The sequence below is a fragment of the Blautia sp. DFI.1.216 genome (assembly GCF_020594215.1).
Classification (GTDB): Bacteria; Bacillota; Clostridia; order Lachnospirales; family Lachnospiraceae; genus Blautia_A; species Blautia_A wexlerae.
Window position 1 is genome coordinate 1 of sequence record NZ_JAJDML010000027.1, and the last position, 51,749, is coordinate 51,749.

Here is a 51,749-nt window from a genome sequence, read left to right on the forward strand (position 1 = left end):
GTTTTTCGGATCAGCGAAAAACTCCACAATGGCAAACAGGGCTTTGCCCTAACAACAAAACAGGCACATAGTCCCGGATATCCGGTATATGTGCCTGTGAAGCGTGTAAAATTATGTAAGATTCTTAATCCATTTATATTTCTTATAATGTTTATAGACCACCGGCAGTTTAATGATCTCGTCCAGATTGAGTACAAAGTAGACAACCATAACCGGCAGTTTCAGGATAAATGCGCAGATGCATCCCAGAGGAACAGTGATACGGCTGACATGGCATCCTGGCTTAACTTTCCCAGCATGATCGCATCACATGCTCCGACCAGGGCTGTCATGAACTGCTGAAGTGCAATCGGAAGTGCCAGCCTGACTATTTCTTTTCGTAAACTTCGTTTACGCTCATCCATTATCTTTTTTGCTCCTGTATAAAATATTAATGATACTCATCAGTCAATTTTCAGAATCATATTCAGGATTCTTCTTGCGCTGAGACGGATCTCTGCTTCAGTAATAAATCCTTTTTCGTATGCTTCTTTTATGCGTTCCGGATATCCTGCTGCCATCTTGATATCGTTTCCTGCCTTTGTCTCACGGTAGTGTTCTCCAAATGTCCACCAGTCTGTTGTAACCAGTCCGTCGAATCCCCATTCATCCCGGAGAATACCTGTCAGGAGTTCTTTGTTCTCTGAAGCGTGGATGCCGTTGATCAGGTTATAGGAGGACATAATTGTATATGGATGAGCCTCTTTTACAATGATCTCAAACTGTTTCAGATAAATCTCACGGAGTGCTCTCTCTGATACTCTGGAATCAGAATCCTTACGGTTTGTCTCCTTATTATTGGCTGCAAAATGCTTCACACTTGCTCCGATATGCTGAGACTGGATGCCTCTTACCATAGCTGCACCTGTCTTTCCTGCAAGGTACGGATCTTCAGAATAATACTCAAAGTTACGGCCACAGAGCGGGCTTCTGTGAATGTTGCAGGCAGGAGTAAGCCAGATACTGATATTATTTTCTTTTACTTCTTCCGCTCCTGCTTTACCAACTTTCTCTACCAGTTCTTCATCCCAGGTGCTGGCAAGAAGTGTGGCACATGGCCAGGCAGTTGTGTTCACTCCGCATTTCGGAAGAATACGAAGTCCGGCTGGTCCGTCTGCAGTCATCACATTCGGGACTCCGTATTCCGGAAGATTTCCCATTCCAAATGTATTGGCACATCCTGTGTTTGGCTGTCCGCCAAGGAGATTGATACAGTCATCCAATGTCAGGACATCCATAAACTCATCCAATGTCATTTTACCATCTGCTACATCAGAGAAGCGAACTCCCTTGGAATCAAGAAAATCAAGAAAGTCTATTCCTTTTTGTCCTCTTGTATCAGGGCATGGAAGACCGATGGCATATTTATCCTGTCTCGGAAGTCCTTCTTCTTCCACATATTCACGCTGTGGAAGTTCCTCATAAGAACCGTCCGCAAGCATACGTTTCTGAAGATGATATGGTGCTGCCTTCCGGCTTAACTGCTCAGTTACTGTATCTTCTTTTACTACATATGTAAAGTCAATCTTCGCTGCATCTCTTACGTTTGTACCAATATAGATTGCATATTCTCCTGCTTCCAGAACATATGCAGACTTGCATACTTTGCCCAGATCATCGTAAGACGCCATCTGATTTACAGGAAGTTTCAGGGTAAGAATCTGTCGTTCACCCGGCTGAAGAATGCTGGTCTTTTTGAATGCTCCCAGCACTTTCGCAGGCTTTCCGAGTTTACCCTGTGGTGCTCCGTAATAAAGCTGGACAACTTCTTTTCCTGCTGTTTTTCCTGTATTGGTTACTTCAGTAAGAACCGTGATCACACCGTTTTCTTCGGAAGCACCAGTCATCTTCCAGTCGAAATCTGTGTAGGAAAGTCCAAATCCAAACGGATAATTTACTCTCTCCGCTGCACCCGGAATTGTCTCAAAGTAACGGTATCCTACATAAATATCTTCTGTATAATCTACATAGAATGCAGACTCATGGAAGTTTACTGTGGATGGATAATCTTCCAGATCTTTTGCATAAGTATCGGATAATTTACCGGATGGATTAACATCACCACAAAGTATATCTGCTGTTGCAAGACCACCTTCCATACCGCCCTGCCATGCCATCAGTACTGACTGGATCTCATCACAGTCTCTGAACCATTTCGTGTCCACGATACCGCCAACATTCATCACTACGATTACATGTGGGAATGCTTTCTTTACTTTCTCTACCATGGCATTCTCTGCATTTGTCAGGCAGAAATCACCGTTTTCAAAAATCTTCGCTGACAACTCGGAGTTTCTTTTTTCCTCTCCGTCAAGAACGTATCCATCCTGTGCTGCTTCACATTTTCTGTCCCATCCTTCGCCTGAAAAACGGCAAATGGTAATTACTGCAGTATCTGTATATTCTCGCGCTTCATTCAGAAGTTCATCCGGAAGCTCCGGCTCAACTGTCATACCTGGTACTGCACCATCTGCGTATTGTTTCTGAATATCTTTTTCATAATATTTCGCAAGTTTATCGAAAACTTCTACTTTTCCCTCATCCTCTTTAATCTTCATGCCCTCATAAAGATTACGGATATATTCTACAGTTACATCGCCACTTCCTCCGCCGCCTTTTACGTAGTCTACAGTACCCTTACCAAAGAGTGCGACTTTCGTCCCTCTCCGAATCGGAAGTGCATTTTTCTCATTTTTCAGAAGGACCATTCCCTCTCCTGCTGCCATTCTGGAAAGTGCAATGTGTTCTTTACTTCCTGTAACTCTCCGTCCATCTTCTCCCAGCGGAAGCACAGGCTGGAAGAAGCTTCTCTGCCATTTTGCCATTATCTTAATTCTCCTTTAATTCTCCTTAGTCAAGCAGATAAAATCATCCGCTTCGCTACTTGCTTGATTTGGTTAAAGTTCTTCCTTCAAAAATGCAAAAGGTTCTTCATCCTGAAGGAAATGCATAAGCTGATATGCACACATGATTGCTACATTTTCTTCACGCAGAATCCTCTTTACTTCTTCTCTGTCAGCAAGTACAACTTCAATTTCCTCTGTGTCTTCCTGTGCATCTTTACTGATTTCACCTTCCGCATATCCATAAACAGTTGCGCAGGATTCATCTGTCATGCCAACCGTTGTGAAATAAGGTTTCTCAAATGCAGGATCTACTTTCAGCGGTGTGAATTTCAGTCCTGTTTCCTCGTACATTTCTCTTACTGCACCCTCATGGAATTCTTCGTTCGATTCTACCAGACCTGCCGGGAATTCGTAGATATATTCGCCAATTGCGTATCTGTACTGACGTACTAATACAACTCTGTCTCTCTTTTCCCCATAAAGACTGTAAATGATCACGCCATCCGGAGTGTTTTTACCTGTTTTTATCTTTAATTCGTTAATACTCTTCGCACGGGATGCCACGAAATATGACACAGGAGTGTTGTGAATGCTTGTTGCATTTAAATGGTACAAATTTAAAAATTTACAATCTGTCAGTTTTTCAATATTGTGTATCTGTCCCATAATGGATACTTCCTTTCGCTTTCTATACCTTCGCTGATTATTACAGCCAGTTTTCTTCTATCTCTGTTTTTAGTTCGCAAAACATCTGATAAAACTCTTCTTTTGCATCAGCTATAATTCCTAACGCAATTTTCTGATTGTAAGAATGTGTAACATTATTTCTTGCCTGCAATGCACGAAGCCACTGCTCCTCATCTCTTATCATTCCTGCTTTATAGGCAGTCTTCAGAATGATTTTCGGTGAACCTGTTGCTCCCTCTGCATATCCATGAATCTCCAGTATTTCTTTCATCATTTTCCATGACTGCTCAAAACAAATTTCATACAATCCTACGAGTCCGGTAATCACTACATTATCATATGGTTCTTCATAATTATAAATATCTTTCATGTTAGACAGTGCATTGCAGAAATTCTCATATTTTCTCATACAAAATCCTCCCTTCCTTCTCTATAGATTCTCTTAATTCATCCTGCATGTCACGATCAAGATTTACAATATCATACTCCAGAAGAGTACTTGTCTCTTCATCCACATCTAACGCAAACCTTGCAAAATCTCCTCCTGTGACTGCAATATCTATATCACTTGTTCTTCTGAAATCTCCTCTTGCTCTCGAACCAAAAAGAATTACTTTTTCAATATCATATTTTTGCGCAAGGTTTCGGATTTCTTCTATAACTTCCGGTCTGATTCCTGTATCATTCATTTTATAAACCTCACATTCCGATGTTTATATCGTCTGTTTTATCTTACCATATTATCGTATCTTTTTTAAGTCTGTCTGACAATTTCCGTAATTATTTTTTACACATAAAAAGAAGAACAGCCGCAGATTTTTCATCATACGGCTGTTCTTCTTTTTTATTTATTGTGCTGCCAATTTATTTATTCTTTATCAGATATAAAATCAATCTCCCTTGAGCACCACGCGGATTCTCTTATAAATCAGGAATACGATCAGGGATGTCAGAGCATATTTGAATATGTTGAATGGGAAAATGATCATTGCTGCAAATGTAAGAAGATTATTTACAGAACTGTGTACTGCACTTCCCATTTCGATAAATGCTTCTACCGGCATTCCAAAAGCCTTTCCGTATGCCGGAAGTAACACGAATGCATTGATAAAGCATGCAACTACTGCTGTAAGTACGGTTCCAACTGCCATTCCGATCACTGCATGTTTTCTGCTCTTAACAGATTTATAGCGGTAGATCAGACCTGCCGGAACTGCAAATGTACATCCAAAGATGAAGTTTGCCACATCGCCTACACCTGCTGTCATAGAGCCCTTTGTTACCAGATGCACAAGAATCTTCACCAGCTCGATCAGTACACCTGCGATCGGTCCCATTGCAAATGAGCCAACCAGTACCGGGATTTCTGAAAAATCCAGCTGATAAAAAGTCGGTGCCAGGAAAGGAAGCGGAAACTCCAGATTCATTAAAATTCCTGCGATAGCGCCAAGCATGGCTATCTGTGTAATGGTTCTCGTCTTACTCCTCGCCATCGCATTTCCATTTCTTAATACCTGTTCACTCATACTGTTTCTCTCCTTTGAAATTATTCTTTATGGATATGTCTCATATCCTGTTAAAAGAAAATTCCACAAGCTTTTTATATAATGAAGATTCTCTTCAACATATAAAAAACCCCGGATCATATCCGGGGTAATGAGCACGTATGGTAAATATCGCGTGTTCTTCTCTCATCCAGACTATACTGTCGGTCCTGGAATTCCACCAGATCAGCCGCCGAAGCGGGTCGCGGACTATAACCGCCGGTAGGGAATCTCAGCTGATGCTGATCACCACAACCCCGAAGAATTTTCTTTTATTTGCGTCTGATTATACTACATACAGATATCTATTGTCAATACAACTATTCCATTACGCTCCTCTATTGACTTTGCTTTTCCAGGCTATTATAATAAATCCAGAAAACGAAAGGAGGTTTTCAATATGAAAACATGGACAAAGAAGTTCCAGAAAATGTTAACACTGATACTTGCCATCTGCCTCGTTACCGGCTGCATGGGATTCTCAAATGTGCAGGCAGCTACCGGAAAGTCAGGTACAACCTACTATGATACCTGCATAAATGGAAAAAAAGGCGGAACAATAACAACCAATGGCACAAAATACTATATGTCAGGCACAAGAAAGGCTATATGTAAGGGGAACACTCTGACAATGTATGCGTCATTTAATACTTCCAAAAACGGAATATTAAACAGCCAAAACAAAAAAGCATATATAAAATACGGAAAACATACATTTAAACTTACTTCCAAGACCAAATACTATTTTTCCGGAGGTGAAGCTCCCAACGATTATTGCTCAAAATCCGCTTTCATGTCTACCATGAGAAGCATGAATGGATTAGGTCTGCGCATTAAGGTAACCAATGGAAAAGTTGTTGAGATGTCTTTCAATTCATGATACCACAAAAGCCGCAAAGCTAGAAATTCCCACTTTACGGCTTTTGTTTAACTTGTCATTATTTTTTCCGAAACCATTCTTTTTTCTCTGTTCTCACAACCCATCCCTGAGAAGATTTTCATCTCATCAGGCACTTTTCATAAGTCAGACGAATATTTGTAATATTAAAGCAGGAGACTCACTTCATTGATAAAATTTTACTCTGCCTGATCAATATTATCAACCCTACAGCCCGCTAATACAACCATTCCAGGATTAGAAAAACAGGAAATCACTGCCAGACAAATGAAAAATATATAATATCCCGGTATTTTGTAGTTCATAAGTATTGCTGCCATAGTTTTCACCTCGCTTATGTACAATCTTCTTTGATAATTGACGAACTACTGAGAATATGCTTTAATGGATTTAGCATAAATACTTCAGGAGAACAAACATAGTTCTCAACTATGCTTCTACACCAACGATACATGTATCATATCTCACAGAAAGAAATGGGGGAACACAAATGGGACTTATAGCTATCAGCAGCATGGTATTCTTAGGTGGTATGTATCTGATGATTGCATTCGCATGGTGGCTTCTGCAGATTATTGCCAACTGGAGAATCTTTACCAAAGCAGGGGAGGCCGGATGGAAAAGTATTATTCCAATATATGGCGATTATATTTCTTATAAAATCGCATGGCAACCTGCATATTTCTGGCTGACATTGGTTCTTGGAATCGTATCTTCCTGCTTACAGGGAACTCTTGAAACAAACGACAGTTTAATGATCTCCATGATCATCGTACTGATCAAAATCATACTTGCCATAATCAGCATTATGTACAGTGTTAAGCTTGCAAGAGCTTTTGGCAGAGGCACAGGATTCGCCATTGGCCTTATCTTCTTACAGCCAATCTTCATGCTGATCCTTGGCTTCGGCGATGACAGATATTATGGAGCAGATAAATAGGTATACATTAAAATAAGAAGTTAAAGCAAGAAGATATATACTGGCAAGCACTTTTTATACTCTATCAGCATTCTCCTCTAAATAAAAGCAAAAATACCCTTTCGTCATGTCATACGAAAGGGTATTTTTTTCAGACTATTTTATTTTTTGTAAAGCACAAACGCCTCATATGGATTCAGGATGATTTTCCTGTCAAATACTTTTCTTCCCATATTCGTAATCAGGCACTGAGATCCTTCTGCGAATGTTTCCGGAAGTTCCATTTCCGCTTCCTGTGCACTGAAATTGCATACTGTGAGCAGCTTCTCTGATCCAAGCTTTCTTATGTAAGCGAATATCTGATCATGGTCACGGTACAGAGCCTCAAATTCTCCGTACACAATGATGTCCATTTCTTTACGCAGACGAATCAGCTTCTGATAATAATGGAAAACAGAGTCCGGATCTTTTAACTGATATGCTGCATTGATCTGCTGGTAATTTGGATTTACCTTGATCCATGGTTCCCCTGTAGTGAAACCTGCACCTGCGGAAGTGTCCCACTGCATAGGTGTTCTGGCATTATCGCGGCTTCTGAGCATCAGGCATTTCATCATATACTCCGGTGTCAGTCTGCCTGTCTCTGTCAGCTCAGTGAAATAATGAAGGCTCTCGATATCGCGGTAGTCCTCCAGCTTGTCGAAATAGATGTTAGTCATTCCAAGCTCTTCACCCTGATAAACATAAGGGGTTCCCTGCATCATATGAAGACAGGTCGCCAGCATCTTGGCTGAAATATCGCGGTAAGCAGGATTGTCATTTCCAAATCTGGATACACTTCTTGGCTGGTCATGGTTGCCAAGGAAAAGGCTGTTCCATGCTTTTCCTGCCAGTTCTTCCTGCCATTTGATCATGATTTTCTTGAACTCTTTGAAATCATACCGTTCTGTGGTCCACTTGCCATAATCACCGCCGCCGATTTCTACATGCTCAAACTGGAATACCATATTCAGTTCTTCTCTGTCATCACCTGCGTATTTCTGTGCTTCCTCAATGGTAACTCCTGAGGTTTCCCCCACAGTCATCACATCATATTTGGAAAGAACTTCCTGATTCATTTCATGCAGGAATTCGTGGATTCTTGGACCATGAACACTGTACGGACCGAAATCACCATACAATCCGTTATTCATCTCCCCGTCAGGAAATTCCTGATCTTTGGAGATCATGCTGATAACATCCATACGGAAACCGTCGATTCCCTTTTCACACCAGAAGTTCATCATATCATAAACTTCCCGACGAACCTTGTCGTTCTCCCAGTTCAGATCCGGCTGCTTCTTGGAGAACAGATGAAGATAATACATATCTGTCTGTGCGTCATATTCCCAGGCTGAACCGCCAAATACTCCGCCCCAGTTATTTGGTTCCTTACCATTCACCGGATTTCTCCAGATATAATAGTCGCGGTAAGGATTGTCTTTGGATTTACGGCTCTCGATAAACCAGGAATGTTCATCAGAAGTATGGTTTACAACCAAATCCATAAGAATCTTAATTCCTCTTTTGTGTGCTTCTGCAAGGAGAGTTTCATAATCCTCCATGGTTCCGTAATCTTTGTAGATCTTTCTGTAATCAGAAATATCATAGCCATTATCATCCTGCGGAGACTCAAGCATAGGAGAAATCCAGAGAACATTCACACCTAACTCCTTCAAATAGTCAAGCTTCTCAATAATTCCTCTGATATCCCCGATTCCGTCTCCATTACTGTCTTTAAAGCTTTTGGGATATATCTGATAAACAACACTTTCTTTCCACCAGGTTTTCTTCATAAACGTAAGCCTCCTGTTTGTATTTCTCAAGTTTATTGATGTGTTATTTTACTGCACCGGCAACAACACCGTTCATGATCCACTTCTGGCAGAAGATATATACGATCAGTACAGGTGCCAGTACAAGCAGATAAGAGGCAAATGCCAGATTATAGTCTACAGAGAACTGGCTCTTGAATACATACTGTGCAAGCTGTAAGGTCTGCTGGCTCTCATCACTTAAGAGTACCAGTGGCATACTGAAGTCGTTCCATGTCCACATAAAGGAAAGGATTGCTACTGTTGCTGTAGTTGGTTTTAATACCGGGAAAATGACCCGGCTGAAAATCTGGATGGGGTTGGCACCATCGATCATTGCTGCTTCATCCAGTGCTTCCGGTATCGCCTTGATTGCACCTGTATAAAGGAAGGTATTCATGGGCAGACCGAAGATAATATAAAGAAAACTAATACCGTAAATATTATCCAGATGGAAGGTATTCGCCTGTACAACCAATGGAAGCATGATTACCTGGAACGGGATAAACATGGCACTGATAAAGTAGTAATACATAATGGAAAAGAATTTACTCTTTTTCCTGTTTCTGGTTATTGCATACGCTGCAAAGGAGTTTGTGATCAATGTAAAGAACAGGTTGATCACTGTAATAAATGCAGTGTTAAAAAATTTCTGTGGGAAATTTGTCATCACCCAGGCATCCACGAAGTTCTGCAGACGCAGCTTTCTGGGTAATGCCAGTATGTTATTCATGTCAGACGGATCCTTGATTGCGATCATCAGTGCCATATACAGAGGCAAAAGAATAATCAGCACAATTCCTATGATAAGAAGAATCGTTACAGGCCAGTTGTAACGTTCTTTTACCTTCGCTACACCCTGTTTCATCCTAACTTCTCCTCTCTCTTCTCAAGTATACGAAGCTGTAATACAGAAATCAGCACAACTACAATAAAAAGCACAACTGCATTGGCTGACTGGTAGGCGAACTGTCCTCCACCGAATCCCTTCTTATAGATCAGGACTGCAATGGAAGTAGTTGCTGTTCCAGGTCCACCATCTGTCATGGCCATGATCTGATCGTAAACCATCAGGTAACCTTTGGCAGAGAGCACCATATTAATGGTAAAGGACGGTGCCAGAAGAGGGAATGTGATCTTGCTGAAACGCTTGAAGCCTGTAGCTCCGTCCAGGTCAGCAGCTTCATATACATCTGTATCAATAGACTGGAGTCCTGCAATATAGATCAGTGTATTAAATGCACATCCGATCCACAGAGATACTGCAATGATTCCCCAGATCGCATTGTTGGTACCCAGAATATTCACACTGAGAGCCTTGATTCCCAGAGCTTTTCCAAGCTCCGGAACCAGGTTTGCAAAAATATAGTTAAAGATGAATCCCACGATCAGACTCCCCAGCATATACGGCAGGAAATAAAACGCTTTAATCGTATTTTTGAATTTAATCTTTGCATTTAATGCGCATGCAAGCACAAGACTGATCACATTAACCAGGATCGTAGTGATCACAGCAAATTTAAAGGTGAAAATGTAAGCATTTCCTGTATCTGCATCTACAAACATATGCAGATAATTACGCAGCCCTACGAAATTCCACTCTCCGTATCCTCTCCAGTCAGTAAAGCTGTAGAACACACCTTTCAGGAAAGGAATTGTATGGAAGATGAAAAATAATACTGCAAGAATACCAACATAAATATAGTAAATTTTGTTGACAGCAGGTCTTTTACGATTCGCTGCTTTCTTCATAGGCTCATCCCCTCACTTAATCTACATTCGCAACATCATATTTCTCATCACACTGTTTCAGGAACTGATCGATGTTTTCCTTATCATCCATTCCATTTGCACGATTTAAACTAAATCCAGCAACCAGTGCGGCCATATCCAGTCCTGATGGATAGTAGTGGTCTTCAAAGTTAGCAACTTTACCATTGCTGATGTCTTCCTGTACGCCTGATACTGCTTCATCACTCTGCTCTACACCCTTTAATGCGGAGAATGAGAACTGCTCATCAATATAAGTCTGTATATTTTCTTTTTCCATCATAAAGGAAACGAAATCTTTGGCTGCATCTACATTAGAGCTGCTCTTACTTACGCCCAGAAGCACATCCACACCTGAGGTAACCTTGTTCTGGGATTCATCATTGGAAGACGGCAGTGCAAACATGTTTATTTTTACATCCGGATTAGCATTACGGTACTGGCTGATTGCCCAGTTTCCGTTGATGATCATTACAGCGTCACCGTTGGCAAATTTCTTGTTTCCGTCATCATAGCTAAGTCCCATGTAATCATCCTGTGCATAATCAAGAAGTGTCAGATATTTCTCTGCAATCTCCTCATGTGTTCCCACAAATGTTGTCTTGCCTGCTTTGCGGTCATCCGCGAAGCTCTCCGGTGCAAGGTCTGCTGCTATGGAGTTCCACGGTGCAAGTGCTGTCCATGCGTCTTTGTAAGTCATCAGTAATGGCTGCTCGCCTGCATCCTTGATTTTCTGCAGAACATCTATAAACTCATCCCAGGTCTTCGGAACTTCCAGTCCAAGCTCTTCGAATTTCTCTGTATTGTAGATAACACCGGAAGCATTTGTAGCAAATGGAACACCATATATTGTCTCTTCTTTGTCCTTATTTACATCGTAAACCATGTCAATATAGGCTTCCTGTACATCCTTGATATAATCCTGATCACCCAGGTCAAGCAGCATACCTGCACCCTCAACCTCAGTGTAGTTGTTATCGCCGCCCATTGCTACGATGTCAGGCATATCATTCTTTGCCATTCTGGTCTTTAATACTGTTCCTGCATCCGGCGGAGCAGTAACCTTTACTGTCACATCGTCATGGCTTTCATTATATTTGTCTACCAGTTTCTGAATCGTATCCTTGTTCTCAGGTTTTGTGGAAAAAAGTTCCAGTTCTGTTTTACCTGAACTTTTCGCTGAAGATCCTGCGTCAGATGAACCGCCGCATCCTGTTAATGTGCCGGCAAGCAAAGTACCAATTACCAATGTGCTTATTATTTTTTTATACATTTTTTCTCCTCCATAATTTAATTTTCATTAACTACGAAGGCTGCGCAACCTCTGTTTTCCCTTGGTGACTTTATCATAACGCAGTCTGTCTGTAAAAATCAACAGGTTTCTCGGGAAACTTAAATTTCACACAAAATTCACGATCTATTTTTGTGCATATCATACAATAATCAGTATGTTTTTACACTGTTAACCCAACCAGATAAGTTCTGTAAATTGTAAAAGAGAGCCTGCTATTCCTTCACAGACTCTCTTTTTATCAGCCGCACCGGGCTCTTGATATTCATTTCTTTTAAAGTTTCTCCCTCTATCATCCGGTGCAGACGACGCAGGGAGATCACGCCCTTCTGGTGGATATCCTGATGAACCGTAGTCAGCCTGGGACGGACAAACTCCGCATAAATATTGTCATCATAACCTACTATGGAAATCTGATCCGGAACCTTAATCCCATGGTCAAAGAAATAGTTCATAGCCTCAATCGCTCCGTAATCCGAAGAAAACGCCAGTGCCTTTACTTCAAGGAAACGAGGAAGCAGTTCTTCATATCTGCTAAGGCGCTGTCTCTTCTCCCCCGGAACTACGATCAGACGGGATTTGCTGCAGAAACCGCCCTGCTTTTCCATAGCCTGTTTGAATCCATTCCATCTGCGGGAATCACTGTCCTTATCTGTCTCTGCGATAAACAATGCCCTGTGATATCCACAGGAATACAGGTATTCTCCAACCTGATATCCACCGGAATAATCGTCAACTCCTACATTCTGGAAGGTGTATTCCCCTTCCGGATATGCATCGATCAATATCATCTTTTTGTTCAGTTTTCTGGACAGCTGTCTGTATCGTTCCTCATCATATCCCAGAATGATCAGACCCTCAACATTCCACCTGGAAGCCATGTCTACTACATCTTCAATTTTTTCTCCACCGATAAGCATGACGAAATAACCTTTCCGTTCTGCTTCTGTCTGTATGGTTCCTATCAGCTCTCCCACAAAGGAATCCTGCAGAGACTGCATTCCATGAGCAGTGGCAAATCCAAGCACTACTCCGATGATTCTGGAGCCATGACCTGACAACATCACAGATCCCATATGTGGAACATAATTCTGTTCTTTCAGAATGCGGGTAATCTTATCTATGGTTTCCTGAGACACTCTCTTGGTATTTCCATTGATCACATTGGAAACCGTAGTCCGGCTCACCCCCGCCATATCTGCAATATCCTGAAGTCTGATCATTTAAACGCCTCCTGTTTTACGATATTTTATAGATTCATACAATCGTGTTAAAGATATCCTTTTCTATAAAATGTTTATACCATATATATGTTTTTAAGTAAACTTCCGTTCTTATATTATTATAAAAACGCAGGCATAGCGAGCTACGCTGAGGCTTTTATACCCGTGCAATCGGATTCGCAGACAAGCGAATGGTATAGTTTTTTCCAGATTGAAACAAAATTGCGCGTCTGACTCTCTTCATTGGAAAATAACGAGAATGCGACGCGCAGTTATTCAAAGGATGAACTGAATGATACTTTTATTCTTCATCCGCATGATAAATTCCCACATAGCCCTGCGGTTCTACTCTAACAATCTGCTCGACTTCCTCCGTTTTCTCCGGGAAGTCCGCTTCTGTGTCAACTACCCATCACCTAAAGGTAATGGGCTTGTAACTGCCCAGTCGTAGTAACGGCTTACGCCTCCGACCTTTTATCCCCAATAGGCATTGCTGCCTAAAGTGGCGTTACATCATTGGGTGGTTGACAGCACCCTTTGTAGCAGAGTTTACTCTGTTACAACTGTATTAGGTACTTGGCTATCAGCAAGATAGTTTATTCCCATACGATACAGATTCATAGCTCCAATACGGTCATCATTAGACGTATAACCGCAGTTTTTGCAAGTAAACAAATGTATTTTCTTATTACGATTAGACTTTTCAGTATGTCCACAAGCAGGACAGCATTGACTGGTATAACGAGGATCCACCTTTATTACAGAAGATTGATTCTGCTTCGCTTTGTAAATCAGCTTCTGCTCAAGGTCATAAAAAGACCATGATACAGAAACATAGCGTTTTTTTGTTTTGACACGTTCTGTAACATTGCGAATACCAGTCAAATCTTCTAATACAAAGAGAGTATGCTTTGGATTACCGGTGGCGAGTGCCTTCGATACCTGATGGTTAATATCCTGCATCCAACGGTTTTCTCGCTGACCGATAGCTTTTAGTCTTCGCCTTGAGGATGGCGTATGTCGCATTTGAAGTTCTTTACGAAGCCTGGAATAATTAGCCCGTTTCTGTTTAATAGCTTTACCACTAACAAATCCAGACTTATGTTTACTGTCATAAGTTGCAACAACAAAGTTAATACCTCTGTCAATACCTACAACATTACAAATATCAGAAATATTACTTTCTTCAACCTCATAGGTAACTGGTATATGCAGATAGTATTTACCATGTTTATTTACAAGTTTGGCAGTACCAAACTTGTAAATAGAATGGTTAAAATACTTAGACATACCCTCAGCAAAATAAGGAAGTTTCACACGACCATTAAGCGTATTGACGGAAAAGCAGTTTTGAGTTAAAGAATAATCTCTGTTCCAAACCAGGTCGTACTGAGGTTTTTTAAAAGATGGTTTTATCCATTCATTCTGATTTTCAAGAATGGTCTTATATCTTGCGATAACCGTTTTAAAAACAGACTGCGCCATTTGTGATTTGAGACTGAACTTTTCTCTTAGAGTAGAGTACAAAATTTTATTGAGTGAGAACTGCTTTAGGTCATGTGTGCGGAATACATAATCTGAAACATAATTACAGGCATCACAATAAACAGACATTGTTTTATTAAGCAAAACTTTATCTGTATCAGTTGCAACTATCTGAACTTTTGCAGTTATAGTTATCTGTTCCATAAAATTTATTCCTCTCATTGATACTTCACTAGCAATAGTGTATACTAATATTTAGTGAACGTCAATAACTATCAGAGGTGATTTATGGATAATAGATATTATCGTCATAACAGACGAAAATACAGTCTGAAAGTACATATAGTTCTTGTAACCAAATACCGCAAACAACTACTACAAGGCTCTATTGCTGATGATGTGAAACAAAAGATTCTCGATATAGCTAATACTCGTGGCTACGAAATAATTGCTATGGAAACAGACAAAGACCATATACATTTTTGTTAAGTTATGATGCAACGGATAGAGTATGCGACATTGTTAAAATTGTAAAACAGGAAACAACATACTACTTATGGCAAAAGTATAATTCGGTCTTATCAAAACAATATTGGAAGAAAAAAATATTTTGGTCAGATGGTTATTTTGCTTGCAGCATTGGAGAAGTGTCATCAGCAACTATACAAAAATATATTGAGAGTCAAGGATAATAGATAACAATTTACAAGGCTCCTCCCACCGCCTAAAGGCAGTGGGTTTCCGCCCATGACAAACGAAAGGATTTATTTATGAATAAAATCTATCTGGATCAGGCCAGTACGTCTTTTCCCAAGGCACCATCTGTTGCACAGGCAGTTTATGATTACCTGTCAGGCTCTGCTGTGAATGTGAACCGGGGAGGATACCGGGCAGCTTATTCTGTGGAGGAACAGATTTTTGAAACAAGAGAACAGCTTCTGAGGCTCTTTCACTTTACTTCCGGAAAGGGTAAGAATGTTATTTTTACAGAAAATATCACTGCCAGTCTGAATGTTCTTCTGAAAGGACTTCTGAAACCCGGCGATCATGTACTTGTAACTGCCATGGAGCATAATGCAGTGATGCGTCCCCTTGTACAGCTGGAGAAACATGGAATTTCTTTTGACAGGATCCCATGCGCTTCTGACGGCAGTCTTCTGCTTGATAAAGCGACCGCACTCCTTCGTCCTGAGACTAAGCTTGTGGTCTGTCTTCATGCTTCTAATGTATGCGGAACTGTCATGCCAGCACAGGAAATCGGAGATTTCTGCAAAGAACATGGGCTTCTTTTTATTCTGGACACTGCACAGACGGCAGGAACCATTAACATTGATATGGAGAAATGTCACATAGACGCACTGGCATTTACAGGTCACAAGGGACTCAGAGGGCCACAGGGAACAGGTGGCTTTCTGATCCGCAATAAACTGGCAGCGCAGATTGAGCCTCTTATCAGCGGTGGAACAGGAAGTGCCTCTCATTCTGAAGAAGTACCGGCATTTCTTCCTGATCGTTTCGAGCCCGGAACTCCCAATATACCTGGGATTCTGGGACTTCATGCCGCACTCTGTGATCTGGAGAAACAGTCCATGGAAGAAATCCGCCAACATGAATTAATGCTGACACAATACTTTATAGATGGTATCCTGAATCTGGATCCTGAAGAAAAATTTCTGCGTATTATCGGTAAAAAAAATACTGAAAACCGTTGTGCAGTTGTATCTGTCCAGACCTTACATATGGACATGGCTCAGGCCGCCTTTGAGCTGGACAGTACTTACGGAATTATGACAAGAGTTGGCCTTCACTGTGCACCAAATGCCCATAAAACCCTTGGAACATACCCGAAAGGTACTCTCCGGTTTTCTTTCGGATCCGAGAATACAAAACAGGAACTGGATATTGCTTTAGCTGCATTATCTGCATTGCTATAAAAGGAGAGTTTCACAATGGAATTTAAACAATTAGAAGCATTCGTCGCTGTCGTGGACTACGGCAGCTTCTCAGAGGCAGCCCGCCGCCTCTATCTGACACAGCCTACGATCAGTGCGCATATACGTTCCCTGGAAGATGAACTGCATATGAAACTGATCATCCGTACTACAAAGAAAACAACGATCACAGCCAAAGGCTACCAGCTTTATGACAGTGCAGTCCGTATGCTGGAAATCAGAAATAACCTGCTTGAAAATTTTACAGGTGCCCACAAACATATGATAGATCTGGCTGCATCTACCATTCCTTCTTCTTATCTTTTGCCGGAATTGCTTGCTGCTTTCGGCAAAACGCACCCTGATGTTTATTTTCACTCCATACAGTCAGACAGTTCAGAATCCATCAGCCGGGTACTGGACGGAACTGTAGATCTGGCTCTGGTAGGCCAGAATACACGTGATGAAAGCTGCGTATTTATTCCTTTCTGCCATGATGAGCTGGTCATAGCAACTCCTGTAACAGATCACTATCTTGCACTCAAGGACAGAGAAACACCCGCTATTTTTCATGATTTCCTGAAAGATTCTATTATCCTCAGGGAAAAAGGCTCCGGCACAAAAAAAGAAATGGACCTTTTTCTGGAGCGCACAGGCATCACAACAGGCAATCTGAATGTGATCGCCCGCATGAATGACCTGGAAAGCATCAAAAAGTCCATTGTTAATGGTCTGGGAATCTCTATTCTTTCATCACGCTCTGTCAATGACCTGCAGAGGACAAAGCAGATTCTTGTCTTTCCGCTGGAGGAAGCTGCCCATAAGCGCAGTTTCTATATAGTCTACAGCAAAAACAGGATTCTGAACCCCCATGTAAAGCAGTTTGTACAGTTTGTGCGAGACTATTATATGTAACTGTTATCTGCCGGCTGAAAAAAAGAGAAAAATTGATAATCTTCATGTTCTCACAAATACCACTGATACTTCTGAGTAGCAGTCAGGCGAATATTGGTTATTGCACTTGATTTTGCGAATACATAAATAAGTCAAGGAGAAGCACAGGCTCCTCCTTGTCAGTCAGTTACAGATTTTTCTTCTTATAAATAAACCATGATGCTGCTACAGTAAACACCAGCAAATAAAGAAGCAGGATCCCAATACCAGCGTAATTCACCGCCTCACCTGATGAAATGCTTCTCATCAGATGGCTGGTCTGGGATAATGGCAAGGCTGATACAAACTTGCCTACAAATCCCGGAAGTTTCTCTGTTGAGAAAAAGGTGTTACACAAATATGCCATAGGCATAATGATATAATTGGAAAACCTCGGCACGTCTGCGTGGTTTTTTGCCAGAAAGGAGACCACCACGCCGATGGCTGAGAATACCGCTCCGTTCAGGAACATCACCAGAAAGGACCATCCGTTGAAAATCAGTCCTGTCTCAATAGGTGCTGTAAGAAGCAGTATGATTCCTCCTGCATACAGACCGCGCAGACTTCCCCCGATGATCTGTCCGGCAATAAACTGCCATAATGGTGTGGGGGAGATCATCACCTGATCAAAAGCCTTCTCATACAGTCTCTGTACGTTTAGGTTCTGCGCAATGGCGTTGAAGCTTCCGTTCATAGTTGTCAATGATACCACACCCGGAATCAGAAAGTTCAGGTATGGCTGTCCATGAGAAGTGGTCTGGATTCCCATTCCGAATACGATCAGATACATTAGCGGTGCGATCATTGCTGCCAGCGTGATCTTATAGAAGTCCCGGCGGAATTCTACCCACTTCTCCCATAATATTGTTATAATTCCCATACATTTTTCTCCAGATTATTCTAACTTTTTTCGCAGCCTCCGCAGGGGACTTCCCTGATTCAGTTAATATCTGCTATTTTGAAATCAAATGTTTCCCGGCTCTTTCTACAAAGACGTCTTCCAGTGTTGTCTCACGAAGAGACGCCTGCCCTGTAAGCTCTTCCAGATACCGGATTGCTTCCTGGCGTGTATGGAAATAGTGATTCTGTGTTCCATCTGCTGTCATCTCGTCTACTGCATAAGCACCAAGACTCTCGATCAATGCTTGCGGAGTACTTACCTCCTCCAGCTTTCCATGATCCATCAGTGCCACACGATTGCAGAGACTCTGTGCTTCTTCCATATAATGAGTAGTCAGCAGGATCGTCAGGTTTTTCTCATTAAGCTTACGCAGAAGATTCCACATCTGTCTCCTGGAAAGAGCATCCATTCCTGCTGTGGGTTCATCCAGAAGCAATATCTCCGGATCTGTCAGTAATGCCCGGCAGACCATCAGCTTACGCTTCATTCCACCTGAAAGCTTACGGACTGTACGCTTGCGGAATTTCAGCAGGTCACAGAACTCCAGAAGCTCTTCTGTTCTTTCTTTTATCTGCTTTCGCGGCATAAAATAGAGCCGTCCCTGGTATTCCATAATCTCATCCATATTCATATCCTGACGCATGGAATATTCCTGGGTGATCACACTGATTTTTCTCTTCAGATCGGGACGTTGTCTTGTAAGCTGCTGACCGTCTATGAGGATTTCTCCCTTTGTCGGAAGAAGAAGGGTTGAGAGCAGACTGATGGTCGTTGTCTTGCCTGCTCCGTTTGGTCCGAGAAGACCAAAAAACTCACCTTTTTCAATTTTCAGGTTCAGGGAATCCACTGCTGTAAAATTGTCAAAGGTTTTTGTCAGATCTCTGGTTTCGATCATAATCCTCCATCCTGTTCCTTTGCAATGATCAGAGAATAATAGCCTGCATCATCCGGAATTTCTTCTACACTGTTGTAAATATGCTCATCCGGCATTCCACAGTTCTCCACCATACGGATATTGCGTCCGCTTTTTGCCAGAATTTCCTTTACCTGATTCATCTTTTTGCCGGATTTCATCAGCACATAGGTACCCGGCTGATCCAGTTCACTGTCAAGGCGGTGAACTGCAGGCTGTACATGAAGAGGCTGGTTCCACTCTGTAAGCGGGATATTCAGGCGTGCTGCTGTTGCGCAGAAGGAAGTGATGCCGCTTACCAGTCTTGTCTCATATCCATCTGCTTCTACTCTCTTCTGCACATATGAAAATGTTGAATAGATAGTCGGATCTCCAAGTGTCAGAAATACTACATTCTTACCTGTATCAAGTGCTGCTTCCAGCGCCTTGGCTCCTTTTTCATGGTTCAGTTCCAGTTCTGCCTTATCGTGTGTCATTGGCATATAGATTGGCAGAAGTTCTTTGTCTGCAAGCTCAGGTACTGCCTGTACTGCGATCTTATATGCAACTGTTTCACGCACCTCTGCGCCCGGTACTGCAATAATATCATTCTCTTTGATCAGGCGCACTGCCTTTAATGTCATAAGTTCCGGATCTCCGGGGCCAACTCCTACTCCGTATAAAATTCCTCTCATTACCATATCCTCCTGTGATTTGCATATACATTTTTATGATATCAGAATTGCAGGAGCTGCTTCGCAGCAAAGCAATTCACAGATATTCATTTATTGTGCTCACTGTTCACTACGTTCTCAATGATGTTGCGTGCGGACAGCACCTTTTATTATACTAAAACAGGATAACTTTTTCAACGAGGTATTGACAATTAATTTCAATTGTGGGATGATGAAAATTATCGAATTTAAGTGAGGAAAGAAATATGAGAAAGATTTTTGCAGTTCTGGCAGCTTTGATCTGCTGTCTGTCAGTATGGACTTCTGTTCCTGCTGCACAGGCTTTCACTCTTGATAAAGAAGATGGGGAGTATTCCATCCAGGTAGAGCTGGAAGGTGGAAGCGGCAAAGCCAGTGTCACTTCACCGACTTTGATCACTGTGAAAAACGGCGAAGTAACTGCCGATATCCAGTGGAGCAGCTCTAATTATGACTACATGATCGTTGACGGTAAAAAATATCTCCCTGTCAATGAGGAAGGAACGAATTCTGAATTCCAGATCCCGGTTACCATTATGGATGAGAGCATGCCGGTAATCGCAGACACTACCGCCATGGGTACCCCTCATGAGATCAATTATACCCTGACTTTCTATTCCGATTCCATCGGTTCCAAAAGCCAGATGCCGCAGGAAGCAGCGAAACGTGTTGTTGCTGTTGCTCTTGTTATTATCATAGGCGGCGGGATTCTGAATTATTTCGTAAACAAGAGAAACCGTTGTTGAGCCAGGCGGACACCTGCATCTCAGTTCGGTTAAGAAATACAAAAAAGCTGCCATACGGCAGCTTTTTTTGTATTCTATATCTTTATTCAGCCATCTCCACTTCCAGCACATAGTCTACAGGATCCGGCAGTACAGGATCCGGGCCAAGGTCAACAAATGCGATATCCGGATAATCGCTGTGCACCCATAAAGTAGAGATCGGCACTTCATGTCCGTCATCCAGGGCACGTACTTTCACAATCTTATTCTTGTCAAATCCAATCAGCGGCAGTGGTCCTAATGTATTCTCATAAATATGGACATAATACTTATTTCCTTTTCTGGTAATACGTCCATAATCCGGTTTCGGAATATCTGCTGCCGGAGCGCATCCATAGATACTGTCATGGTTCTTATCCATCCAGCGTCCGATTTCCGCCAGGATCGCGGAGGATTCTTTCGGGAATTTACCTTTCGCATCAGGTCCTACATTCAGGATCATATTTCCACCTTTGGAAACACACTCTACCAGCTTCTTGATCAGCATGGAAGCAGGTTTGTAATAGTGGTCATTTGCGCAGTAGCCCCAGTTATTGTTCATGGTGAAGCATGCTTCCCATACCATCGGATTCCCTTCTTTGTCACAGATTCCTTCCGGCGGGATGATCTGTTCCGGGCTTATAAAATCGCCATGATACGGTGTCGGATCGCATTCATACAGAGATCCTCTTCCCTCACCACTGACTTCCAGACGGTTATCAATGATGATTCCCGGCTGTAATCTGCGGACCATATCTATCAGTCTGGTTGCTCCCCATTTCTCGCCTCGCATATCGTCATAGGAAAAGTCAAACCACATAATATCGATTTTTCCATAATTTGTGCAGACCTCTTCCACCTGATTGTACATATACTCTATATAACGAGAAAAATCTCTGTTTTCATTACTGCATTCCGGATGGTTTCTCATAGGATGGATGCGGTCTCCGTAATGAGGATAGTCCGGATGATGCCAGTCAAGTAAGGTGAAATACAGACCGACTTTCAGACCTTCTTCGCGAAGAGCTTCCACATATTCTTTGATCAGATCTCTTCCTGCAGGTGTATTGGTAACTTTATAATCTGTGTATTTACTGTCAAATAAACAGAAACCATCATGGTGTTTCGCAGTCAGAACTACATATTTCATACCTGCTGCCTTTGCCTCTTTTGCCCACTGTTTCGGGTTATAGTCTCTGGCATCAAATTCTTTCATAAACGGAAGGTATTCTTCCTCAGGCATCTCCTCTGTACTGCGTACCCATTCTCCTCTTGCAGGAATAGAATATAAGCCCCAGTGGATAAACATTCCGAAACGGGCATCCTGATACCATTTCATACGTTCTTCATATTCTTTTCTGTTAAACTGATACATGATTTCTTATCTCCTGTATTTATTTACATTAATCTCAACAGCATATCCCCGGTTCCTACATTGTAACCGCTGGTCGCATAAATCCCATTCAGGGTTCCATTCGTCACAATGATCAGCGGAAGTTTATCCGGGTCTACGTACATACGTCTTCCCAGAGTATTGATAATCTCTGAGAAATCATCATAATAAATCTGAATATTTTTTAACTTTGCAAGTGCTTTGGACAGTGTCGGTGTCTCCAGTGCTTCTTTACTTCTCACTACAAAAATAATCTGCTCTGCATATTCTGCGAAAGCCTCTTCCTGCTCCATCATTTCATTTAAGATATGCTCAGTAGGCTCTTTTTCTTCTTCCAGAAACATCAGGATATGTTTTCCGTCTGCTGTAAGGTCAGATGCTTTCAACTCTGTACCATCCTCAGTTTTCAGCATAAATTCCGGCATGGAAATATTCTCCAGCATATCCTCCAGATCTGCTTCCCTGAGTACCAGCTCGATTTCCTTTGTCTCTCCGGGCTGAATTTCAAAATGATATTCATTTGCAAACATATTTCCATTTGGAAGTCTGTTTGAAGTAAGAATCCTGTAGTTTCCGGATTCCAACGGCAGATTTAGGATCTGATCTTCGAAATTCTCTGCTCCCAGTTTCAGTGATGTATATCTTCCATTCTCCAGTTTTGCAATACTCCAGTTCTGGAAATATTTCCACTGTACAGTCTCTCCTGCTTTCAGGATCAGAGTACAGTTCTTCTCTGTTCTTGCAAGCACAGGAACGAATCTTCCGTTTTCCATATATTCCATAGAACGATCATGTGGATTCAGTCTTGCCGCTACTCCAAGGGTTCTCGCTATTGCAACAAACAGGATTTTCTTTGACAGGAAGCTTCCTGTACAGGTCCTTATGCATCCTGCCGGTGTTGTGATCACACTGGAACGCTCTTTCTCCGGTCTGGAAACAATTGCCTTCTCGATCAGATTCCAGATTCTGGAAGGATCATCTCTCAGCTCCTGTTTCTCAGCTCTGGAAAAATGCTTCTTAATCTCTCTTCTGTATTTCTGAAGAACTTCATCATCTACTCTTGGATTTAACACATAAGATACAAAGGTATCCTTTTTCATCATACCATGATATGGAATTGCCAGCTCCAGATGTTCCTCCAGAACGTCACTGATACAGTCAGTTCTGTCTTTCTCTGTAAGAACCCTCAGGAGATCTTCTCTGTATGAGGCAGCAATGGCTTCTTCTATCCTGTTTACCTTTTTTTCCAGGAAACGTTCACATTCCGGATTTGACCAGTTTCTTACTTTCTGCTCTCTGTGTGCATTGGCTGCTGCCAGACGCTTATTTCCCTTCGCCTTCTGTTCCGGAGTCGGCATGTCTGTGTTTACAGGTGCATCATGAGGAGCAAATATATCTGCTGCTGTCCACTTTTCTGATTCGCCGTCATTTCTTTCGTCCTGCGGTACCAGACAAAGTTCACAGTTATCTTCTTTCTCAGTGTTCATAACTGCTTCCGCATAGAACCACTCGCCGTCAGAACACATTCTTGCGGAAATATGCAGACTTCCAAGTCCTGTTGTCAGTCTGGCAGTTCCCTTACTGTCTGTTTTCTTCTCTGCGATCGGGGCATACTCTGAATAGTTCAGTACCTCAAAGGAAACCTCAGCTCCCTCTGCGGGTAACCCCTGCGCATCCTTTACTGTTACTGTAATTTCTTTGGTTACTGCATACCTCTTCAATTCATTCAGCATGGTCACCATACCATCTGTGCCGATCACCTCGCCTTCCGGGATCTTGGTGTCAAACACACGTGAATGGATCATCATTGCTCTGGAAGAAGCGTTTGTAAACCATCCTTTATTCAGGATTTCTTCAGGCTCACAGGCTCCAAGGAAGTACCATTTACCGTCACACCAGATCTCTACCCAGGCGTGATTGTCATCGCAGTGAGACCACTTCGGTGCATATACCTGGCGGGCAGGTACGCCTACACTTCGCAGTGCATTTACAGTGAACACAGACTCTTCACCACATCTGCCATTTCCTCTGCGGTATACAGAAATCGCAGATAACGTACGGTCATCTGTACAATGATAAGTAGCTTCTTCGGCACACCAGTAGTTCACTTCCAGCGCTGCTTCTCTGAAGTTCATTCCCTGTATTCTGCTTCCGATCTCTGCGCGGAAATAAGTTCTGCACTGTGCGATCTCCTCCTCATTTACTCTGTGAAACAGCACATAATTCAGGAAGATTTCTTCCGGAAGGTCTGCAACCTGCGGATTCTCTTTCCAGAGCCTCACACCATTCTCCGCATAGTCCAGAAATACTTCAAACGGGTAATTGCCAATGTCACTGTACGGCATAAACGCATATAAATATTTACATGCAAGTGCCACTTCCTCTGTACATTTCTGTAATTTCTCGTCTACAGGCGCAAAAACCCGGGGCAGGCTCTTTGCCTGCTCCAGGTAGTTCTCTTCAATTCGGCCCCTGTTCTCTTTTAAAAAAACTCTCGGTTCTGCCATTATAATTCCTCCAGAACTTTCTTTGCGGCACGGATATTATCTACATCCGTACGCCATATCTCATATTCGCTCAGCATCGGAAGTCCCATATTGACTCCATCCTTGCGAAACTGCATCTCACTGTCAATGACTCTCTTTCCTGTCATATGATAAGCCCTGACTCCTGTAAGCGGATAAAGCTGGCGGATCACTTCTGCTCCCACGCCGCTTCCTGCCTGGATCGTGATACGTCCCAGACTCTTCTCTACCAGTTCCTTCAGCAGATCTGCCCCCTGCAGACATACATTGCGCTGGCCTGAAGTAAGGATCGTATTGATTCCCAGTGAGATTGCCTGTTCCATTGTTTCTATTGGATCCACGCATACATCAAAAGCTCTGTGAAGGGTCACTGACATATCCCCTGCCGCCTCCATCAGTTCTTTCATCTGTTCCATGTTTAATGTGCCATCCGGTTTCAGCACCCCAAATACAACACCTTCAGCACCCATTTTCCTGAAATCTTCTACTGCATGCTTTATCATGGAAAATTCTGCATCTGTATAGCAGAAATCTCCAAAACGCGGACGGATCAGGGCATGGATCCTGATATCCGAACGCTTTCTTATCTCATCAAAAAGCCACGGTCCCGGAGTGGTTCCGCCGATGATCAGGTTGCCGCAGAGTTCCAGCCTGTCTGCGCCTCCCTCAACCGCTGCCATAGCAGATTCTACAGAATCTACACAGGCTTCCAAAATATATTCTTTCACGTACTTGCCTCCATCTTTTTCATTTAAGCCAGACAGATCATCCATTCTGCTGACTGATTTAACCAGATCAGATAAGTCCCCCGAAGACCTACCTGTATCAGAACAATTTCACCCCTGCTCTCTCCAGTGTACTCACGATCGTATCATCTGGAAATTCATCCGTAACAATTCCGCTGATATCATCAAAGTATGCATATTTATAGGAATCGTTGAAATAGAATTTATCCTTTTCCATAACAACATATTTATGTCTGCTGCTGTACACGGCTGCTTTCTTTGTCAATCCGTCCTCTACCCCCAATGTAGTAATTGCACAATCAGTCATATCCACACCGCAGCTTCCTATAAATGCACGGTCAAAGCTATACTGCTTAATCACTTCTATCGTTGCAGCTCCCATAAATCCGTTTACTGTCTGGTACATTGTTCCCCCTGTACCGATTGCAGTAATAGACGGATTTGTGGCAAGGATCTGCAGGATATCTATCATATTGCTCACCACTACCACACGCATATTTGACGTGGCAAGAAGCTTTGCCAGTTCGATATTTGTGGTAGAAATATCAAGGAAAATCGTTTCGTTATTCTTAATCAGTTTAAATGCTTTGGCTGCAATTGTTCTCTTTTTGTCAAGGTTAAACTGGCGTCTGTCTACTACGTCTCTCTTCAGCGGATAATCCTGTGAAAGGATTGCGCCGCCGTAGGTTCTCTTTAACTTACCGGCGTTTTCAAGAGTCTTAAGATCTTTTCGGATACAGTCTTCTGTGACCTGAAAGATTTCACTCAATTCCTTAACCTTGACTTTTCCATTTTCACGAAGGCATTTCTCTATTGCGCTTTGTCTTTCCTCAGTAAACATAGCCCCTCTTTCCTCATCCATTCATGATAACCTGTATCTTTCAGTGAATCCTGTTTTCTTCACTGTTCATCTTCAGGTGTAATATTGTTATTTCGGAATTCCTATTCTGTAAGTTCCGGATAATGACATTTTACAATATGACCCGGTGCAATTTCAACAGGTGTCGGCACCTGTGTCTTACATTTTTCTGTACAATGTGGGCAGCGTGTATGGAACAGGCATCCACTTGGCGGATTACTCGGACTTGGAAGATCACCTTTTAAAGTAATACGCTCTTTCTTCACTTCCGGATCCGGGATCGGAACTGCTGAAAGAAGTGCTCTTGTATATGGATGTCTCGGGTTTGCATACAGTTCTTTCTTCGGAGCTGTCTCTACGATCGTACCCAGATACATAACACCGATCCTGTCTGAAATCATCTCAACGACACTCAGGTCATGGGAAATGAACAAATAGGTAAGATTAAAGTCTTTCTGTAACTGCTGCAGAAGATTTAATACCTGCGCCTGGATAGAAACATCCAGCGCTGATACCGGCTCATCTGCGATGATAAGCTTTGGCTGTACAGTCAGTGCTCTGGCAATTCCGATACGCTGACGCTGACCACCGGAAAATTCATGTGGGTAACGTTCTCCGTGTGATGGGCTTAAACCTACTGTTCCCAAAAGTTCATGCACTTTCTTAAGACGCTCGCCTGCACTCATATTTGTGTGAATCAGAAGTGGCTCACCGATGAGATCCTGAACTTTCATTCTCGGATTCAGGGAACCGTATGGATCCTGGAAAACCATCTGGATATCTGAACGTAACGGGCGCATTTCTTTCTCTGAAAGTTTGGAGATTTCTTTTCCCTCAAACCAGATTTCACCGGAGTCAGGTGTGATCAGATGATCGATCAGTTTACCTGTCGTGGATTTACCACAGCCGGACTCGCCTACCAGCGAAAAAGTTTCACCCGGATAAATATCAAAAGATACGTCATTTACCGCATGGACAAATTTCTTCTTGCTGAACATTCCTCCGTTTGCCTGGAATGTTTTCTTCATATTCTTTACTGATAATAACGGCTCGCTCACAGGTTACGCCTCCTTTCCGATTTTGTTGAGCAGATGGCATCTGCATTTTCTGGTTCCTGCTTCGTTGATATCTGCAAGCTCCGGTTCCTGCTGATGGCAGATATCCATTGCATATTTACATCTCGGTGCAAACTTACATCCTTTCGGCATTACGGACAGATCCGGTACGCTTCCCGGAATGGACGGAAGAGATTCCACACCACTTCCAAGTTTCGGTACAGAACCGATCAGCCCCTGTGTATATGGATGTTTCGGATCTGCAAAAAGTTCCTGCACAGGCGCTTCTTCTACGATTCGGCCGGCATACATAACAACAACTCTGGAACACATTTCAGCGACAACACCAAGGTCATGTGTGATCATCAGAATGCCTGTATTCTTCTTTGCCCTGATCTCCTCCATCAGCTCCAGGATCTGTGCCTGAATGGTAACGTCAAGGGCTGTAGTCGGCTCGTCCGCGATGAGAAGCTCCGGCTCACAGGACATTGCCATAGCAATCATAACACGCTGGCACATACCGCCTGAAAGCTGGTGCGGATAACTCTTTAATGTCATATCCGGTTCAGGGATACCTACTGATTTCAGTACTTCGAATGCTCTGTTGTGCGCTTCTTCTTTTGAGAAATTGTTATGGAGCAGGATTGCTTCTGTCAGCTGTTTCTCAATTCTCATACATGGGTTCAGAGAGTTCATCGGCTCCTGAAAGATCATGGCAACTTCACGTCCTCTGATCTTTCTCATGCCTTTTTTATCTTCTTTGAGAAGATCCTTGCCATTAAGCAGGATCTCACCGTTGGAAATCTTACTGTTACGTGCCAGAAGTTTCATAATGGAAAGGGAAGTTACGGATTTACCGCATCCGGACTCTCCTACCAGACCAAGAATCTCACCCGGCTGAATGGAGAAACTTACATTATTAACTGCTGTCACCCATGTTTTATCTCTTTTAAACTCCGTACGGAGATTCTTTACTTCTAATAATTTTTCTGCCATGGTTTCTTCCTCCTAGTTCATCTTTGGATCCAGGGTATCTCTGAGACCGTCGCCCAGCAGGTTGAATGCCAGAACTGTAAGGAAGATCAGAATACCAGGGAACAGTACCATGTGAGGAGCTGTATTCAGATAGTTACGTCCTGTGGAAAGCATGGAACCCCAGTCAGGCTCTGTGACGTTTGCACCGAATCCCAGGAAGCTTAAGGATGATGCAGCAAGGATCGCAGTACCTACACGCATGGTAAAGTTAACGATCATGGACTGAATCGTACCAGGGAAAATATGTACAAACAGGATTCTTGTGTTTGAGCATCCCAGGGAACGGGCAACCTCTACATAAGGAGCCTGCTTTACGGAAATCGTCGCGCTTCGTATGATTCGTGCGAAGGACGGCACTGTAAATACCGCAACTGCGATCATAACGTTTACCATACCCTGTCCGATGATGGCAACAACTGCGATAGCCAGCAGGATATCAGGGAAAGCGAAAAGTACATCACAGCATCTCATAATCAGGGAATCGATAATTCCGCCGTAGAAACCTGCGATCAGTCCGAGAACAACACCGATAGCCGTACCAATGATCGTCGCTGTCAGCGCGCATGTAAGAGAAAGTCTGGTACCAACCATCAGACGGGAGAAAACATCCTGTCCGTATTCATTGGTTCCCCAGATGTGGGCTGCGCTTGGCCCCTGCATCATAGCTGTGTAATCCGGTGCCTGCGGATCATACGGAACTACATACGGTCCGATAATTGCCATTAAGATAATAAAAACTATAAATGCCAGAGAAATCACTGCTGTTTTTCTCTTTATGAATTTCTTGACAAATTCTTTGAACTTGCTCTGTGCCTTAGGGAGTTCTTCGGCAGCAGCAAGGTTAATGTTTGATGTTGTGTTCTTATCTGCCATCTTCTCTCCTCCTCTACTCATAACGTACTCTTGGGTTAATCACGCCATAAAGAACATCTACGATCAGGTTGATCAGGATATATTCTGTAGCAAAGAACAGAAGTAATGCCTGAACAACTTTGTAATCTCTCATCTGGATGGAGTCTACCAGAAGACGTCCAAGCCCAGGAATGGAGAATACTGTCTCTGCCATAACAGATCCGGAAAGAAGACCACCGATCTGAAGTCCGGCTACTGTTACGATCTCGATCAGAGAGTTCTTAAATGCATGGCGCATAACAACCAGTGATTCAGAAAGACCTTTGGCACGTGCGGTACGCACATAGTCCTCACGCATGGTCTCAAGCATGGAAGATCTGGAAAATCTGGCAAGTACGGCCATGATTCCTGCTCCCATTGTAAGTGATGGAAGAATGTAGCTCTTCCAGGTTTCCAGTCCACTGGTTGGAAGCCATCCCAGGCTTACTGAGAAAAGCTGGATTAATTCCAGACCTAACCAGAAACTTGGAACAGATATACCTGCGATTGCTATGATCATACCTACATAATCAAGAATTCTGCCATGAAATACGGCAGCGATGATACCGATTGCAATACCGATGATCGCAGCCCATATCATGGATGAGAATGTCAGCATGATAGTTGGTTTCAGTCTTGGTGCGATTGTCTCTGCTACGGTTTTACCGTTTTTGATAGAGTTTCCCAGATCTCCTGTAAAAAGACCTTTCATATATTTGCCATACTGTACAAATAGTGGCTCATCCAGTCCCAGCTGTTCACGTACAACTGCCACATCTTCCTTTGTTGCATCCTGACCGGCTACCAGTCTTGCCGGATCACCGGGAATCATATGGATAAACATAAATACTACGAATGAGATAACCAGAAGCAGCGGGATCGTGCTTATCAAACGTTTACCTAAATAACGTCCCATATTTTTCCTCCTTATCATTTTCTTACCTGTTGTTTATATTTGATGCTTTATAGTCGGAGAACTGCCATAGTGAATCTTATGGCAGTTCTCCGGTTTGAACATCCTTGTCCTGTATTCACACTGCTGTATCGGCAGTATTTTTATGGAATTGCTGCAATTTCAGATCAGGCAGCCAGATTTATGTTCTTCGCAGCCTGTTCTCAAACAAATTACTACTGTGCTAAAGTTGCATTTGCGAAGTTAAATGCTCCATCCGGAGATACATATACGCCAGACAGATAAGATTTTGTAGAATAGATGATCTGGTCATTGCCAAGGAATAACCATGGGCATGCTTCCCATGCGATCTTCTGAGCATCGCTATAGTATTTAGCCTGTTCTTCTTCGTTAGCTGTTGCAAGACCTTCATCCATATCTTTATCAAAATCAGCATCGTTGAAATATGCTGTGTTTGCACTTGTAGGAGGGCACATTGTGCTGTAAAGCAGGGAACGTAAAGAACCATCCATTGTGAAGTCAGATGCAGACCAGTTTACATACCACATATTGATCTCAGCATCTTCTTTGTCAACATAAATCTTGTCACTTACAGTTGCAGGCTCCATTGGCTGAACGTCAACTTCGATACCGATCTGAGCAAGCTGCTGGGAAATAAATGTCATACCTTTGATTTCCTGTGTTGTGTTATCGCCCCACAGAGTAAGTTTGAATCCGTCTTCGTATCCGGCTTCTTTCATAAGTTCTTTTGCTTTGTCTACATCATATGTGTAAGCTTCCTGCTCTTCATATCCGCCGATGATAGATGGAACTACAGATGTAGCTGGTTTTCCGTATCCGGAATACATTAACTGGATGTATGCATCTTTGTCGATCGCATAGTTCATAGCCTGACGTACTTTTACATCAGAAAGCTGTTCCAGATCCATGTTCAGAGTTACATATCTCATGATGTTGGAGTCTGTTGTAAGAATGTTTACATCGTCTGTTCCTTTGATTGCTTCAATCTGGTCAGACGGTGTAGGATAGATGAAGTCTGCTTCACCTGTCTGAAGCATAGCTGTACGTGCACCCGCTTCCGGAACCTCTTTGATTGTTACAGTGTCAACGCCCGGTTTGTCTCCCCAGTAATCATCATTGCGCTTAAAGCTTGTGTGGTCTCCCTCTTCCCATTCTGTACATACATATGGGCCGGTTCCGCATGGATGATTCATAATATCATTGCCATACTCTTCAAGAGCTGCAGGACTGATGATACAGAACTGTGTCAGACGGTTGATAAATGGTGCCCATGCCTGTGTCAGTTTGATAACCAGTGTGTAATCATCCGGTGTTTCAATGCTGTCTACACGAGGTGTTTCAGATCCGTCTTCGTTAGTTACGATAAATGTTCTTCTCTGACGAAGGTTGTTGTCTTTGTTAACTACACGATCATAGTTTGCTTTAACTGCTGCTGCATTGAAGTCTGTTCCGTCCTGGAATTTAACGCCCTGACGAAGTTTGAAAGTATAAGTAAGAGAGTCATCGGAAACTTCCCATGATTCAGCAAGTTTGCCTGTTAATTCCTGGTTCTCATCAAAAGAAACCAGTGTCTCGTATACACCACGTGTAGCAGAGATTGCGTTTGTATCCGGAATGTTTGCCGGATCCATGGAGCTTACGCTTCCTTCGATTGCGATCACCAGATCATTGTCGGATGATTTGGAATCTTCATTTGTGGCTTTGAGAATATAGCCGTCATCATCTGCTGCAAATGCTGTAGCGGACATGGAAACTGTCATTACTCCTGCAAGAGCTGCTGCCATAACTTTTTTGTACATTTTCATAGTTTTCTCTCCTTTTCTTTCTGTACATTGTTACTTAGTTACAATCACGAAGTTAATTTTGGGTACAAAAAAAGTGTTTTTATATTTTTGCGTCTTTGCAATGTATAAAAATCGTGCAGCAATCCATTTACTTACATGCGCCTTTGCATCTTCATAAAAACACTTAGTTGTTTAACTTGACTCCAGTATAGCAATCTGTTGTCCTATTGTCAATTATTTTGTCGTATTTTATATTATTTTGGTGGTATTATACCAATATCTGACAGTGAAATTGGTATAAATCACCATCGATCAAGGATTATTTATTCTTGTTTGGTATTATTTGGCTATAATCTGTACAAACAATAAATCCTCTAAACCTTATAGTTGGTTCAGAGGACTTATGTTGTTATCATATCTGTTTCTTCACATGAACCTGTAACTGATTGTACGGGATTTCAATTCCGTTTGCATCAAATGCTTCTTTGATCAGTTCATTAAGCCGCCACCTGGCAGGCCAGTATTTCTCCGTAGCCACCCACACACGCAGGCCCATGACCACTGCGCTCTCTCCAAGCTCATCTACAAACACCACCATTCCCTGGTCGTCTTTCGTATCTTCATCATTATGAAGGATTTCTTCTAGGATTGCTTTTGCTTTCTTAATGTCTGAATCATAAGAAATTCCTACTTTGATCTCCAGCTTACGAAGATCTCTGGCAGTTACATTTGTAATAATGCTGCCGGACAGCGTTCCATTTGGGATTACAATGTGTTTGTTATCTATGGAAATCAGAGTTGTATAACAGATTTCTATTTTGTATACAGTTCCTTCGCACCCATTCTGCTGTGCGATAATGATATAATCCCCCACCTGAAATGGTTTGAAGATCAGAAGCATGATCCCGCCTGCGATATTTGCAAGGCCGCCCTGCAATGCAAGACCTACCGTTACACCGGCAGTACCAAGCAGTGCTGCAATAGAGGATTCCTTTACACCAAAATGAGTGGCAATGCTAAATACCAGCAAAATGTAAAGTACAATTCTCAACAGCGACCCTGTAAACTGGATCACACCTTTGTCTACAGACGCACGCTCCATGGACTTCTTTATGAAAGAAACAAACCACTGGATCACTTTGCGCCCGCCCACAAATACCAGCAATGCCATTACTACTTTCAGCCCCAGTTTCGTCAAAGCCGGAAGATAGTCTGAAAAATACTGCTTATAGCTGTAATATAAACTTTTTGCCTCCTGAATTTCCTGGTCCAATATTTTTCACCTGCTCTCTTATATTTTTGTCATGTATTATTTTTCTGTCCTTCTTTCACTTAACAGACAGCTTTTCATATGATATCAGGGTTAAGAGATGTCTTTCCCCTGCCTTGATATCTGCGAATTGCTCTGCATCCAAAGCAACTCCCGCAATTCTCATATAAGAGTAGCATAACATACCTCGTTCTCTGTAACAATCAATTTTATCTACTTATAGCAATACCATAATCCGGGCAAAAAAAGAAAGCGGACAATATATCCGCTTTACTGACACAGGATTTCACGCTCTGATGAGCTAAAATCAATATGCCTTATTTATAAGGATTGCTATAAGCGCAGAATAATCCCCTCATTTCCCGAAAACAAAAAATAAATAATTAGTTGAATAATCAGTATCGCCGGAACTCCTGTCTTAAATTTCGGCTTTCTTGTTTTATGATGAAATACCTTCATACCGGCCAGAGCTCCCACCGACCCTCCGATCACCGCCAGAAATATCAGCTGCGCTTCCGGTATGCGCCACTGTCCGGCTTTTGCCCTGCTTTTATCCAAGCCATAGATAAAAAATGTGACTACATTAATGATAATCACATAAATATATAGAAGATTTGTAGATGTCATCTGCACCTGCGAATTCCTTTCTTTAATCTTAACATGCCAGACCTGCTATCACTGATTCAAAATCCTCATCATAACCATCATATTTAAGTTCCAGAGGTTCTTCCACATCAAGGCTTAATACTCCGAGAATAGATTTGGCATCAATAAAAATTTTTCCTTTAGATACAATGTCAATATCAAATGGACATCTGACTGCCGCACAGACCAGTTTCTTTGCTGCCTCTACGTCATTAATCTTAATTGTCTTATTTGCTGTTGTCATATTCGGTAATCTCCCTTCCCTTTTGGTCTCCGTCCTATTGTCAGGACTTTTATATTGATTTTTTGACCCAGTCGTATTATACTGATTCACACATTGATATACAAACGTTATTTTTCTATATCAGATATTCTATTTTTATATAGCATAAGGAGCCGACTGTATCATGATTCTTGATTATTATCGTATTTTTTACTATGTTGCCCAGTATAAGAGTTTTTCCAAAGCAGCCGACGTTATGGGAAACAATCAGCCTAACATTACCCGGTGTATGAACATTCTGGAGAATGAACTGGGATGTAAACTTTTTATCCGTTCCAATCGCGGAGTACAGCTGACCATTGAAGGAGAAAGACTTTTTGAACATGTATCAATTGCAATAGAACAGCTTGTATCAGGAGAAAATGAACTTCTCAAAGATAAAGGTCTGGAAAGCGGACTTGTAAATATTGGTGCCAGTGAAATCGCACTGCGTTTATTCTTGCTGAACGAACTGGAAGTCTTTCATCACCGTTATCCACATGTAAAGCTGAGGATTTCTAATCATTCCACACCACAGGCAGTTCAGGCACTGGAAAACGGTCTGGTAGACTTTGCAGTAGTTACCACACCTGTCGCCCTGAAAAAACCGCTTCAGAGAATTCCCCTCTATTCTTTCCGCGAGATCCTTATAGGCGGAGAGGAATATGCGGAAACAGCTTCCAACAAACACTGTCTTCAGGATCTGCAGGATATCCCTCTGATCGGGATTGCTCCCGGAAGCAGTACAAGAGAATTATATACACAGTATTTTATGCGCCATAACCTTCCCTTCTCACCTGATATGGAAGTGGCAACTACTGACCAGATCTTCCCTATGGTGCAGCACAACCTGGGAATCGGATTCTTCCCTGAAGAGCTTGCTGCTGAACATATTGCTCAGGGGAAAATCGTCCAGATTCCCATTGAAGAGCCTCTTCCTGAACGAAAGATCTGTCTGATCCGCAATGTAAAAAGGCCACAGAGCATTGCAGCACGCAGCCTTGAAGAACACCTCACATCACACCGGGAAACAGAATAACTGTTACTGCAGACAGCAGTACCCCAAAAAACAGGGATCACTCCTGCAGATATCCGGTCTGCAGTGGTAATCCCTGTTTTATTGATGTTATTTATTTAATCCTTTCATGGATAAGCTGATACGTTTTTTCTTCATATCAACTCCGATTACTCTTACATCTACGATATCCCCTACACTCACCGCTTCCAGAGGATGTTTGATAAATCTCTCTGTCATCTCGGAAATGTGCACCAGACCGTCCTGATGTACACCGATATCTACAAATGCACCGAAATCAATAACATTACGGACAGTTCCCTTTAGCACCATTCCTTCTTTCAGATCTTTCATTTCAAGAACGTCTGAACGAAGGATCGGTTTCGGCATGTCATCACGAGGATCACGGGCCGGTTTCTCCAGTTCCTTTACAATATCACGAAGTGTGATCTCACCGATTCCCAGTTCTGCTGCCATCTTCTTATAGTCTTTTACCTGCAGGGAAAGTCCAAGGAGATTTCCTGCCACAACATCATTTGGCTTATATCCAAGTTTTGAAAGAAGTGCAGATGCTGCTTCATAGCTCTCAGGATGTACACTTGTTGCATCCAGAGGATTCTTTCCACCGGAAATACGCATGAAACCTGCACACTGTTCAAATGCCTTCGGTCCTAATTTCGCTACTTTGAGAAGTTCTTTTCTGTCTGTAAACTGACCGTTCTCTTCTCTGTAAGCTACGATATTTTTGGCAATTGCTTTGCTGATACCAGAAATATACTCAAGCAGAGATGCAGATGCTGTATTTAAATCTACACCAACTTTATTTACACTGTCTTCTACAACGCCGCTTAATGCTTCATCCAGTTTCTTCTGGTTCATATCATGCTGATACTGACCCACACCGATAGATTTCGGATCGATCTTAACCAGTTCTGCAAGCGGATCCTGTACACGTCTTGCAATGGAAGCCGCACTTCTCTGTCCTACATCAAAGTTCGGGAATTCCTCTGTAGCCAGTTTGCTTGCAGAATACACAGATGCTCCTGCCTCATTTGTGATAACATACTGTACCTTTTTTTCCGGGATTTCTTTGAGCATATCTACGATCACCTGCTCGGATTCACGACATGCTGTACCGTTTCCTACTGAAATAAGGGATACACCGTATTTTTCGATCATACCTTCCACTGTATCCTTGGCAGCACGGATCTTTTTCTCAGTAGTCGGAGCTGTGGGATAAACAACTGTTGTATCCAGAACTTTACCTGTTGCATCTACAACTGCCAGCTTACAGCCTGTACGGAACGCAGGGTCCCATCCAAGTACGACTTTGCCTGCGATTGGAGGCTGCATCAAAAGCTGTTCCAGATTCTTGCCGAATACATGGATCGCGCCGTCTTCTGCCTTATCAGTAAGGTCACTGCGGATTTCTCGTTCGATAGCCGGTCCGATCAGACGTTTGTAACTGTCTTCTACAACTGCTTTCAGAATCGGAGTTGTATTCGGGTTGTCTTTTTTGATCACTCTCTTATTCAAATAACGAAGGATGTCTTCCTCCGGTGCATTTACTTTAACAGTGATAAATTTCTCTTTCTCACCACGATTTAACGCAAGAATACGGTGTCCTGCCAGTTTCCTGACCGGCTCCTCGAATTCATAATACATCTCATATACAGACTGAGTTTCCGCATTCTTTGCTGTGGAAGAAATACTTCCGTTCTTTATTGTCAGGTTACGAATGTAGATACGATAGTCTGCTTCATCGGAAATACGCTCTGCAATAATATCTTTAGCTCCGTTCAATGCTTCTGCAACATTCTTAACACCCTTTTCTTCGGAGACGTATGCCCTGGCTTCCTCTTCTACCGGCTTGTCTGTCATCTGCAGAAGAATGATATCTGCCAGTGGTTCCAGCCCTTTCTCTTTGGCAATTGTCGCACGGGTACGGCGTTTCGGGCGATATGGTCTGTATAAGTCCTCTACTACAACCAGTGTCTGGGCATCCAGAATCTGTTTCTTCAGTTCCTCAGTCAGCTTGCCCTGGTCTTCGATGCTCTTTAATACCTGATTCTTCTTATCTTCCAGATTTCTCAGATACGTCAGTCTCTCAAAGAGTGCACGAAGCTGCTCATCATTAAGGGAACCTGTTGCTTCTTTTCTGTATCGGGAAATGAATGGGATGGTGTTGCCTTCGTCAATTAATTTGACTGCGGCTTCTACCTGCCATTTCTCCACCTTCAATTCCTGTGTGATTACCTGAATAATATCCATTAATTTTTTATCTCCTCTTGTTGCTTTTCAGAATGCAGATGCGTGTAACTGACCCTTGCATCCACATTGTTTTTCTTCTATAGCATAAAAAACGCTCTTGTGATAGGGTATCAATCTGGCGTTCATTTGTCAAGTGTGGGATTGATTCTGCCAATATGATACATACTGCCGGAATAACATTAGCCAAAATATTCATCCAGCTGTCTGATAAACTCTTCCGGCACTTTCCGTTCAAACGGAAAAATTTCGATGTTTCCCAGTCTGTCCGCGATATATCCCAGTAAGATCGCGCTTCTCTCCAACGACCAGTCCGACAGAAGTGCAATGGTATCATGACGTGTATGCATGCCAAATCCATCCCTGTTTAATGTCATAGCCGGAATACCTTTCCACGCAAAGGTGTTAGAATCGCTTCCCCAGATCTGATTCTTTGTAGACATGCCGATTCCTGTCTCATGAGCCATATATGTGATCATATTGCAGATTGACGCATCACCTGTCACTCCTACAACCGTTCCGCCCACAAGCTGTCCCGCAAGGTCTACATTCATATTGAAACGATGAGCCTGCAATTCTGACTCATGTTCTTTAATATAGTTCTGACTTCCAAGCAGACCTTTCTCTTCTGCACCAAACCATACGAATTCCATTGTTCTGCGTGGTCTGTGTTCTTTGAAATATCTGCAAAGTTCCATGATGATCGCGGCACCAGACATGTTATCGTAAGCACCAGGCCCCTCTGGTACGGAATCATAGTGTGCAGTAAGAGTCAGGATCTCCTCTGCTTTATCTGTTCCTTTGATTCGTGCCACTACATTTCGGGATGTACGTGCCACTGTCTCCTGTTCTACAGACAGGCAGGCCTTAGCCGCCCCTCTTGTCACTAATTCGACAGCATCTTTATAATGAATGCTTACACCCGGAATTCTATTGTCATAATTTGCCGCTTCTTTCCCGGCTGCTTTTTTCTCTTCACCCGGCAGATTCTTCGGCAAACTGTATGCGCGCGGCGTCAGATCCACGCCCTCGTCCAGCGGAGAACCGGCAATGCTGATAAAGCCTGCCACACCTGAATTCGCCAACTTCTGGTATAGTTCCTTTCTTACCGGATCATTTACCATGACGATTTTTCCTCTGGCATTTGTGAGGCTGATCTCATCAGCATTCTCCACATACAAAAAAGATGCATTCTGTCCATTCTCATCTGTATTGGAACATCTTCCACATCCGGTTACGATGTATTCTTTTGCATATGGTTCCGTTATCGTAAGCTTCGCCTTTTTTACCTGAAAAGTTTCAAAACAAAACTCTTCCAGATGGTTCTCCACACCAAAACTATTCAATGTTTCCTGAATAATCGTTGCTGCTTTTTCCTCTCCTACAGTTCCTGCCTCTCTGATATAATCAAACTCCGCCAGAAACTCCATCTGACGTTTTCCACTGATTTCATTTGTGTTCATAATTGTAAAAACCTTCCTCAAATATATTTATGCTACCAGCAATTATTCCTATTATACCATTTACGTATAAGCTTTTTCCACCATTATAAATGAGAAAATTCAGTAAAACCAAATTAATAAAAATAAAAAAGACCTTTATCAACATTTTTACATTGTGTCAGTTAAAGGTCTTTCATATTATGATTTTATTTCAAGCTATTGAAGTATTCATCCCATGGTTTTGGTTCGTTATCTTCTTCCTCTTCCGGAATTGTCTGACTCTGCAGGCTGTCCTGTACTTCTTTACTCTCTGAAGAATCATATGGGTTATCCTGTGTCGTTCTATTATTTTCCACAGAACCATACAAACTATCCTGGGTATTCTCACTTGCTGCATTATTCTGCACTTCTTTGTTCTCATCCGAAGCCACTGATGAATCACCTGTCACACTCCAGAACTGCTGCGGATGCGTCTGATCTTCCTGTGGCTGTTCACTCTGTGAATAACTGTCAAACATAGGATTCACATAGTCTCGTGCCACACGTTCTTCTTCCTCTTTCTGCACTTTAAGCTCCCCTGTCAGATCACGATAGAACATTACTTCTGTCATGGCCATATATGGAAATATCCACAAAAGTGCAATATAGAATGTAAAAACAGAAAGAAACATCAATGGGATAAAGCTTATCTTCAGCATCAGATATCTTCCGAAGTTTCCATGCATCATCTCCAGACTCTCTTTCATAGCCTCTGTACTTTTCAATTCCGGCTTATCTGCCAGAATATAATAAGTCATCTCCAGAGGAATGACCAGAATCTGATAAACAATCATTCCAACGATCATCAGAACAACACCTGTATACAGCCAGGTGATCAGCACCTCCACAGAAGCATCTTCACCCGGAAGATTCGCATTACTGTAAATCGTATAGGGCAGCATGGTAAGCAGATTCAGTACTGCCATAAAAAATCCGGCAACGATCACTCTGTCCGGGTGATGTCTGTAAAAATAAAACAAATCATTCAATGAATATGCTTTCCCTCTGGCAATATTCAGATACATATAATTCATACCTGCCGCTACCACATTGATCAGCAGAGTCAGAATAAATGTAAATGCATACGACAACACAATATCAATTGTTTTCTCTCCCGGAAATAAAGCCGAGGATATCATGCTGCTGATCAGAGCCAGTGCCTGAACTGCAACAAATGCCAGGATCAGTATCCCATATTTTCCTGACATGGCCTGCTTCGCATAGTTTTTTAATTCACGTCTCGATGTCATGTAATTCTCCTAAATCAGTCTGCCAGACCAAAGGCATCATGTACTGCATTCATTGCGCGCACGCCGTCCTTTTCATTGATCAGAACTGTCACACGAATCTCGGATGTAGAAATCATGTTGATGTTTACGCCCTCATTATAGAGGCTCTCAAACATCTTTGCAGCTACTCCGGGATTACTCATCATTCCTGCACCTACGATGGAAAGCTTCGCAATATTTCTCTCAGAATGAAGCTCTGCAAATCCAAGTCTTGCCTGATTTGCATCCAGAACTGCAACTGCATCATCCAGATCATTTCCATCTACTGTGAAGGAAATATCCTTTCTGCCCGCACGTCCGATAGACTGCAGGATCACATCTACATTAATATTCTTCTTCGCAAGGGTATCAAATAATTTAAAAGCTACACCCGGCTCATCCTTTAATCCGATTACCGCAATTCTCACTGCATCTGTATCCAGCGCAACACCGCTGATCAACATTCTCTCCACTGTAACTTCCTCCTTTACCACAGTTCCTTCACTGTTGTTTAAACTTGAACGTACCACAAGCGGCACGCCATATTTCTTCGCCATCTCCACAGAACGGTTGTGAAGCACACCTGCCCCGAGAGTCGCAAGGTCAAGCATTTCATCGTAAGTGATCTCTTTGAGCTTTCTTGCTTTCGGAACCTTACGCGGATCTGCTGTATAAACACCATCTACATCTGTATAGATTTCACAGGCATCTGCATGAAGAGCAGCCGCAAGAGCAACCGCTGTTGTGTCAGAACCGCCTCTTCCAAGAGTCGTATAATCATCATACTTGTCAACTCCCTGGAAGCCGGTAACTATTACAATCTTTTTGCTGTCCAGCTCTCTTCTGATACGCTCTGTATCAATTCTTTTTAAACGTGCATTTCCATGACTGCTTGTCGTATGCATGGAAACCTGAAAAGCATTCAGGGAAACCGCAGGAACTCCCAGTTTATCCATCGCCATTGCCATCAGTGCAACAGACATCTGTTCTCCGATGGTAAAGAGCATATCCATCTCTCTTTTCGGCGGTTTCTCATTGACATCCCTTGCCATAGTGATCAGTTCATCCGTATATTTCCCCATTGCGGACAGAACGACAACCACGTCATTTCCTTTTCTGTACTCTTCTATACAGCGGTTGGCAACATTAAAGATACGTTCTTTATTTGCAACCGATGTACCGCCAAATTTCTTGACAATCAACATTGTTTTACTTCCTCCATAATAAGTTTACAGGAAAGAGAAGATTCTCATATCTTCCCTTTCCTGTTCTGTTTACAGTAATCACTGTACAAATATTTATCTGAAGTATTGTATCAGTGTCCACCTTATCAGGCACACTATATGATACACGAAATCTGTCAGTTTATCAATCTTTAACTCGAATCTTTGCAAGTACCTGATCTCCGATCTGAGCCAGTTTCTCTTCAAATGCTCCCTGTGTCATTTCATCAGTGATAAATGCACATTCCTGTGGAAGCTGTCCCAGGCTGATGATCTCAACATCACCAAATACCTTCTTCGCTTCTTCTGCTGCTTCTTTTTTAATTCTCACAAAAAATCTTCCTGTCACTTCATCCAGTGGTTTCAGTACTGCCGGAGTGCTGTTCCAGTTTGTCACAATGTTAACATGGAGATGTTTTGCGGCATCCACAATATCACCAACTACAGCACTTGCTGTAGGCAGTTTACCTGCACCGCTTCCATAGAACATGGCATCTCCAAGCATATTTCCATGTACAAATACTGCATTAAACACATCATTTACACTGTAAAGAGGGCTGTTCTGACCGAGCATAAACGGTGCTACCATTGCATAACAGGTTCCATCTGCCAGTCTGCGGCTGGTTCCAAGAAGTTTGATGGTTCTGCCAAGCTTCGCAGCATACTCCATATCTTCAGGTGTGATCTTTGTAATTCCCTCTGTATAAATATCTTCAAAATCAAAATATCTCTCATAAGCAAGAGAGGAAAGGATTGCAATCTTACGGCATGCATCGTATCCTTCCACGTCGGCAGTAGGATCTGCCTCTGCATAACCCTTCTGCTGTGCTTCCTTTAATACAGTGTCAAATTCACAGCCTTCTGTGCTCATCTTATAAAGCATGTAGTTGGTAGTTCCGTTCAGGATACCTGTTACTTCGTCAATCTCATCTCCTGTAAGGGAAGAATTGATGACACGAATGATCGGGATTCCGCCGCCACAGCTTGCTTCAAATAAGAAGTTAATGCTCTTTTCCTTTGCAATATCCATCAGCTCGCGGCCATGCTTTGCAACCAGAGCCTTATTGGAAGTGCAGACATTTTTTCCTGCCAGAAGTGCCTTCTTTACAAAAGTATAAGCAGGCTCCACACCGCCCATAACCTCTACTACAATATCTACTTCCGGATCACTGACGATCTGTTCATAATCATGGACCAGAACCTTCTCTACCGGCTGTCCCGGAAAATCACGAAGATCCAGAACATATTTTACATGAAGTTCCTGTCCGGCACGTCTGGAAATGCTCTCTTTATTTTCATTTAATACTTCAAATACACCGCTTCCAACTGTGCCATATCCTAAAATTGCTACATTGATCATTTTCTTTTACTCCCTGCCTAATATTTTCAGATAATGAATTCCTTCATTCTGTTCAATCGTCTCTACCATTGCTTCTGCATCCCCCTCGCTCGGAAGAATGTCCACACTCAGAGTAAGTGTGGCAATCCCATTGATAGGAATACTCTGATGAATGGTGAGAATGTTTCCATGAAACCGTGCAATCGTCTGCAGGACAACCGACAAAAGCCCCGGTTCATCGTCCATCTGGATAATAAAGGTGATCGTCTTTCCCCTTGTCTCTTCATGAAATGGAAAAATATCATCTTTGTATTTGTAGAAAGAGCTTCTGCTGATTCCTGTGCGCTCTGCTGCATCCTGTACAGTGTCCACTTTGCCGGAGTCCAGAAGCTTCTTTGCCTCCACCACCTTCAGCAGGACTTCCGGAACTGCTCGTTCCCTCACTACAAAATATTTCTTTTTCTCTGTTACTGGTTTCTGCATATCAATTTACCTGTCCGTTCTTTAAAGACATTTGTTTTTACACACTGGATATATTATCACACCACACAAAAATACGCAAGAAATATATTCTGCTGAATCATTGTGTAAAATCATTATGCCTCAACACGAAAAAGGCTGTCCTGATTTCAGACAGCCTTTTTTATTCTTTTATTTCTTCAGTGCGATCCATTTCAGATATGCATTGATGAAAATATCAATTCCTCCGTCAAGTACTGCATCCACATTTCCGGTCTCCTCGTTTGTACGATGATCCTTTACCATGGTATATGGCTGCATAACATAAGAACGGATCTGATTTCCCCATCCGATATCTGTCACCTCACCGCGGATACCGGAGAGTTTTTCCTCTGCCTCCTGCTGCTTGAGAAGATACAGCTTGGCTTTCAGCATCTGCATGGCTTTATCTTTATTCATGTGCTGAGAACGTTCATTCTGACACTGTACCACGATTCCGGTAGGATAATGTGTGATACGGATGGCAGATGATGTCTTGTTGATATGCTGACCGCCGGCACCACTGCTTCGATAAGTATCAATACGGATCTCATCGTCATTGATCTCTACATCCAGATCCTTCTTGATATCCGGCATAACATCACAGGATACAAAAGATGTCTGTCGCTTACCTGCTGCATTGAAAGGAGAAATACGCACCAGACGGTGAACTCCCTTCTCTGATTTCAGATAACCGTAAGCATTTGTTCCGTTTACCTGGAAAGTAACCGATTTGATACCTGCCTCATCGCCGTCCAGATAATCCAACACTTCCAGGGTAAATCCTTTCTTATCTGCCCAACGGCTGTACATACGGTAAAGCATACCACACCAGTCACAGGCCTCTGTTCCGCCTGCACCTGCATTCAGCTTAATGATAGCATTCTCACTGTCATATTCTCCGGAGAGAAGTGTCTTGATACGGATATTGTCAAAATCCTTCTGAAACTCATCCAGCATTTCCTGAATCTCAGGAATCAGTGCAGGATCGTTCTCCTCATATCCCATCTCGATCATGGTTTCCATATCTTCCATCTGTGTAACCAGATTCTGATAGGTCTCCATGTCATCTTTCATGTCTTTTAATTCTTTCATTTTCCTCTGGGAAACTTCTGCATCATCCCAGAAATCAGGCGCTTCCATTTCGCGCTCTAATTCTTCGACCTTCTGCTCTTTGTTAGCCAGGTCAAAGTGAATCCCTCACTTCCACTAATGGTTCTGTATAAGTCGCAAGAATGCTCTTGAACTGGTCTAATTCAACCACAGCTTCACCCACTTTCTTATTATAAATATTCTCTGTCGGACTCCCTGTGGATAACCGACTGAATTGCTATAGATTATAGCAGTCCTAGTAAATAATTCGTTTAAAATAATACCATATCTTTAAGCAAATTACAAACAAAGAATTACCCACAGCGTGAAATGATCATTTATCGTAACAATCATTTCACACTGTGGGTAATCATACTTTACACTGAATTACGCATAAAGTCTGTGTAATTTATGAGAAGAAGCTCTCTGCAACACTTATATCTGCAATATATCCCACTGTTCCTGTCATATAGATAGTTCCGTCCTCTTCCATATCGATCTGTATCATTCCGCCCGGCTGATTTACATTAATACGGGATTCCACCAGCCCCAGCTTATAGGCTGCCGCTGCCGCCGCACAGCTTCCTGTTCCGGAAGCCTTTGTGTATCCGGAGCCTCTTTCCCAGATTTCAATCTCCAGATTTCCCTTGTCGACCTGACGGCAGATCTGAAGGTTCATTCTCTCCGGAAATTCATCTGCATTTTCCACATAAGGTCCCAGATTCTTTACAGCTTCTGCACTTACATTGTCTGTAAAAATAATGCAGTGTGGATTACCAACTGTCAGGCAGGTAGCCTTGTATTCTTTTCCATGGAATACGAAATTCTCCTTAATTACTTCACGAACTTCACCGGAAACAGGGATGTCGCTGGAGATAAAAGATGGTTTTCCTATGTTTACTTTAAATTCCGTTGCCCGGCTGTTCAGGCATTCCACATGAATCGTGCCTGACATAGTTTCAATGTCAAATTTTTTCTCAGTAATATATCCATTATCCATCAGATATTTGGCAAAAATACGCACGCCGTTTCCACTGATGGCAGATTCACTTCCGTCTGCGTTAAAAATACGCACACCCAATTTCCCATCAATTTCTACCGGTCCATAGAGCACACCGTCAGCACCAAGCCCAAATCCTCTCTGGCAGAGAAGTGCAATCTTCTTTCCCTGAAGCTGTACCTGATTTTTCTTCGGATCAAGAATCAGATAATCATTTCCAAGTCCCTGATATTTACTCATAATAATTGTATTTGCCATAACCATATCTCTCCTTCTGATTTATAATCCCGGATACTTCCCGCTTTTGTATCTGCATCGATAATCAATTGTCGGGCAATCTTTCCAACTCACTTTGCCACTTGTCTGATTAAATTTTGTGTCAGGTAATTTTCTCATATCACATCCTGACTTTATATTCATTATATTTTATTGTTTTTACCATGTATATAGAGTAAAATGCTTAAAACATTGCAAAAAATGCTCTGTAAGTGTTACAAAAAAGACCATTATATCAGTTCTCTGATATAACAGCCTTACAGCAGCATCACTCCTCTCTGTTCAGTTTTCTATTTCTTTACCCTATTTCGAAATAGTTACAAAGTTTTTACGATTACTTTGTAATTGTATGATACTATTATCGTGTAATAATGTCAATATCTTTGTAGCATATTTTCTCAGAAATTATAAAATATATTCGTTACTATTTGTTACATTCTTAGTAATAATTGTACATTTGCGCATTAAATGATATGATTATACCATGAATCAAACTTTTCCCTCCGCTTATTGCTTTCCACTGCTTATTTCTTTTCACAATCTCCACAGGGGACTTGCTTGATTCGATTAAATAATCATTGCAGATATCGGAGGCAGATATGTTATTATCAGAACAGTTCTATCAGACAGAAAAAACAGGATACCTGGACGAACAATTCCGACTTTTTCATCTTAAAGACCAGACCAGAAAGGAATTCTCTTACCATTATCATGATTTTCACAAGGTAGTTATCTTCATCTCCGGCAAGGCTGCTTATCATATAGAAGGAAAAGCTTATCAACTGAAACCATGGGACATTCTTCTGGTAAACCGCCATGCCATCCACCGCCCGGAGATTGATCCATCTGTTCCATATGAACGTTTCATTCTCTGGATCCAAAACGATATTCCCTGGCAGGAACTGCTGAAATGCTTCCAGAAAGCAAATGACCGAAGCTATAATCTGGTACGTCTGAACTCTGCTCTTCAGGAAAAGATGAAAGACATCCTGTTTGAACTGGAAAATTCTGCAAAATCCGATGAATATGGAAGGGAAATCCTGACACAGTCACTTTTTCTTCAGTTTATGGTTTATCTGAACCGTATCTTTCTGGAAAAGCAGTACATTTTTGATAAAAAATCCTACACCTTTGACTCGCAGATTGCCAGTATCCTTCAGTATATCAACCACAATCTGAAAGAAGATCTGTCTGTAGAAACGCTTTCTGCCAGATATTATGTAAGCAAGTACCATCTGATGCGGAAGTTCAAACAAGAAACCGGCTATACCCTTCATAATTATATTGTAAACAAGCGGCTTCTTATGGCACGTACTCTGATCTCAAATGGAATGCCTGTGACAAAAGCAGCACAGGAAAGCGGGTTCGCAGAATACAGCACTTTTTCCCGGGCATACCGTAAACAGTTCAAAACCAACCCCAGCGAAGAACTGCCTCATTATAGCACTCCTCTAAAATAATGCCTCCACTACCTTTACACAACAATTCCATAACACAAAAAAGATGTAACCATATCTGAAAGAATCTTTCTTCTCAGACATAATTACATCTTTTATTGTTCGCAGGTCGGGCAGATATTCGCGCTCCGCTTACTGTTTCACTTTCTTCTTCGCTGTCGCACAGTAGAATACGAATCCCAGCAGTACCAGTGCCACGATCATCCATCCGGCCAGTGCTGCTGTTCCCAGACCTGCAAATTTATCATAGTAACCTTTCAGATAGATCACAATGATAATCGCCGGAATTCCATAGGCAACATAATTTTTCAGACATTTCGGGAATTTCATGCCTGTACCGGCATTCACCTCTGCAATGAAATTGTCCCATCCCCATCCGTTCCTTCTGGTACAAAACAGAAGGTAACCAAGACTTCCAAGAGGAAGAAGGTTATTAGAAACAATAAAGTCTTCCAGATCCATGATGTTGCTTCCATCTCCGAATGGCTGGAATCCGGAAAGTACATTGAATCCAAGCACACATGGAATGCTTAAGATCATAACAAGAACTGCGCAGACAACAACACTCTTTTTACGGTTCCAGCCAAACAGTTCCATATTAAACACGATCAGGTTCTCAAATACAGCAATGATCGTTGAAACCGCAGCAAATGTCAGAAACAGGAAGAACAGACTTCCCCACAAAGCCCCTCCGCTCATCTTTGCAAAAATATTGGGCAGAGTGATAAAGATAAGGCTTGGACCTGCATCCGGCTGGATTCCATAGGAGAAGCACGCCGGAATAATGATAAATCCTGCTGTCAGCGCAACAAAAGTATCGAGTACGGTGATGCTTACCGCCTCTCCGGTAAGGCTTCTGGATTTGTCCAGATAACTTCCGAAGATCAGCATGGCACCAATACCAATGGATAATGTAAAGAATGACTGACTCAATGCCGCAAATACTACATTACCAACTCCTGCTTCCTTAATCTTCTGAAAATCAGGAATCAGATAGAAGCTGATTCCTTCTCCCGCGCCTTCCATCATTACTGAATGAACCGCAAGGATCACCATAATGATAAGCAGTGCACTCATCATTACTTTGGAGATTTTTTCAATACCATTCTGCAATCCCATGAAACAGACTGCAAATCCAATCAGACAGATGATCACCATCCATAACATCATCGTCGGTGCATTTCCCAGCATATCGGAAAAAGACTGTGTTACTGCTTCCGGAGTCGCTCCAACGAAATCTCCCCGCAGACTCTTCACACAATAGTAGATCATCCATCCTCCTACTGTTGTGTAAAACATCATCAGCATATAACATCCAATAATACCAATAAATTTCAATGGCTTCCAGCCGCTTCCTGCAGGTGCCAGTTTGTCAAAACATTTCGCAACACTTGTGTGGCTTCCCCGTCCTACCGCAAATTCTGCTACCAGAACCGGAATACCCAGAATAACCAGAAAGCATAAGTAGATCAGGATAAAGGCTGCGCCTCCATATGCCCCACAGATATACGGAAACTTCCACACATTTCCAATACCGATGGCACATCCTGCTGACACCAGGATAAAACCAAGACGTGAGCCGAAAGACTCTCTTTTCATACTGTTTTCCCCCTTTACGGAATTGTTATGTGACTGTTCATCAATCATAATCACATAGCTGTGGATGTACTGAACAGTTCAGACAGATATTCGCAATTTGTCAATTCAACGCGTTAACGTGTTTTTGCGCACGATAAAAGGGCCTCATGATTCAGCCCTTTTATTTTGCAGCAGACATGATCTGCTCACAATGTTCTGTTTACAAAATCATTACTGCCCGCTCTGTAGTAATGAACTCACCACTTACAGAAATGGGAATCTTCTCAACTGAGATAAACGAGTCAGGCCTTATTCTTACGTCCACAGCACTGTTTGTATTTCTTACCGCTTCCACATGGGCAGGGATCGTTCGGATATACTTTGATTTCTTTTCTCTGAACCGGTTTCTTAGGACCGGCACTGTCATCCTTGTTTGTTCCGGTAACTTTAGCTACCTGTTCACGCTCGATCTTCTGCTCTACATGTACATGGTACAGCATACGAAGAGTATCTTCCTGAATGGATGTGATCATCTCGTTGAACATATCAAATGCACTCATTTTATATTCAACAACCGGATCTCTCTGTCCATAAGCAGCAAGTCCGATACCCTGACGAAGGATTTCCATATCATCAATGTGATCCATCCACTTGCTGTCAATGCATTTCAGAAGTACAACTCGCTCTAATTCACGAAGCTGCTCCGGTTCCGGGAACTCTGCTTCTTTTTCTTCATAGAGCTTCACTGCCTCTTCTTTCAGTTCATGTCTGATCTCATCGCGTTTCTTGCCTTTTACACTCTCAGCTGTAAGCGGTCTGACTGGAATGATCGGAGTAAGAACACCGTTAAATTCATTCAGATCCCATTCTTCGGAATCTACATCATCAGAGAAACACATATCAACATAAGTATCCACTGTATCCTGGATCATCTTATAGATTGCTTCACGCATATTCTCACCGTCGAGAACCTGACGACGTTCTTTGTAAATGATCTCACGCTGTTCATTGTTTACCTGGTCATAATCAAGAAGATTCTTACGGATACCAAAGTTGTTAAACTCAATCTTCTCCTGAGCTTTCTCAATTGCATTGGAAAGCATCTTGTGCTCAATCTGTTCATTCTCTGCAACACCAAGGGATGTAAAGATCTTCATCAGTCTCTCAGAACCGAACAGACGCATCAGGTCATCTTCCAGGGAAATATAGAAACGGGATTCACCCGGATCTCCCTGACGTCCGGAACGTCCGCGAAGCTGATTATCAATACGTCTGGACTCATGACGTTCTGTACCGATGATCATAAGACCACCCGCATTTCTTGCCACATCATCCAGTTTGATATCTGTACCACGACCAGCCATGTTAGTGGCGATCGTAACTGCTCCTGCCTGACCTGCCTGTGAGACAATCTCTGCCTCAAGTTCATGGAACTTGGCATTCAATACATTATGTTTGATTCCCTGTCTCTTCAGCATACGGCTGAGAAGCTCGGAAGTTTCAATCGTAATGGTACCGACCAGTACAGGCTGCTGTTTCGCATGAGCTTCCACTACAGCATTGACAACTGCGTTGAATTTCTCTTTCTTTGTCATATAAACAGCATCTTCATGGTCAACTCGGATAACCGGTCTGTTAGTCGGGATCTCTACAACGTCCATTGCATAGATATCACGGAATTCTTTCTCCTCTGTGACAGCTGTACCGGTCATACCGCCCTTCTTATCATATTTATTAAAGAAGTTCTGGAAAGTGATGGTTGCCAGAGTCTTGCTCTCACGTTTGATCTTAACATGCTCTTTCGCTTCGATTGCCTGATGAAGACCATCTGAGTAACGGCGTCCCGGCATGATACGTCCGGTGAATTCATCAACAATAAGGATTTCATCATCTTTAACTACATAATCCTGATCCTTATGCATCAGGTTATGGGCACGAAGTGCAAGTGTAATATTATGCTGAATCTCCAGATTCTCCGGATCTGCCAGGTTTTCAATATGGAAAAATTTCTCAACCTTATGAACGCCCTGCTCTGTGAGGTTTACGATCTTATCTTTTTCATTTACAACGAAGTCACCTGTCTCGATAACTTCTTCACCCATGATGGCTGCCATCTTGGTCATCTCATGGCTGGCTTCACCGCGCTCTAACTGCTGAGCAAGGATATCGCAGGCCTCGTATAACTTGGTTGACTTACCGCTCTGTCCGGAAATGATCAGAGGAGTACGTGCCTCGTCGATAAGAATGGAGTCGACCTCATCGATGATACAGTAGTGCAGATCTCTCTGTACCAGCTGTTCTTTATAGATAACCATGTTGTCACGAAGATAATCGAAACCGAGTTCGTTGTTCGTAACATAGGTAACATCGCAGTTGTATGCAGCACGACGCTCGTCCTGCTTCATATCATTTAAAACAACACCGACTGTCAGGCCAAGAAACTCATGGATCTTTCCCATTTCTTCCGCATCTCGTTTAGCCAGATAATCGTTGACTGTTACGACATGCACACCTTTACCTTCCAGTGCATTTAAATATGACGGAAGTGTGGCGACAAGTGTTTTACCTTCACCTGTTCTCATCTCTGCGATACGTCCCTGATGGAGAATGATACCACCAATGAGCTGCACACGGAAATGTTCCATTCCAAGAACACGCTTGCCTGCTTCACGTACAACCGCAAATGCCTCAGGAAGCAGATCATCCAGTGTCTCTCCCTCTTCAAGACGTTTCTTAAATTCTCTTGTTTTTCCTCTGAGTTCTTCGTCGCTTAACTTCTGCATGTCCGGGCGCAGGCTCTCAATTTTCTCAACCAGAGGCATGATACGCTTAACCTCTCGCTGGCTGCGGGTCCCGAATACTTTTGAAAACATATTCATATTAGGTTTTACTCCTGTTTATTTCTTTTTTATACAAGCATTGCTGCCATATAACAATTGCTACTGTGCGGAATAATTTCTGTTCACTCCGTCCACAGCAGACATGTCAGCAGCATGCGAACATTACAAACGCTTACTATAATACACAATACTTGTATATTCTAACACTTTCCGTTATGGAAAACAATGAATTTTTCATGAACAAACCAAGAAAATTACGGAGTCACCAAAATTTACGTTACTGTTCACTCCGTTCACAGTAACGTAGCCAAAATTCATTCCAGATT

General features: G+C 42.4%; 44 protein-coding genes, 1 pseudogene and 1 riboswitch. Of the genes and pseudogenes, 8 read left to right on the forward strand and 37 right to left on the reverse strand.

Going from position 1 to position 51,749, the window contains the following annotated elements:
* Nucleotides 1-221 precede the first annotated feature (221 nt).
* The 6 genes from LJE11_RS11385 to LJE11_RS11410 form a co-directional block, all read right to left on the reverse strand.
* Entirely contained in the window at nucleotides 222-404 is a 183-nt protein-coding gene (locus tag LJE11_RS11385) for a hypothetical protein (RefSeq protein WP_173697596.1), read from the reverse strand.
* A gap of 39 nt (nucleotides 405-443) precedes the next feature.
* Nucleotides 444-2,864 (reverse strand): glycoside hydrolase family 3 protein, encoded by a 2,421-nt coding sequence (locus LJE11_RS11390; RefSeq protein WP_055152653.1) that lies wholly within the window; start codon nucleotides 2,862-2,864, stop codon nucleotides 444-446.
* Between the two features lie 72 nt (nucleotides 2,865-2,936).
* On the reverse strand, nucleotides 2,937-3,551 hold the full coding sequence (locus tag LJE11_RS11395) for an NUDIX hydrolase (RefSeq protein WP_055152655.1): 615 nt from the start codon (nucleotides 3,549-3,551) through the stop codon (nucleotides 2,937-2,939).
* A gap of 40 nt (nucleotides 3,552-3,591) precedes the next feature.
* Nucleotides 3,592-3,981: an HI0074 family nucleotidyltransferase substrate-binding subunit gene (locus LJE11_RS11400; RefSeq protein WP_008706340.1), complete on the reverse strand. Its 390-nt coding sequence runs from the start codon at nucleotides 3,979-3,981 to the stop codon at nucleotides 3,592-3,594.
* A complete protein-coding gene (locus tag LJE11_RS11405; RefSeq protein ID WP_008706339.1) occupies nucleotides 3,968-4,261 on the reverse strand; it encodes a nucleotidyltransferase family protein in 294 nt (97 codons plus the stop codon). Before LJE11_RS11405 ends, LJE11_RS11400 begins: the two co-directional genes overlap by 14 nt.
* A 201-nt stretch (nucleotides 4,262-4,462) precedes the next feature.
* On the reverse strand, nucleotides 4,463-5,098 hold the full coding sequence (locus tag LJE11_RS11410) for an ECF transporter S component (protein WP_026649844.1): 636 nt from the start codon (nucleotides 5,096-5,098) through the stop codon (nucleotides 4,463-4,465).
* A gap of 153 nt (nucleotides 5,099-5,251) precedes the next feature.
* Nucleotides 5,252-5,385, reverse strand: a riboswitch (FMN riboswitch).
* A 131-nt stretch (nucleotides 5,386-5,516) separates the two neighbouring features.
* Between LJE11_RS11410 and LJE11_RS11415 the strand changes: the two genes are divergently transcribed.
* Both LJE11_RS11415 and LJE11_RS11420 read left to right on the forward strand, forming a co-directional pair.
* On the forward strand, nucleotides 5,517-5,996 hold the full coding sequence (locus tag LJE11_RS11415; protein ID WP_055059016.1) for a hypothetical protein: 480 nt from the start codon (nucleotides 5,517-5,519) through the stop codon (nucleotides 5,994-5,996).
* A gap of 508 nt (nucleotides 5,997-6,504) precedes the next feature.
* Nucleotides 6,505-6,954, forward strand: a complete 450-nt coding sequence (locus tag LJE11_RS11420; RefSeq protein WP_022380036.1) for a DUF5684 domain-containing protein — start codon at nucleotides 6,505-6,507, stop codon at nucleotides 6,952-6,954.
* Between the two features lie 140 nt (nucleotides 6,955-7,094).
* Here LJE11_RS11420 and LJE11_RS11425 read toward each other — a convergent pair whose 3' ends face one another.
* The 6 genes from LJE11_RS11425 to LJE11_RS11450 form a co-directional block, all read right to left on the reverse strand.
* Complete coding sequence (locus tag LJE11_RS11425; RefSeq protein ID WP_227295986.1) at nucleotides 7,095-8,768, reverse strand: glycoside hydrolase family 13 protein; 1,674 nt, start codon at nucleotides 8,766-8,768, stop codon at nucleotides 7,095-7,097.
* A gap of 43 nt (nucleotides 8,769-8,811) precedes the next feature.
* Nucleotides 8,812-9,654 carry a carbohydrate ABC transporter permease gene (locus LJE11_RS11430; RefSeq protein WP_227295987.1) on the reverse strand — a complete coding sequence of 281 codons (843 nt, stop codon included), beginning with the start codon at nucleotides 9,652-9,654 and terminating at the stop codon, nucleotides 8,812-8,814.
* Nucleotides 9,651-10,538, reverse strand: coding sequence for a carbohydrate ABC transporter permease (locus tag LJE11_RS11435; RefSeq protein WP_026649841.1), 888 nt, complete (start codon nucleotides 10,536-10,538; stop codon nucleotides 9,651-9,653). The genes LJE11_RS11430 and LJE11_RS11435 overlap by 4 nt, the downstream gene beginning before the upstream one ends.
* Nucleotides 10,539-10,554: 16 nt before the next feature.
* Complete coding sequence (locus LJE11_RS11440; RefSeq protein ID WP_177968989.1) at nucleotides 10,555-11,829, reverse strand: ABC transporter substrate-binding protein; 1,275 nt, start codon at nucleotides 11,827-11,829, stop codon at nucleotides 10,555-10,557.
* Between the two features lie 233 nt (nucleotides 11,830-12,062).
* The gene (locus LJE11_RS11445; protein ID WP_055154113.1) at nucleotides 12,063-13,070 is read right to left on the reverse strand and encodes a LacI family DNA-binding transcriptional regulator; all 1,008 of its coding nucleotides are present in this window, start codon (nucleotides 13,068-13,070) and stop codon (nucleotides 12,063-12,065) included.
* A gap of 549 nt (nucleotides 13,071-13,619) precedes the next feature.
* Nucleotides 13,620-14,759 (reverse strand): RNA-guided endonuclease TnpB family protein, encoded by a 1,140-nt coding sequence (locus tag LJE11_RS11450; RefSeq protein WP_177968988.1) that lies wholly within the window; start codon nucleotides 14,757-14,759, stop codon nucleotides 13,620-13,622.
* 84 nt (nucleotides 14,760-14,843) lie between these two features.
* Between LJE11_RS11450 and tnpA the strand changes: the two are divergent.
* From tnpA to LJE11_RS11465, 3 genes and pseudogenes are all read left to right on the forward strand, one after another.
* Nucleotides 14,844-15,247: pseudogene (gene tnpA, locus LJE11_RS20395) on the forward strand (IS200/IS605 family transposase).
* A gap of 78 nt (nucleotides 15,248-15,325) precedes the next feature.
* Nucleotides 15,326-16,489, forward strand: a complete 1,164-nt coding sequence (locus LJE11_RS11460; protein WP_227295988.1) for an aminotransferase class V-fold PLP-dependent enzyme — start codon at nucleotides 15,326-15,328, stop codon at nucleotides 16,487-16,489.
* Between the two features lie 15 nt (nucleotides 16,490-16,504).
* Nucleotides 16,505-17,401, forward strand: a complete 897-nt coding sequence (locus LJE11_RS11465) for a selenium metabolism-associated LysR family transcriptional regulator (RefSeq protein ID WP_227295990.1) — start codon at nucleotides 16,505-16,507, stop codon at nucleotides 17,399-17,401.
* A gap of 166 nt (nucleotides 17,402-17,567) precedes the next feature.
* On the opposite strand, the gene LJE11_RS11470 is transcribed toward LJE11_RS11465, so the two are convergent.
* The 3 genes from LJE11_RS11470 to cobI all read right to left on the reverse strand — a co-directional run bounded on the left by LJE11_RS11470 (nucleotide 17,568) and on the right by cobI (nucleotide 19,907).
* Nucleotides 17,568-18,299, reverse strand: a complete 732-nt coding sequence (locus LJE11_RS11470; RefSeq protein WP_118566667.1) for an ABC transporter permease — start codon at nucleotides 18,297-18,299, stop codon at nucleotides 17,568-17,570.
* A gap of 73 nt (nucleotides 18,300-18,372) precedes the next feature.
* Nucleotides 18,373-19,215, reverse strand: coding sequence for an ABC transporter ATP-binding protein (locus LJE11_RS11475; RefSeq protein WP_118569514.1), 843 nt, complete (start codon nucleotides 19,213-19,215; stop codon nucleotides 18,373-18,375).
* Nucleotides 19,212-19,907, reverse strand: coding sequence for a precorrin-2 C(20)-methyltransferase (gene cobI, locus LJE11_RS11480; protein WP_008706308.1), 696 nt, complete (start codon nucleotides 19,905-19,907; stop codon nucleotides 19,212-19,214). The genes LJE11_RS11475 and cobI overlap by 4 nt, the downstream gene beginning before the upstream one ends.
* 245 nt (nucleotides 19,908-20,152) lie before the next feature.
* Between cobI and LJE11_RS11485 the strand changes: the two genes are divergently transcribed.
* Complete coding sequence (locus LJE11_RS11485) at nucleotides 20,153-20,671, forward strand: hypothetical protein (protein ID WP_025578865.1); 519 nt, start codon at nucleotides 20,153-20,155, stop codon at nucleotides 20,669-20,671.
* An 82-nt stretch (nucleotides 20,672-20,753) separates the two neighbouring features.
* Here LJE11_RS11485 and LJE11_RS11490 read toward each other — a convergent pair whose 3' ends face one another.
* The 12 genes from LJE11_RS11490 to LJE11_RS11545 all read right to left on the reverse strand — a co-directional run bounded on the left by LJE11_RS11490 (nucleotide 20,754) and on the right by LJE11_RS11545 (nucleotide 34,070).
* Nucleotides 20,754-22,064, reverse strand: coding sequence for an alpha-L-fucosidase (locus tag LJE11_RS11490; protein ID WP_026649169.1), 1,311 nt, complete (start codon nucleotides 22,062-22,064; stop codon nucleotides 20,754-20,756).
* Between the two features lie 23 nt (nucleotides 22,065-22,087).
* Nucleotides 22,088-24,589 (reverse strand): transglutaminase domain-containing protein, encoded by a 2,502-nt coding sequence (locus LJE11_RS11495; protein ID WP_173702010.1) that lies wholly within the window; start codon nucleotides 24,587-24,589, stop codon nucleotides 22,088-22,090.
* A complete protein-coding gene (locus LJE11_RS11500; protein ID WP_119243228.1) occupies nucleotides 24,589-25,335 on the reverse strand; it encodes a copper homeostasis protein CutC in 747 nt (248 codons plus the stop codon). Before LJE11_RS11500 ends, LJE11_RS11495 begins: the two co-directional genes overlap by 1 nt.
* Before the next feature lie 97 nt (nucleotides 25,336-25,432).
* Nucleotides 25,433-26,194, reverse strand: coding sequence for a DeoR/GlpR family DNA-binding transcription regulator (locus LJE11_RS11505; RefSeq protein ID WP_118572064.1), 762 nt, complete (start codon nucleotides 26,192-26,194; stop codon nucleotides 25,433-25,435).
* Nucleotides 26,195-26,295: 101 nt separating this feature from the next.
* The gene (locus LJE11_RS11510; RefSeq protein ID WP_020993647.1) at nucleotides 26,296-27,270 is read right to left on the reverse strand and encodes an ABC transporter ATP-binding protein; all 975 of its coding nucleotides are present in this window, start codon (nucleotides 27,268-27,270) and stop codon (nucleotides 26,296-26,298) included.
* Nucleotides 27,271-27,273: 3 nt separating this feature from the next.
* Complete coding sequence (locus LJE11_RS11515; RefSeq protein ID WP_118572063.1) at nucleotides 27,274-28,263, reverse strand: ABC transporter ATP-binding protein; 990 nt, start codon at nucleotides 28,261-28,263, stop codon at nucleotides 27,274-27,276.
* A gap of 12 nt (nucleotides 28,264-28,275) precedes the next feature.
* Nucleotides 28,276-29,175, reverse strand: a complete 900-nt coding sequence (locus tag LJE11_RS11520; protein ID WP_118566665.1) for an ABC transporter permease — start codon at nucleotides 29,173-29,175, stop codon at nucleotides 28,276-28,278.
* A 13-nt stretch (nucleotides 29,176-29,188) separates the two neighbouring features.
* Nucleotides 29,189-30,109, reverse strand: coding sequence for an ABC transporter permease (locus tag LJE11_RS11525; RefSeq protein ID WP_025578853.1), 921 nt, complete (start codon nucleotides 30,107-30,109; stop codon nucleotides 29,189-29,191).
* Nucleotides 30,110-30,321: 212 nt separating this feature from the next.
* Nucleotides 30,322-31,932 carry a glutathione ABC transporter substrate-binding protein gene (locus tag LJE11_RS11530; RefSeq protein WP_020993649.1) on the reverse strand — a complete coding sequence of 537 codons (1,611 nt, stop codon included), beginning with the start codon at nucleotides 31,930-31,932 and terminating at the stop codon, nucleotides 30,322-30,324.
* A 391-nt stretch (nucleotides 31,933-32,323) separates the two neighbouring features.
* Entirely contained in the window at nucleotides 32,324-33,184 is an 861-nt protein-coding gene (locus LJE11_RS11535) for a mechanosensitive ion channel family protein (protein ID WP_118331220.1), read from the reverse strand.
* Between the two features lie 330 nt (nucleotides 33,185-33,514).
* On the reverse strand, nucleotides 33,515-33,808 hold the full coding sequence (locus LJE11_RS11540; RefSeq protein ID WP_020993650.1) for a DUF1294 domain-containing protein: 294 nt from the start codon (nucleotides 33,806-33,808) through the stop codon (nucleotides 33,515-33,517).
* Between the two features lie 28 nt (nucleotides 33,809-33,836).
* Entirely contained in the window at nucleotides 33,837-34,070 is a 234-nt protein-coding gene (locus LJE11_RS11545) for an HPr family phosphocarrier protein (protein ID WP_020993651.1), read from the reverse strand.
* A gap of 163 nt (nucleotides 34,071-34,233) precedes the next feature.
* Between LJE11_RS11545 and LJE11_RS11550 the strand changes: the two genes are divergently transcribed.
* Nucleotides 34,234-35,127 carry a LysR family transcriptional regulator gene (locus tag LJE11_RS11550; RefSeq protein WP_008706289.1) on the forward strand — a complete coding sequence of 298 codons (894 nt, stop codon included), beginning with the start codon at nucleotides 34,234-34,236 and terminating at the stop codon, nucleotides 35,125-35,127.
* An 87-nt stretch (nucleotides 35,128-35,214) separates the two neighbouring features.
* On the opposite strand, the gene LJE11_RS11555 is transcribed toward LJE11_RS11550, so the two are convergent.
* The 8 genes from LJE11_RS11555 to dapF all read right to left on the reverse strand — a co-directional run bounded on the left by LJE11_RS11555 (nucleotide 35,215) and on the right by dapF (nucleotide 45,530).
* Nucleotides 35,215-37,374: a Tex family protein gene (locus LJE11_RS11555; RefSeq protein WP_173702983.1), complete on the reverse strand. Its 2,160-nt coding sequence runs from the start codon at nucleotides 37,372-37,374 to the stop codon at nucleotides 35,215-35,217.
* Between the two features lie 179 nt (nucleotides 37,375-37,553).
* Nucleotides 37,554-38,834 carry a M28 family metallopeptidase gene (locus LJE11_RS11560; protein WP_227295991.1) on the reverse strand — a complete coding sequence of 427 codons (1,281 nt, stop codon included), beginning with the start codon at nucleotides 38,832-38,834 and terminating at the stop codon, nucleotides 37,554-37,556.
* Nucleotides 38,835-39,019: 185 nt separating this feature from the next.
* On the reverse strand, nucleotides 39,020-40,102 hold the full coding sequence (locus LJE11_RS11565) for a DUF975 family protein (protein WP_227295993.1): 1,083 nt from the start codon (nucleotides 40,100-40,102) through the stop codon (nucleotides 39,020-39,022).
* A 14-nt stretch (nucleotides 40,103-40,116) separates the two neighbouring features.
* Entirely contained in the window at nucleotides 40,117-41,325 is a 1,209-nt protein-coding gene (locus LJE11_RS11570; protein ID WP_062808119.1) for an aspartate kinase, read from the reverse strand.
* Nucleotides 41,326-41,488: 163 nt separating this feature from the next.
* On the reverse strand, nucleotides 41,489-42,703 hold the full coding sequence (locus tag LJE11_RS11575) for a homoserine dehydrogenase (RefSeq protein WP_025578840.1): 1,215 nt from the start codon (nucleotides 42,701-42,703) through the stop codon (nucleotides 41,489-41,491).
* Nucleotides 42,704-42,709: 6 nt separating this feature from the next.
* Nucleotides 42,710-43,165, reverse strand: a complete 456-nt coding sequence (locus tag LJE11_RS11580; protein WP_227295995.1) for an ACT domain-containing protein — start codon at nucleotides 43,163-43,165, stop codon at nucleotides 42,710-42,712.
* A 168-nt stretch (nucleotides 43,166-43,333) separates the two neighbouring features.
* A protein-coding gene (gene prfB / locus LJE11_RS11585) for a peptide chain release factor 2 (RefSeq protein WP_227295996.1) occupies nucleotides 43,334-44,444 on the reverse strand; the annotation gives its coding sequence in 2 pieces (ribosomal slippage) (nucleotides 43,334-44,368 and nucleotides 44,370-44,444; 1,110 coding nt in all).
* A 237-nt stretch (nucleotides 44,445-44,681) separates the two neighbouring features.
* The gene (gene dapF / locus LJE11_RS11590; RefSeq protein ID WP_055054012.1) at nucleotides 44,682-45,530 is read right to left on the reverse strand and encodes a diaminopimelate epimerase; all 849 of its coding nucleotides are present in this window, start codon (nucleotides 45,528-45,530) and stop codon (nucleotides 44,682-44,684) included.
* A gap of 617 nt (nucleotides 45,531-46,147) precedes the next feature.
* Here dapF and LJE11_RS11595 point away from each other — a divergent pair.
* Nucleotides 46,148-47,008, forward strand: a complete 861-nt coding sequence (locus LJE11_RS11595; protein WP_118572059.1) for a helix-turn-helix domain-containing protein — start codon at nucleotides 46,148-46,150, stop codon at nucleotides 47,006-47,008.
* A 129-nt stretch (nucleotides 47,009-47,137) separates the two neighbouring features.
* Here LJE11_RS11595 and LJE11_RS11600 read toward each other — a convergent pair whose 3' ends face one another.
* Both LJE11_RS11600 and secA read right to left on the reverse strand, forming a co-directional pair.
* Nucleotides 47,138-48,604 carry a sodium-dependent transporter gene (locus tag LJE11_RS11600; protein WP_227295998.1) on the reverse strand — a complete coding sequence of 489 codons (1,467 nt, stop codon included), beginning with the start codon at nucleotides 48,602-48,604 and terminating at the stop codon, nucleotides 47,138-47,140.
* A gap of 281 nt (nucleotides 48,605-48,885) precedes the next feature.
* Nucleotides 48,886-51,462 (reverse strand): preprotein translocase subunit SecA, encoded by a 2,577-nt coding sequence (gene secA / locus LJE11_RS11605; protein WP_118572057.1) that lies wholly within the window; start codon nucleotides 51,460-51,462, stop codon nucleotides 48,886-48,888.
* Nucleotides 51,463-51,749: the final 287 nt, after the last annotated feature.

What these genes read in the sequence shown, in the direction of transcription:
- LJE11_RS11385 (WP_173697596.1), bottom strand. Translation starts at nt 404, where the DNA reads ATGGATGAGCGTAAACGAAGTTTACGAAAAGAAATAGTCAGGCTGGCA.
- LJE11_RS11390 (WP_055152653.1), bottom strand. Translation starts at nt 2,864, where the DNA reads ATGGCAAAATGGCAGAGAAGCTTCTTCCAGCCTGTGCTTCCGCTGGGA.
- LJE11_RS11395 (WP_055152655.1), bottom strand. Translation starts at nt 3,551, where the DNA reads ATGGGACAGATACACAATATTGAAAAACTGACAGATTGTAAATTTTTA.
- LJE11_RS11400 (WP_008706340.1), bottom strand. Translation starts at nt 3,981, where the DNA reads ATGAGAAAATATGAGAATTTCTGCAATGCACTGTCTAACATGAAAGAT.
- LJE11_RS11405 (WP_008706339.1), bottom strand. Translation starts at nt 4,261, where the DNA reads ATGAATGATACAGGAATCAGACCGGAAGTTATAGAAGAAATCCGAAAC.
- LJE11_RS11410 (WP_026649844.1), bottom strand. Translation starts at nt 5,098, where the DNA reads ATGAGTGAACAGGTATTAAGAAATGGAAATGCGATGGCGAGGAGTAAG.
- LJE11_RS11415 (WP_055059016.1), top strand. Translation starts at nt 5,517, where the DNA reads ATGAAAACATGGACAAAGAAGTTCCAGAAAATGTTAACACTGATACTT.
- LJE11_RS11420 (WP_022380036.1), top strand. Translation starts at nt 6,505, where the DNA reads ATGGGACTTATAGCTATCAGCAGCATGGTATTCTTAGGTGGTATGTAT.
- LJE11_RS11425 (WP_227295986.1), bottom strand. Translation starts at nt 8,768, where the DNA reads ATGAAGAAAACCTGGTGGAAAGAAAGTGTTGTTTATCAGATATATCCC.
- LJE11_RS11430 (WP_227295987.1), bottom strand. Translation starts at nt 9,654, where the DNA reads ATGAAACAGGGTGTAGCGAAGGTAAAAGAACGTTACAACTGGCCTGTA.
- LJE11_RS11435 (WP_026649841.1), bottom strand. Translation starts at nt 10,538, where the DNA reads ATGAAGAAAGCAGCGAATCGTAAAAGACCTGCTGTCAACAAAATTTAC.
- LJE11_RS11440 (WP_177968989.1), bottom strand. Translation starts at nt 11,829, where the DNA reads ATGTATAAAAAAATAATAAGCACATTGGTAATTGGTACTTTGCTTGCC.
- LJE11_RS11445 (WP_055154113.1), bottom strand. Translation starts at nt 13,070, where the DNA reads ATGATCAGACTTCAGGATATTGCAGATATGGCGGGGGTGAGCCGGACT.
- LJE11_RS11450 (WP_177968988.1), bottom strand. Translation starts at nt 14,759, where the DNA reads ATGGAACAGATAACTATAACTGCAAAAGTTCAGATAGTTGCAACTGAT.
- LJE11_RS11460 (WP_227295988.1), top strand. Translation starts at nt 15,326, where the DNA reads ATGAATAAAATCTATCTGGATCAGGCCAGTACGTCTTTTCCCAAGGCA.
- LJE11_RS11465 (WP_227295990.1), top strand. Translation starts at nt 16,505, where the DNA reads ATGGAATTTAAACAATTAGAAGCATTCGTCGCTGTCGTGGACTACGGC.
- LJE11_RS11470 (WP_118566667.1), bottom strand. Translation starts at nt 18,299, where the DNA reads ATGGGAATTATAACAATATTATGGGAGAAGTGGGTAGAATTCCGCCGG.
- LJE11_RS11475 (WP_118569514.1), bottom strand. Translation starts at nt 19,215, where the DNA reads ATGATCGAAACCAGAGATCTGACAAAAACCTTTGACAATTTTACAGCA.
- cobI (WP_008706308.1), bottom strand. Translation starts at nt 19,907, where the DNA reads ATGAGAGGAATTTTATACGGAGTAGGAGTTGGCCCCGGAGATCCGGAA.
- LJE11_RS11485 (WP_025578865.1), top strand. Translation starts at nt 20,153, where the DNA reads ATGAGAAAGATTTTTGCAGTTCTGGCAGCTTTGATCTGCTGTCTGTCA.
- LJE11_RS11490 (WP_026649169.1), bottom strand. Translation starts at nt 22,064, where the DNA reads ATGTATCAGTTTAACAGAAAAGAATATGAAGAACGTATGAAATGGTAT.
- LJE11_RS11495 (WP_173702010.1), bottom strand. Translation starts at nt 24,589, where the DNA reads ATGGCAGAACCGAGAGTTTTTTTAAAAGAGAACAGGGGCCGAATTGAA.
- LJE11_RS11505 (WP_118572064.1), bottom strand. Translation starts at nt 26,194, where the DNA reads ATGTTTACTGAGGAAAGACAAAGCGCAATAGAGAAATGCCTTCGTGAA.
- LJE11_RS11515 (WP_118572063.1), bottom strand. Translation starts at nt 28,263, where the DNA reads ATGGCAGAAAAATTATTAGAAGTAAAGAATCTCCGTACGGAGTTTAAA.
- LJE11_RS11520 (WP_118566665.1), bottom strand. Translation starts at nt 29,175, where the DNA reads ATGGCAGATAAGAACACAACATCAAACATTAACCTTGCTGCTGCCGAA.
- LJE11_RS11525 (WP_025578853.1), bottom strand. Translation starts at nt 30,109, where the DNA reads ATGGGACGTTATTTAGGTAAACGTTTGATAAGCACGATCCCGCTGCTT.
- LJE11_RS11530 (WP_020993649.1), bottom strand. Translation starts at nt 31,932, where the DNA reads ATGAAAATGTACAAAAAAGTTATGGCAGCAGCTCTTGCAGGAGTAATG.
- LJE11_RS11540 (WP_020993650.1), bottom strand. Translation starts at nt 33,808, where the DNA reads ATGACATCTACAAATCTTCTATATATTTATGTGATTATCATTAATGTA.
- LJE11_RS11545 (WP_020993651.1), bottom strand. Translation starts at nt 34,070, where the DNA reads ATGACAACAGCAAATAAGACAATTAAGATTAATGACGTAGAGGCAGCA.
- LJE11_RS11550 (WP_008706289.1), top strand. Translation starts at nt 34,234, where the DNA reads ATGATTCTTGATTATTATCGTATTTTTTACTATGTTGCCCAGTATAAG.
- LJE11_RS11555 (WP_173702983.1), bottom strand. Translation starts at nt 37,374, where the DNA reads ATGGATATTATTCAGGTAATCACACAGGAATTGAAGGTGGAGAAATGG.
- LJE11_RS11560 (WP_227295991.1), bottom strand. Translation starts at nt 38,834, where the DNA reads ATGAACACAAATGAAATCAGTGGAAAACGTCAGATGGAGTTTCTGGCG.
- LJE11_RS11565 (WP_227295993.1), bottom strand. Translation starts at nt 40,102, where the DNA reads ATGACATCGAGACGTGAATTAAAAAACTATGCGAAGCAGGCCATGTCA.
- LJE11_RS11570 (WP_062808119.1), bottom strand. Translation starts at nt 41,325, where the DNA reads ATGTTGATTGTCAAGAAATTTGGCGGTACATCGGTTGCAAATAAAGAA.
- LJE11_RS11575 (WP_025578840.1), bottom strand. Translation starts at nt 42,703, where the DNA reads ATGATCAATGTAGCAATTTTAGGATATGGCACAGTTGGAAGCGGTGTA.
- LJE11_RS11580 (WP_227295995.1), bottom strand. Translation starts at nt 43,165, where the DNA reads ATGCAGAAACCAGTAACAGAGAAAAAGAAATATTTTGTAGTGAGGGAA.
- dapF (WP_055054012.1), bottom strand. Translation starts at nt 45,530, where the DNA reads ATGGCAAATACAATTATTATGAGTAAATATCAGGGACTTGGAAATGAT.
- LJE11_RS11595 (WP_118572059.1), top strand. Translation starts at nt 46,148, where the DNA reads ATGTTATTATCAGAACAGTTCTATCAGACAGAAAAAACAGGATACCTG.
- LJE11_RS11600 (WP_227295998.1), bottom strand. Translation starts at nt 48,604, where the DNA reads ATGAAAAGAGAGTCTTTCGGCTCACGTCTTGGTTTTATCCTGGTGTCA.
- secA (WP_118572057.1), bottom strand. Translation starts at nt 51,462, where the DNA reads ATGAATATGTTTTCAAAAGTATTCGGGACCCGCAGCCAGCGAGAGGTT.